Source organism: Variovorax sp. IB41 (assembly GCF_016405905.1).
Classification (GTDB): Bacteria; Pseudomonadota; Gammaproteobacteria; order Burkholderiales; family Burkholderiaceae_C; genus Variovorax.
In genome coordinates this window covers 55774-111284 of sequence record NZ_JAEFCB010000013.1, presented here as the reverse complement: position 1 = coordinate 111284, position 55511 = coordinate 55774, and the positions used below count along the sequence as shown (strand labels likewise).

The window sequence follows — 55511 nt, the reverse complement described above, 5'->3', positions numbered from 1 at the left end:
CTGCAGGAGGAAGGGGTGCGCTCCAAGCTGATGGAGCAAGGGGCGCTGCCGGGGAGCGGCACGCCGGAGGCGTTCGGCAAATTCGTGCAGGCCGAATACGCGCGCAATCAGAAGATCGTGCAGACCGCCAACATCAAGGAATAACTGGGCTCGCCCCCAGGCTGCGCGCACTGCGTGTCGCTTCGCCAACCCCCTACCGGGGGCAACACCTGAGGCCCGGCGAAGCCGGTTCCTCGGTGTTTTTGCATTGCATCGGGCATTGCACCCGACGCGTGCGGATCAGCCGGTCTTGCTCTCGTCTTCGGCCGGCCAGTCGCGGATGTAGGCCTTGAGCATCTTGTTCTCGAAGTTCTGGCTGTCCACCACGGCCTTGGCCACGTCGTAGAAGCTGATCACGCCCATCAGCATGCGCTTGTCCATCACGGGCATGTAGCGCGCGTGGCGCTCCAGCATGATGCGGCGGATTTCGTCCAGGTCCGTTTCCAGGGTGCAGGTGACGGGGGCGTCGTCCATGGCCTTGCGCACCAGCGTGGTCCCGACCTGGCCGCCGTTGCCCACGATGGCCACGATCACTTCGCGGAAGGTGAGCATGCCCACCAGGTCGCCGTGTTCCATGACCACCAGGGAGCCGATGTCCTTTTCCGCCATCGTGGTGGCGGCTTCTGCCAGCAGGTCGTCTGGCGTGATGGTGAAGAGCGTGTTGCCCTTGACGCGAAGGATGTCGCTGACTTTCATCGTGTGCTCCTCTCGGGGACTCTCGAACTCTCGTACTGGGCGGGGTGCCGATTTGAATATAGCCCACAATCGACGCCGACCTGAACGCCCCTGTCGCCCGCGCATGCTTTGCAGACGTAACGGGGCATTGCGAAGAGACAACAGAAAGGCCCTCATGCCCGGCTATTCCGACCCCGGTTTCGACACCCTCGCGCTGCACGCCGGCGCCTCGCCCGACCCCGCCACCGGCGCGCGGGCGGTGCCGATCCACCTGACCACCTCGTTCGTCTTCGAGTCGAGCGACCACGCGGCCGCGCTCTTCAACCTGGAGCGCGCGGGCCATGTGTATTCGCGCATCAGCAACCCGACCAATGCGGTGCTGGAGCAGCGCGTGTCGGCGCTGGAAGGCGGCATCGGCGCCATCGCCACCGCGAGCGGGCAGGCGGCGCTGCACCTGTCGATCGCCACGCTGATGGGCGCGGGCTCGCACATCGTGGCGAGCACGGCCCTCTATGGCGGCTCGCAGAACCTGCTGCACTACACGATGCGCCGCTTCGGCATCGAGACCACGTTCGTGAAACCCGGCGACCTGGATGGCTGGCGCGCTGCGGTGCGGCCCGAGACCAAGCTCTTCTTCGGCGAGACCGTGGGCAACCCGGGCCTGGACGTGCTCGACATTCCGGCCGTGAGCGACATCGCGCACGAAGCGGGTGTGCCGCTGCTGGTCGATTCGACGCTGACCTCGCCCTACCTCATCAAGCCCTTCGACTGGGGCGCCGACCTGGTCTACCACTCGGCGACCAAGTTCCTCTCGGGCCACGGCACGGTGATCGGCGGGATCGTCGTGGACGGCGGCAGTTTCGACTGGGAGAAGTCGGGCAAATTCGCGGAATTGACGCAGGCCTACGACGGCTTCCACAACATGGTCTTCAGCGAGGAGAGCACCGTCGGCGCGTTCCTCTTGCGCGCGCGGCGCGAGGGCCTGCGCGACTTCGGCGCCTCGATGAGCCCGCACACCGCGTGGCTGATCCTGCAGGGCATCGAGACGCTGCCGCTGCGCATGGAGCGGCACATCGACAACACGCAGAAGGTGGTGGCGTTTCTCGCGAGCCATCCCTTCGTCTCGCGGGTGGGGCATCCGCTGATCGAATCGCACCCGAGCCATGCGCTCGCGCAGAAGCTCCTGCGCCACGGCGCGCGCGGCGCGGGCGCGGTGTTCAGCTTCGACATCAAGGGCAGCCGCGCGCAGGGCAAGGCCTTCATCGAGGCGCTCAAGCTCTTCAGCCACCTGGCCAACGTGGGCGATTGCCGCAGCCTGGTGATCCACCCCGCGAGCACCACGCACTTCCGCATGACCGACGAGGCGCTCGCGGGCGCGGGCATTTCGCAGGGAACGATTCGCCTGTCGATCGGGCTGGAAGATCCGGCCGACCTGATCGACGACCTGAAGCGCGCGCTCAAGGCCGCGGAAAAGGTGGGTGCCTGACATGCACTACACCGTCAACGGCCACGCCACCTACTGCTACACCGGCGGCAAGCCCTTCGATGCGGCCAGGCCCACGGTCGTGTTCATCCACGGCGTGCTCAACGACCACAGCGTGTGGATTTTGCAGAGCCGCTGGTTCGCCAACCACGGCTGGAACGTGCTCGCGGTCGACCTGCCGGGCCACTGCAAGAGCGACGGCCCGCCGCCCGCGAGCGTGGAAGAGGCCGCGCAGTTCGTCGTCGCGCTGCTCGATGCGGCCGGCGTGCAGAAGGCGGCGCTCGTGGGCCACAGCTTCGGCTCGCTGATCGCGCTCGAAACCGCTTCGCGCACGCCCGATCGGGTGACGCACCTGGCGCTGGTCGGCACGGCGTATCCGATGGTGGTGTCGCCCGCGCTGCTCGACGGTGCGCTGAACGATCCGCAGCGCGCGATCGCGATGGTCAACACCTTCTCGCATTCGCTGCTCGCACCGCCGCCCTCGTCGCTGGGCCCCGGCACCTGGCTGTACGGCAGCTCGCGCGCGCTGATGCGCCGCGTGCTCGCGAGCAACCGCGACCACAACGTGTTCCACATCGGCTTCAAGGCCTGCAACGACTATGCGAACGGCGAGGCCGCGATCGAAGCGGTGCAGTGCCCGGTGCTGTTCCTGCTCGGCGATGCCGACCAGATGACGCCGCCGCGCGCTACCAAGGCGCTGGTCGGCAAGGCGCGCAACGCGAAGGTGGTGACGGTGCATGCCGGCCACTCGCTTATGAGCGAGGCGCCGGACGAGACGCTGTTCGCGCTGCGCGATTTCCTCGGCACGCCGGCGAACTGAGCCTTCGGAAAGGGCTCGCGGGCTACTCGTTCGCGACGATGCCCGCGCGGTGCGCCAGCGCGCGGTAACGCGGAATCTCCGTCTCCACCTGCCGCAGGAAACTGGCCGCGCCGACCATCGCCGGCTCGATGCCCTGCGCGCGCAGCTGGGCTTGCAACGCGGGGCTGGCGAGCGTCTGCGCGATGGCGTGCGTGAGCGTGGCGAGCACCGGCGCGGGCGTGCGCGGCGGTGCGGCAAAGCCGTACCAGGCGTCGAAGCTGGCCTCGGGCAGCCCCTGCTCGGCCAGCGTGCACACGCCGGGCAAAAGGCCCGAGCGCGCGGCGCCCATGATGCCCAGCGCGCGCAGCTTGCCCGAGCGCACATGGGGCGCGACCGAGGCCACGGTGTCGATGCCCATCTCGACCTCCCCGCCCATCACGGCCACCAGCGCCTGGCTGCTGCCGCGGTACGCGATGTCCTGCAGCCGGATGCCCGCGGCCAGCGCGAACAGTTCGCCCGTGAGGTGCGAGCCCGAGGCGTTGCCGAAGGTGGCGTAGCGGATGCGTTCGGGACGCGCCCTGGCCGCCTCGACCAGCTCGGAGAGCGACAGCCACGGCGTGCCGCTGCCCGCAACGAGCACCAGCGGCACCCGCGCGACGATGGCGATGGGCGCGAGATCGCGCGACGGGCGGTAGGCGCGCTCGGCGCGCAGCGCGGGGTTCACGCTGTAGCTGGTGGAGCCCGCCAGCAGCAGCGTGTAGCCGTCGGGCCGGGCGCGGGCGACGATCTCGGTGCCGATGAGGGTGGAGGCGCCGGGCCGGTTGTCGATCACCACGGGCTGGCCCAGGTGCTGCGAGAGGGCCTGGCCGATCATGCGCGCCACGATGTCCGTGCCGCCGCCGGCTGCGAAGGGGACGACGAGGCGGATCGGCTTCTGCGGCCACGCATCTTTTGCCGTCGCCGCTGCATGCGCCACGAGCGCCGCGCCCGAAACCCCGCAAAGAAGCACGCGGCGCGAGATGCCGGCGGCGGTCTGTTTCAAGGCACGCGCGGGCACGAGGGACAAGGGGCCGCGGCCGGTCGCGAGGATCGATCGATCAACGCAGCGCGTTGATGTCCGCCGGATCGAGCAGCACCTTCGGCGCGCCGCCGCGGGCCACGGCCAGCATGGCCAGGCCGATCTGCTCGGAGGTCGTCACCTTGTCGGGCCAGAACCGGTAGGCCAGGCTCAGCAGCGGCGAGATCACCATGTAGACGCTGTGGTACAGCGGCGTCTTGGAACGCGCGCCATGCAGCGGCTGGATGATGCCGGGGCGGAACATGTAGGCCGCCTTGAACGGCAGGCGCAGCAAGGCGTTTTCGGTCGCGCCTTTCACCCTTGCCCACATGCTGCTGCCGCGCTCGCTGCTGTCGGTGCCGGAGCCGGTCACGTAGGTGAAGGTCATGCCCGGGTTGAGCCGCGCGAGCACGGTGGCCGCGGCCATCGTGAGGTCGTAGGTGACGTGGCGGTAGTCGTCTTCCTTCATGCCGACCGACGAGACGCCCAGGCAGAAGAAGCACGCGTCGAAGCCCTGCAGCTGCGGCTCGATGGCGGAGTAGTCGTACATGTCCTTCACGACCAGATCCTGCAGCTTGGGATGCTGCTGCCCCGTGGCGTTGCGCCCGACCGCGACCACGCGTTCCACGTCGGGGGCCATGAGGCACTCGCGCAGCACGCCCTGCCCCACCATGCCGGTGGCGCCGAAGATCAGGATGTTCATGGGAGGACGGGTCCGGTTAAACCGAGAACGTCGCCGGCTTCTTGTTCAGCACGGCAAGGAGCAGATCGACATCCAGGCTCGAAGGCTGCGGCGACTGCAGGGCGCCGAGCATGCGCGACAGCGTTTCGGCATGCGGCAGCAGCGGACCGAGGAAACGCGTGCCGTCGGCACCGGCGACCAGCAGCGTGGGGAAGGTCTCCACGTCGAAGCCGTCGGCGATGTCGGCGTGGTCCTCGATGTCGACCCAGCCGAAGCGCAGCTGCGGATGCGCGCGCGCCACCTGCTCGAACAGCGGCCGGTAGTCGCGGCAGGTGCCGCACCATTCGGCGCAGAGGCACACGACCCACAGCGCATCGCTGGCCGGATCGGCGCGATCGGCGCGATCGGCGCGATCGGCGGCATGGGTGGCTGCGGAGGAATCGGGCAAGGCGCTCAAGGCTGATGCGTCGGTGGTGTGAAGGGGGACCGGGGTGGTGCGGCCGCAAGGTCGTGGCTATTATGGACAAAGCCTGCACAAAAGGCGCTCCCGCGCCAAGGAGACCCGCACGATGAACACCACGACTGCCCCGGAATCTGCCGTCGATCCGCGCCGTTTCAAGAGCTTTGCGCAGTTCTATCCCTTCTACCTGACCGAGCACGCCAACCGCACCTGCCGGCGCCTGCACTTCGCGGGCTCCACGCTCTCGCTGCTGTGTCTCGTGGCGCTGGTGGTCACGCTCAACCCCTGGTGGCTGCTGGCCGGCGTACTGGTGGGCTATGCCTTCGCCTGGGTCGGGCACTTCGGCTTCGAGAAGAACAAGCCGGCCTCGTTCAAGCGGCCGCTCTATTCCTTCATGGGCGACTGGGCGATGTACCGGGACATCTGGCTGGGGAAGGTGAAGATCTGAGCGGCTTGGGCAACCCGCGCGCATTGCGCTCGCTTTCGGCGTTGCACGTTGCCGCTTGGGCAATGGATGCTGGAGCCGCTCGATTCAGTCAGTGGTGTTGGCATTGATCGAACTGTTCTGGAACTCGGAGTTCTCGAAGAAACTGCCGTAGTAATAGACCCGCTCACCGGTGATGCCATCGCCCTTGATGCCGTCGCAGTGGCAGTGGCAGTGGCAGTGGCAGTCGAAGATGTCCACCTGATTCCATTGGCAGTTGATGAAGCCCAGGTTCTTCCAGATCACCCAGACGCCCCCGAGGTTCTCTTTGCGCTACCTGACATTCCCATTTGCTTTCTAGCCATTCCTGACAGCCCCCGATGCACCGAGCAATTTGCTCAAGGTCACATGGACATGCCCCGAGGCATCCACCTGGTTGGGGTCCCCGCACCAATGCCAACGGATATCCCTGGCCGCCACTGTGATCCCTCCCGGTTCGTGCAATGTGCTTGGCACTGGGAAGGGCTGGCCCTGCTCGATGTAGGCTTGCTGCCAGCGGTCGTGGAAAACCGCGTAGTGCTCGTGCTCTTTCTTCAGGCGAGCAGACCAGATGCCGGTCTGCGGACAAGGTGCGGTGCCGCTGCAACGGGTCGGTACGTCCGGCTCTAGCAAATAGCGTGCAATTCCCTGTGCCACGTCCGGATGAGTCGATGATGCCAGCCGCACGGGCGAGCCCTCGTAGTGCCAGGACACGGCGCCATAGCCGGGAGGGATCTGTTCCGCCAGATTGGGAAGCGGCTCGCCGCGCTTGAAATGCAAGGGCACCTGGGCCGCGTTCCAGTCGACTTGCCAGTCACCCCTCACCACATCGATCCGAGGGAGCCAGTAGCCGGTGAAGTGGGCGTACTGCTTGGCCTTGAGGCTCCATGGCCTGCCCTGGTTGTCGTAGGCGTTCTCGCCAGGCGGCAGTGTGATGTTGCCGGTCAGCACAAAGCCTTGAGGGATGTGGGCTCGGCCGGTACGGTTGGCTCCTGGCGTGGCCGGCGTTGGCTGTTTGACGATGACCGCCTTGGCGGCATCGATCAGCGTCTCGCGCTTGCCGTCCCAGAAGGGGAGTGGCGCTGGCGGCAGCGGCAGCACCTTGTCGAGATTGGGGAAGCGAAGGTCGGGGTTGAGTTCGAGGGCTTCGTATAGCGTGCTGTAGCGTTTATCACGGGTCTTGTCGATCAGGTTGCCTGTTAAGGGCCTGGCAAGACCAAAGCTGACGGACAGATCACGTGCGCAGTTCTTGCAACCCAGTTTCACGCCTTCGTGATAAATCTGGAGCGCACGCAGATACTCCTTCTCTGTATTTTTCTCTCTGTTCCCAGTTGTCAGAGCTAGCTCATAAGCCGCATCGCCATTGCCCTGCGCGAAACCGCATTCGAGCATTTTGAGCGCCACCTCCCGGTTACCCCAGAAACCCTGCTCAGGGTTGTCATAAGTCCCCTTCAATTTGGGCCCCAAATACGCCTGCGCTGCCGAGCTGCCCATGTCCGCCGCCAATTGCCAGAACGCATAGGCTCGGCTCGTGTCACCCTTCACGCCTATGCCACGCTGGTGGTAAGTACCCATCTTGTCGAAGGCTGCGGGCACGCCTTGCTTCATCAACCCTTCGACAATCAGCACGGCCTGCTCGCTGTCTTGCGGCATGCCCAGGCCACTCTCATACAGCCCCGCCAAGTTCATGGCAGCTTTCCAATGGCCCAGCGTCGCCGCCTGCGTCCAAAGCTCCGCTGCCTTGGTGTAACCGCGCTTGTCGGGCAGCAGCTCATAGCTGGTCACCACCATGCCCCGCTGAAACAGCGCCTCGGCCTCTGCCGTGGTGGGCGGGTTGACATCGGCCTCGTGCTTGCATGTGAAGTCGGCCCGGTGTGGGTCGAAAGCCTTCAGGTTCATATTGCGAGGCAGAGTACTCATGTTGCAGGCGGTGAAATTCAAAAGAGTAAAAGCGAGGGCCAGCAACGCTGCCGGCCAGCGAAACGGATTGATGCGAGGGATAGACTGAGGCATGCTCATCCAGCCCGAATGCTGCTGGTGCGCTCATCAAGGAACTTGACGAGGAAACTGGACAAAGATTCACCGACCGTTTTCCTATCCAAATTGGCGCTGGCCTCTGCCTCCCAACGCCTGAACGTCTCTGACATTACTTCCTGATCCGTCGCATCCCCCTTCCCATCGAACTGTCCTTTGGTGTGTTGTTTCCACACCCGCTGCCGCAAGTCCTTGGCCTTCGACGCGTCGTCGCTGGCGATATTGATCTCGCTGTCCACCGCGAAGCTGCGCAGATTCAGGTTGGCGCTGCCCAGCGTGAACATGCTGTCGTCGATGATCATCAGCTTGCTGTGGATGTAGACCTCGCGGTAGCGCTGGGCCGTCGCGTTCTTGAGTTCCTTGCTGCGATCGGGTGGCTGCGCCGGAGGGATGGGGGTGTCGACAGAACCGGACCAGCCGCCCGCCTTGATGCTGAGAGCCCTGTCCTCCGCTTGAGTGGCCAGGCGCTTTTTCCAGGCCTGCAAGTCCTGCGCATAACGCCGCTTTTCTTCGTCGATGCGTTTGGCGACGGGCAGATCGGACTGGCTCCACTTGTCATCGAAGGCCCATAGGCTTGCCACCAGTGTGCGCATACGCAGCACATTGGTCAGCTCGTCGCGCGCAGCCTTGCTCTCTTTGCCCTTGCTTGCTGCCTGGTGGGAGCGCGCAAGGTCGGACAGAGGGGGCGGCATTCTCGGCATCGGGGTCGGATAACCCTGTTTGCGCTGGTAGTCAGCGCTGCTTTTTTCTCGGTACTCGGCCATCTCCCGCTCGAACACGGCATGCTGGTCCAGTTCCTGCCGGACCTTGCGGTCCTGTTCAGGCATGGAATCCCCGTGACCGAGTTCGACCACCGTATCGTGCGTGCGCGGCACCATCAAGTCGCGCTCGGGCGTGGGCGTGACCACCAGCACATGCAGCACAGGGATGCTGGCCAGCGGGACTGGTGGCGTGGCGCTCGTGCAGCCTTGTACGTAGTTCTGGCGATGGGTTTTCAGGGCGCGAGCCCAGTCGGTGTTCTGGAAATACTGGTTCTCGATGTAAAGGTAATGGCGCGCAAAGCTGCTGGCTTGGTAATACAGCCGCTCGATGGAGCGCTCGCCGCCTTCTTTCTTGGGCAGCGTGCGCACGATCTGCGCACGGCTGCATGGGACAGTCAGGTTCTGGGTGAGCCGCTTGGGCGGCTCTTTCAGGTTGACCTCGCCGCCAGCCGGGCTGCCAGCGCCATCGCCTTCGGCCTTGGCGGCGTTCCACGCTTCGGCAAAGTTCTTGTACACCGCCACCAACGCATCACCCTCCAGACGGCAAGCAAAGTCCTGATATGGCTTGAGTGTGGTCTTGTCAGCGGAGGGAACGTCCCAGTCCTTGCCGGCGGAGTGGTCCGTGGCGCCGCCCTCGAAGTTCTGCCCGCGCCGAGGATCGTTGAAGGCGTGATCCTGGGAGTCCCAATAATCGGTGACGGAGTTCAGCCCCATCACGTAGGCGCGGGGACGCGTGCCCCCATAGTCGATCACGATGGTCTTTTGGTGATGGGTCGCCAGTCGCTCGAGCCCAAGCCGCTCGAGGCCCGTCACGGTCGCGCCACGTTCGAGGGCCTCCGCCTTGAGCTCGGCCAACACGTCTTCATGAACGCCGCTGCGCGTGCGCAGCGACAGCTTTTCTATCTTCCCGGCCGCCACGTCGCGAAACCAGCGGGCGTTGAAGACTTCACGCTTGTCTTGTCCTTGAACCGGTTCGGGCAGCGGGGGCAGTTGTCCATGTGGAGCGAAGGCGGCTGCCATGCCTCTGGACGACGCCGCCTTGAGTTCGTAGCTGGCGCCTTTCTTGTAGCCCGGCATGTTGTTGTCAGACAAAAGAAGAGCTACGCCGTCATGCCAAGACAGTAGGCGCACCTGAACCTTCTTCTTGCTCTTGAGCTTGCCCTCGGCGGCATCCCGCAGTAAATCCCCAAAGGTATCGCCGCGCTTCCATGGACCCGCGCTGCGGGTCAACTCCATCGCGGGATCAAAGCCCCAGCACACAATGTCGATGGATTCTTCAGCCTCGCGGATATCTTTGGCAATCTCTCTGAACCCGTCTTCGCCGCAGATGTATACCGAGAGGTTGTTGTAGTGGAAGACCGGTGTCTTCTCATCCTCGTTGTTCTCAAGATGCCATTGAAGACTGCCCGTGGTACAGCGGCTAGTGTCGCTGAGCGGATTGATGGACTTTTGCTGGGTCTTGGGTGGCGTAGCCATGATGGATATGTCTCGTCGGCTCAGGTTTCGTCGGGGCCGCCCTGGCGGTGCTGGTAGTGCTGCCGGCGGTCGCCGAGGTCATCCTGGGCAGCGCGGTAGCCATGGGCGGCAAGCTTTTGGTCGACGCTCTTCAACCGCGCTGTGACCGGCAGCTCGAACTCGTTGCCATTGGTCAGCTTGACCTGGTAAGCGCCTGTGCCTTCCTGGTGGTCCTCGATCAACACTTGACCCAGCGCATCCGTGACGCTTTTCTTGACCTCTGCGCCATCCTTGTAGAGCGTGTAGGGCTCCATCGCGATGGCGCGCCCATCTTCGGCATGCGAGCGCAGCACGAAGGTGCGTGTCGTCTTGACGTCCTTCAGGCTGGAGCTTCCGTCCACGGGGATGGTGGGCGCGTTCTTCGGCCCGACCATGCTGTGCGTCGCGGCGTACTCGACGTGCTTCCCGGTCGTGGCTTCCTCAATGCCTGCGGCATTCAGGCAGATGTAGCTTCCACCACCATTGAGCACCAGCTCCTCCTTGGCGGTGATGGTGATCTTGTTGGCCACCTGGACGATGTTCAGCCTGGCAATGATGCTGATGCTGTCCTTGAGCGCCTTGATGTCGATGTCACCGCCATACGCGAACAACCGAATGCCTGCCTTGTACGCAAAGAACCGCAGCGCCTGCTTGGCACTGACCAAAAAGCTCTGGCCCGCCGAGATACTGGTGTGCGCACCACTGGTGAGTGCCACATGCTCGCCGGCTTGCACATGGGTGCTTTGCGCACTGGTGCTCTGGATGCCCGCAGGCGAGGCCAGCACGAGGTGTGGCTCGTCGAGTTCAGGGAATTGGCCCGCTTCGGGTCTGCTTTGCTTGCCTGCGCCTTTGATGGCGTCGTTCTGGTTCTTGAGCGTCCTGGCGACTTCATCCTGATCGCCCGCATCCTGCGCCTTGGCTTCCTGCGCAGCACTGCCCAGCGACTCGTGCAGATCGCGACCCTGCGTCAGGCGTGCAACGGTCTCGCCCATGTCGGTGAGGTGGGCCTGGGCGTTGGGACGCCCCTCGGTGGTGACGAGCAGGCCGTCTTTGGCGCGCAGGACGCCGTGCCCGTCTGTACGCAACTCGAACCCTTCGCCCCGAGCGTCCTTGCGGCCTGCATTGCCTTCCACACGGGTGATATGTCCCAGGCTCAACTGGCTGTGCTGGTGGTCGCTCTTGAGCTGGACTTGAATCTTTCCAGCTGTGTCGTCCATCGTGAGGCTGTTACTGCGGCCGGCCGCGCTGTTGCCGCCCTCCGGGGTCAGCTCTCGGCTCCTGAAGCCGCTCAGCGCCGATTGCCCTGGCAACGCCCACGGCGGCAGGTTGCCCTGGTTGTGCAGCCGCCCAGTGCACACCGGCAGGTCCGGATCGCCGCCGATGAAGTCGACGATCACCTCCTGGCCGATGCGCGGAATGTGCACGCCGCCCAGCTGGTTGCCCGCCCACGGGCTCGATACCCGAATCCAGCAGGTGCTGTGCTGGTTCTTGGGTCCGAGGCGGTCCCACGGGAACTGCACCTTGATGCGGCCCAGTTCGTCGGTCCAGAGGTTTTGCCCCTCGGGGCCGACCACCAGCGCGGATTGCGGCCCGTGCGTGAAGGGCTTGGCCTGCAGGAGCACCGGCCGCAGTGGCTCTGCCATCGGATGCGCGGTGAAGTCCACTTCGACCTTCCAGCGCTGGCCTCTGTCGGGTACGGCCTCCTTGATCTGGCTGTCCAGCGCCACATCCTCGATCAGCAGTTGCGTGCCCAGGATCAGGTACTCGGCATTGGCCTTCTGGCGCGGATGCTTGCGCAGCTCGAAGCTGCAGCCAGGGACCATGCCGCGCAGGTTGCCACTGGCCCTGGCGCGCGCACCGTGGGTGCGCAGCGCCTGCATGCGCAGCAGCGCCAATTGGCGGCCTTCGCCTTGCGGGTCATTGGCCTCGGCCCTGCCCGCGCGCGGCTGCACGTAGTGACTGCCGGCTTGGCCGGCATGCCACTGGTAAATCTCGCCATCGGCCTGACCCGTCGGACGCGGATCGCTGCGGCCGACGCTCAAGTCAGCCCTCGGGCGCGTGTAGTCGTAGTCGCGCGTCGCGTACCTGCCGCTGGTGAGCTGGCTGTGCGGCACGAAGCTGTGCACGTACTCGGCATCCAGCTTCCAGCCCGGGGCGTGGTACTCCACCTCTTGGTAGGCAGCGCTCGCGTTCTTGTTGTACGCGCCCATGTTGTCGATGAGCACGAGGCGGTGCATGCCTTCGCTGTGCGCGAAGAAATAGCTGATGCCCCATTCCTGGCACAGGCGGCTGAAGAACTCGAAATCGCTCTCGTTGAACTGCGTCTGGTAATCGCGTGGCGGGTAGGTCTCGATCAGGCGTTTGTCGACGGCGAAGTCGTAGCCGGCCAGCAGTTCGTCCAGCACCTCGGCAACGGTCTTGTTCTGGAAGATCTTGCAGTCGGTGGTCAGCGTGGCAAGGTGCAACCACGGGCGCAGCGTGAGCCTGTACCGGACGTGGCGGCCCTCTTCGCCCCACATGGCGGCGTCGGTGATCAGCGCATTGATCTGACGCACGCCCGCGCCGATGTGATCGACCGATGCACCGACAGCGCCCGCAACGAATTGCCCCGCGCCGTCCAGCTGGATGTTGCAGGTGATCTCGCGGCCGATGAAGCTGTCGAGGTCGAAGTCGGCGGCACCGCTCGCCCCGAGGTTCAAGGCATCGGGGGTCTTCAGAAGCAGTTCGTATTCGAACAGCGCGTTCAGGCCCTCGTGGCCCGAAAGGCGCGCCGGCTCCAGCGCAGGCCGGCCCGCGATCACGGGGATCGCCGCGCTCTGTATGGCCAAGGTATGCGCCATCCTTTTCCCTCCATTTGATTCAGGACGGGCAGTCTGCTGTGTGCGGAGCCGCACCATTGCAAACAATGGTCAAACGCCCGATTGCTTGAAAAGCCGTTGGACAGAGCGTGGAAAATTCCCGCGGCAAGCGAAGGCCGCGCAATTCAAAGTTCGTTGCCGCAGGGGCTCAGGCGATCAAGCGCAACGCGCATCGATCGCGATGCAGGCACCCTGCATGCGCAGGCGAGCAGGCCACATTGCTCATTGCGCGAGACCTGTCGAGATGCGCTCATCCACATGCCGCCGCCGCGAGCTGGCGCAGGCGCAGCACACCGCTGCTGCAACGCAATCCCTCAGGAATGCCGGCGGCGTTGCGAACTGAAGACTCGGGCGATCCCGCTAGATCAGCAGCACGTCGCCCAGGCGGAGAGACCGCAGCGGGCCTTTCTGCCAGAGGTCTTCGAGCGGCTCGGCCTGCGGCATCAGGAGTTCCTTGAGCAGCGGCTCGATGGATGTCGAGGGGTCGGCCAGCAGCACGTAGCGCGGGTCTTCGTTGGCGGGCTCCTCGGCCAGTGGCGCGATCCAGTCGAGCGCGACCAGCGTCTCGATCACCGGCACGAGCTGCAGCGCATCGACGCGCATGCGCGTCACCAGTTCGCCCGCGCCGATGCCCTTGGCCGGCGTGGCCTGCGCGCGCGCCAGGTGCTGCAGCGTTTCCATGGCCAGCTGCAGCGGCCAGCCCGCCGCGCCGCCGCGCCGCGCCACGCCCGTGAGCAGGCTCGGCAGGTAGGCCGCGATGACCGCGCCGAGCAGCACGATCACCCACGCCACGTAGATCCACACCAGCAGGATCGGGAAGGTCGCGAACGCGCCGTACAGCACCGAATAGGTCGGCACGAGGCTCAGGTAGTAGGCCAGCACGCGCTTGGCGATCTCGATGGCCGCCGCCACGAAGATGCCGCCGGCCCAGGCGTGCGACCAGCGCACGTTGGTGTTGGGCACGTAGTGGTAGAGCGAGGCCATGCCGACCGCGAGCAGCACGAATTCGAAGGTGTCGAAGAACAGCTTGACCATGCCGCGCCCCACCACGTCGCTCGTGGCCGAGACCACATAAGAGGTGGTCGACAAACTCACCGCGAGGATCACCGGCCCGAGCGTGATGGCCGCCCAGTAGATCAGCACCCGCTGCGCGAAGGGCCGCGGCGTTCGCACGCGCCAGATGTTGTTGAGCGTCTTGTCGATCGTGAGGATCAGCGCGATGGCGGTGATCAGCAGCACGATCAGGCCCGCGATCCCGAGGCCACTGGCCTTGCTCGCGAACTGGTTCAGGTAGCCGAGCACCTGGCGCGCGATGTTGTCGGGAATCAGGCTCTCGATGAGCCATCGCTGCAGGCGGCCCTGCATCTTGGCGAACATCGGGAACACGGTGAAGAGCGCGAGCGCCACCGTGAAGAACGGGACCATCGCGATGGTCGTGGTGAAGGTCAGGCTGCTGGCCGTCAACCCGAGGCGGTCTTCGCGAAAGCGCTCGCCCAATACCGCAGCGGTGTTGCGCCACGGAAAACGCGAAAGATCCCTCCAAAGCTGCCGACGATTCATGGCCGGTATCATAGGATCTGAACTCTCCCCAGTCTCCGCGCACTTCGTGTCGCTGCGCCACCCCCCTTCCGGGGGCAACACCAGCGGCCCGGCGAAGCCGGTTCCGCGGTGTCCGCCCATGCAACCCAATTCGCCGCTTCCGCCCTCTTCCGTCCGCGCCACCAGATGGCTTGCCGTGGGCAGCCTCGTCGGGCTGATCGTGCTGGGCCTGGCCTGGGAGCTGTGGCTCGCGCCGCTGCGGCCCGGCGGCTCGCTGCTCGCGCTGAAGGTGCTGCCGCTGGTGATTCCGCTCGCGGGGCTCTACAAGAACCGCATGTACACCTACCGCTGGGTCAGCCTGATGATCTGGCTCTATTTCACCGAGGGCGTGGTGCGCGCCTGGAGCGACACCAACGGCGTGGGGCAGGTGCTCGCGCTGGTCGAGGTGCTGCTGTGCCTGGTGCTCTTCGCAGCCTGCGCGTGGCATGTGCGCCTGCGGTTGCGCCATGCCAAGGCCGCTGCCGCTGCCCGCCAACTGGAGGCTTCCGCCCAATGACTTCTTCTTCCGTTGCACTGATCGACCAATTGCGCGCCATCGTCGGCCCGACGCATGTGCTCAACGAGGGCGACCTCACCGCCTACGAGCAGGACTGGCGCAAGCGCTCGCGCGGCAAGTCGCTCGCGGTGGTGCGCCCCGCGAATGCGCAGCAGGTGGCCGACGTGGTCAAGGCCTGCGCCGCGGCCGGCACGGCCATCGTGCCGCAGGGCGGCAACACGGGCCTGGCGGTCGGCTCGATTCCCGACGACAGCGGCACGCAGGTGGTGCTGAGCCTGCAGCGGCTGAACGCGATCCGCGCCATCGACGGCGCCAACCTCACGATGACGGTCGAGTCCGGTTGCATCCTGCAGACGCTGCAGGATGCCGCGGAGAAAGCGGGCTACCTGTTCCCGCTGAGTCTCGCGGCCGAGGGCAGTTGCACCATCGGCGGCAACCTCGCGACCAACGCGGGCGGCACGCAGGTCGTACGCTACGGCAACACGCGCGAGCTCTGCCTGGGCCTGGAAGTGGTCACGCCGCAGGGCGAAATCTGGGAGGGCACGAGCGGCCTTCGCAAGGACAACACGGGCTACGACCTGCGCGACCTCATGATCGGCAGCGAAGGCACGCTGGGCATCATCACCGCCGCGACCATGAAGCTCTACCCGCTGCCGGCCGCGCAGCTCACGGCCTGGGCGGCAGTGCCTTCGCTGGACCACGCGGTCACGCTGCTGGGCCTCGCGCACAAGCACCTGGGCTCGGGGCTCACGGGCTTCGAGGTGATGGGCAAGTTCGCGCTGAGCCTGGTCGACAAGCACATGCCGCAGCTGCGCGTGCCCTTCATCGCCGATGAAGCTGTGCCCTACTGCGTGCTGCTGGAGAACTCCGACAGCGAATCCGAAGACCACGCGCGCGCGCGCTTCGAGGCACTGCTGGAGACCGCTTTCGAAGACGGCTGCGTGACCGACGCGGTGGTGGCCGAGAACCTCACGCAGGCGCACCAGCTCTGGCACATCCGCGAGAGCATTCCGCTCGCGCAGGCCGAGGAAGGTCTGAACATCAAGCACGACATCTCGATTCCGGTGTCGCGCATTCCGGCCTTCGTGGCAGAGACCGATGCGCTGCTCCAACGCGAGATCGCCGGCGTGCGCCTGGTGAACTTCGGGCACCTGGGCGACGGCAACCTGCACTACAACGTGCAGGCACCGGAGAACATCGACACCAAGGCCTTCCTGAAGAACGAAGAGGACCGCATCAACACGCTGGTGTACGACGCGGTCGAGAAGTTCGGCGGCTCGTTCTCGGCCGAGCATGGCGTGGGGTCGCTCAAGGTCGACAAGCTCGAGAAGCACAAGTCGCCGGTGGCGCTGGAGATGATGCGGGCGATCAAGCGCGGGCTCGATCCGAAGAACACGCTGAACCCGGGGCGCGTGATCCGCGTCTAGCCGGGAAAGTCTTCGCCGCGCAGCTCGATCGGCTGCCCGTGCGGCGTGCGGTCGGCCGCGTGGTCCCAGGCGTGGCGGTAGCGCGCGAGTTCGTCGCCCGAGCTCGCGCCCTTGCGGGCCACGAGGCCTTCGAGCGCGGCGAGCCAGTGGCGGTAATAGGTATCGCCGGTGTCGGGATCACCCCCAGCCTGCGCGGCGGCGATCTCCGATGCCAGCGCCTCGGCCCACTCGACCCAGGTGAAGAGGCCGCGCTCGTGCAGCGCGAGCGTCATCGCGAAAGCCTGTGCTTCCCAGGGCTCCTTGAACACCGGGCCGTCGGCATCGCGCGGCATGCCGGGTGCGAGCGGCAGCGGTGGCATGCCCCCCGTCATGCGACCGCTTCCAGATAGCTCTCCCACGCATCGACCGACACGGAGAGATTCTGTGTGACCGCTTGCTCGCCCCAGAGCTCGGCCTCCTCGAAGACCACCGTGTAGAGCCACTGCGGCTGTTCGCCCAGGCCTTGCGCATGCGCATCGGCGAACACGTGCGCGCCGTGGATGTGCTCGATCGTGCCGCGCTTGCCCTGCACATAGCCCGGCAGCCGCGTGTGATGGTCGACCTTGCCGAGGTGCATGCGCACCGCCTGCCCGACGGCGAAGCGCGCGGGCCCCGGCTCGGGGCGTTCGGTGGGCGAGCCCTTGGCGAGCACCGCGGGCACGTTCGCGGCCTGCAGCACGCGGGCGACCGGCGCGGGCGGATGCTTCATCTCGCCGGTCGCGATCTCGTCGGGGAAGACCTGCGCGCGCTGCAGCATCAACTGCTCCAGCGCACCGAGCCAGATCTGGTAGTAGCTCAGGTCGCGATAGTCGGGCAGCGTCTCGCGCACGGCACGGCTCGCATCGATGTTCCATGAGCCGGTCGCGCCCATCGCGAGCGTGAGGGCCAGCGCGCGCGGCTCCCAATCGGCGTGAAAGAGTTCGCCCTCGGGCTCGGGCGTGACCGGGCCGAAGCCGGGCTGGCCGCCGAGGTCGGCATGCGTGACGTAGCTCATGCGGCGCTCCCCGCCGAGGGCGCTTCGACCAGACGCGTGCCGATCATCGAATCGCGCGAGACCAGCGCGGCGAGCTCCTCTTCGCTCATTTCCTCCGTGCCCGCGGGCCGCTGCGGAATCACGAGGTAGCGCACCTCGGCGGTCGAGTCCCAGATGCGAATGCGCGTGGTCTCGGGCAGCGTGGTGCCGAAGTCGGCCAGCACGCCGCGCGGGTCCTTCACGGCGCGGGAGCGGTAGGGCGCGCTCTTGTACCAGGTGGGCGGCAGGCCGAGCACGGGCCACGGGTAGCAGCTGCAGAGGGTGCACACGACCATGTGGTGCTGCTCGCCCGTGTTCTGCACCGCCACCATGTGCTCGCCCTGCCGGCCTGTGTAGCCGAGCGATGCGATGGCGGCCGTGGCATCGGCCATCAGCCAGTCGTGGAATCTTTGGTCGACCCAGGCCCGCGCCACCACCCGAGCGCCGTTGCGCGGGCCGATGCGGGTCTGGTAGGTGTCGATCAGCGCGTCGAGCGCGGCGGGGTCGATGTAGCCCTTCTGCGTGAGCACGCTTTCCAGAGCGCGCACGCGCAGGTCCATCTCGCCGAGTTCGCTGTGGTCGCGGCCGTGTTCATGGCTGTCCGTGGGGTGGTCTTGGCTCATGGCCGCCATGCTAAGCGGTGGCACTTAAAATCCAAAAAACCGCCCCTGACAGCCCCTTATCCCAGTCCGTCCATGACCTCCACGCCCACCCGCCCCGTCCGCTCCCAGTACGAAGACTTCATGCGCCACGTGGACACCCACGGCGTGTTCAAGAGCGACCGCACGGGCACGGGCACCAAGAGCGTGTTCGGCCACCAGATGCGCTTCGACCTGAACGAGGGCTTTCCGCTGGTGACCACGAAGAAGGTGCACCTCAAATCCATCATCCAGGAACTGCTGTGGTTCCTGACCGGCTCGAGCAACAACAACTGGTTGAAGGAACGCGGCGTCACCATCTGGGACGAATGGGCGCGCGAGGACGGCGACCTGGGTCCGGTGTACGGCGTGCAGTGGCGCAGCTGGCCCACGCCCGATGGCGGGCACATCGACCAGATCTCCGACGTCATCAAGACCCTGAAGACCAACCCCGATTCGCGCCGCATCATCGTGAGCGCCTGGAACGTGGCCGAGCTCTCCAAGATGGCGCTCATGCCCTGCCATGCGTTCTTCCAGTTCTACGTCGCGCCGCCGCAGGCCGAGGGCGAGCGCGGCAAGCTCAGTTGCCAGCTCTACCAGCGCAGTGCCGACATCTTCCTGGGCGTGCCCTTCAACATCGCGAGCTACGCGCTCCTCACGCACATGGTCGCGCAGCAGTGCGACCTCGATGTGGGCGACTTCATCTGGACCGGCGGCGACTGCCACATCTACAGCAACCACGCCGAGCAGGTGAAGCTGCAGCTCAGCCGCGATCCGTACCCCTACCCCACGCTGAACATCAAGCGCAAGCCCGATTCGATCTTCGGCTACCAGTACGAGGACTTCGAGGTGCTCGACTACAAGCACGGCGATCCGATCAAGGCGCCGGTCGCGGTCTGAGCGCATGAGTGCCCGCATCAACCTCATCTACGCCCGCGCCGCCAATGGCGTCATCGGCGCCAACGGCACGATCCCGTGGCACCTGCCCGAGGACATGGCGCACTTCAAGCAGCAGACCGCCGGCGCGCCGGTGATCATGGGCCGCAAGACCTGGGATTCGCTGCCGCCGCGCTTTCGTCCGCTGCCGGGGCGACAGAACATCGTGGTCACGCGGCAGGCCGATTGGCGCGCGGAAGGGGCGCTGCCGGTGGGTCATCTTCGCGATGCGCTCGCGCTTTGCGCGGAGGCCGCATCGCCCGAGGTGTGGGTGATCGGCGGCGCGCAGATCTACGCCGAGGCCGAGCCGCTGGCGCAGCGCGCGGTCGTGACCGAGATTGCGCGCGACTACGAAGGCGATGCACACGCGCCCGTGCTCGACAGCGCGGCATGGCGCGAGACGCAGCGCACATCGCACGTCTCGGCCAAGGACGGTCTGCCCTACAGCTTCGTGACCTACGAACGCATCGCCGCCGCGAACGCATGAGCGACGACAGCCCCATCCACCCGCCCGCGCTCCAACTGAAGCGCCGGTCCGTGGTGATGGGCGCGGCCTTGCTCGCGGGCCTTGCGCCGATGCAGGCGCTGCGGGCCGCCGAGCCGCTCGAGGCCGATGAAGAAGCGCTCTTCATGCCCGGCACGGCGCGGCCCACCGCCGACGGCCGCCTCGAGGTCGACATCCACGCCTGGATCTTCGAGCGCGAACGGCGCTGGGGCCTGGACGCCGCGCTGGCGCGCTACCTCGGGCTGAACCTCAAGAAGCTCTCGCCCACGGCGCGGCTGCGCTTCAACCAGCGCACCGCGCTGTTCCATGCCGAATCGGAAGAAGGCAAGCTGATCGACATCGTCTTCGACGGCACGCAGACCCGCGTGAAGATGCCGGCCTCGACCGCGGACGGCCGCACCAACCTGCGCTTGGTGGTCGATGCGCCGCGCACCACGGCGCCGGTGCAGTGGCTGCAGTTCCACGGCGTGACGGGGCCAGGCGAACTGATCCCCCGCTTCAGGGGGCAGGCGCTGGTGGTGCCTGCAGAGGGCGTGTCGGTGATCTCGGACATCGACGACACCATCAAGCGCACGCAGGTGCGCGACCGGCGCGAGATGCTGCTGAACACCTTCGCGCGCCGCTTCGAGGCGGCGCCCCGCATGGCGGCGTACTACCGCGCGCTCGCGCAGGTGCCGGACACGCGCTTTCACTATCTCTCGGCGAGCCCGATGCAGCTCTATCCCGCGCTCGCGGATTTCGTTCGCGACAACGACTTTCCCGCCGGCAGCATGCACCTGCGCGAGAGCACCACGTGGCGCACGCTGATCCCCGGCGCGGAGGATTCGCGCGCGCACAAGCTGGGCGTGATCGACCGGCTGCTCACCGAATTTCCGCAGCGCCGCTTCGTGCTCGTGGGCGATTCGGGCGAGGCCGATCCGGAGATCTACGCGCAGGTGTGGCGGGCGAACCCGCAGCGCATCGACAGCATCGTGATCCGCGACGTGACCGACGAAGGGCGGCGCGCCGATCGCTACCGCGCGACCTTCGAGGGGATCGATCCGGTGCACTGGCACATCCTCATGCCCGACACCACCGCCTGGCCGCTTCAAGCCAGCAGATAGCTTGCTGCAGTGCAGCGGCAAACGGTTGCGCACGCACTGCGCGCACAAAGTGAAAACTTCCGTACAAGTGTCAAAAGGGCATGCCCGGCAGAGGGATTAGCCACAGCTAATTGTTTGTGCGCACAATGTCCGAACCGCCATCAAGACAAGGAGACGGCTCATGTCCATGGAGTTTCTTCGGGTGATTTCGGAGCAGAGATTGCCCTATGTGATCCACACGCCCGCAGACATCGACAGGCTGCGCGTGCTGCGCGCGGCCGACCTGGTCACCGCGTTCATTCCGCCTTCCGAGCGCACGCCCCACGAGCGCGCGATTCGCCAGCTCGCGCAGGTCGAATCGATCACCGCCAAGGGCAAGCTGGCGCTCAACAAGGCCACGTCGGCATTCATCGAGTTATGAGTTCACGCGGCTTTTTTCATCCGCGTCAGGGCTGCGCGTTGTCCAGCGGATGGCTCGACGCATACCGCTCCAGGAACACATAGAGCACCAACCCGCCGGCCAACGGCAACAGGTAATAAAGCGCGCGGTAAGCGAGCACCGCCCCCATCAGCGCACCCTGCTTCACGGTGCCTGACAGCAGCGCGAGATACACCGCTTCGAGCACCCCGAGCCCCGCGGGAATCGGCGTGATCACACCGACGATCGATGCGGCCATCAACACGCCCAGCGTGGTCGCATACGGCACCTGCTGGCCGAGCAGCAAGTACATCGCCGAACCCATCAGCGCCCAGTTCGTGGTCGACAGCGCCAGCTGCACCATCGCGAGCCGTGCGCTCGGAAATTTCAGCCGCCGGTTTCTCACGCGCCATTCGCGGCCGCGCAAGACCGCGCAGGCCACGACATAGGCCACGGCCAGAAGAATCATCACGACGCCGATCGCACGCAGCGCGCCCGATCCGATGGGCGCGCGGCTCGGCGGCGCGATGGCGCCGGCCGCGAACAGCCCGCCGGCGAGCAGCCCGTAGCCGAGCCAGTTGGTCGCGAGGCTGAGGCCGACGATCTGCGCCACGGCGGCTTCGTCCAGGCCCGCGCGCGCATACAAGCGCGCGCGCATCGCGATGCCGCCTACCAATGAGCCGAGGTTGAGGTTGAAGGCGTAGCTGGTGACCGCGATCGCCCAGGTGCGCCAGCGCGGCAGCGGATGGCGCGTGTGGCTCCGCCCGATCAGGTCGAAGCAGCCGTACAGCACGTGGCTTGCGGTGGCCAGGCCCAGCACACCGAGCAGCAGCCAGGGCGAGTAGCGTTGCAACGCATGCCAGGCGCCGGCCCAGTCCACCTTGTGCGCATGCGAGAGCAGGAGGCCGAGGATCGCGATGCCCACCAGTGGCAGCACCCAGCGGCGGCTGCGCTGCCAGAGCGAAGCCGACGCGCCGGGCACTGTCGCCGTCTGCCCGGCATCGGCGATGGCCGCGTCGGCCATGCCGGCCACGTCGGCCACGTTGCTGGTGCTCATGCCGCAGCTTGACGCTCAGGACCTGCCGTCGCCCGACTTCGCGGGTGTCCGGTCTTCGGCCGGGCCCGCGTCGTGCAGCTTGTGGTTGCGCACGTCCTTCATCAGCTTCTCGCCCTCGGTGTCGGTGCCGTCGCTGGGCACGGACTCCTCCTGCGTGATCTCGGGCTCCTCGTGGGGGCGCTGCGTGCCTTGTTGGCCCTGGTGCTTCGGCGTGGAACTCATGGGAAATCTCCTCTTTGATGTTCCATTCTTCGGCGGCCCGGGCAGCGCTTCCGCCAGCCACCGGCGACGGGGAATGCAGGACATCGCCCTGTCGCTGCGCCAACCGGCGCCTCCCGGGCCTAGCGTCCCACGGTGTCGTCGAACGGCGGGGAAGCCACCATGGCGGTTGCCGTCGTCCTCACCAGCACGAGCTGGTTGTGCTCCTGGGTGATCGCCTTCTCGTAAGGCTGCACGTTCGCATTCGCGTCGTACGCCAGGTAGGTTCCGTAGATGAGCGGCATCTTGTCCTGCAGCGTTCCGTCCTCGTCCCAGAAGCCCAGCAGATTCGACGGAATGATGAGCGGGCGCTCGGTCTTGTTGCCGCTCGCGTCGGTTTGGGAAATGAGGTTGGCCAAGGGCTGGAAGGGACACAGTTCCAGCCGCTTTTGCAGCGCGTCGACCCGGGCGATCATCGAGAAATTGCTGCCCGACCGCGACTCGGGAACGTCGGTGTAGGTCAGTTGCCCCGCGCCGGCGTAGCTCCTGATCACGTTGCCTGCGGAATCGGTGCGCGTTCCGGCCGCCCGGTAGCTGGCCTTGCTGTCCGATGCCAGGTGGAGATTCCAGCCCACTGGCTTGACCGTGCCGTCGACTTCGGTGCGCATCGCGTGGGCGTCGCCGCGCAGGTGCACCTCGACATCGAGCTTGACCGTCAACTCCCCCTCGTCGGAGCCCGAGGGCCTGTCCTCCAGCACGTAGCTGATATTGCCGCGCCATGAGGTCAGCACGCGCCGGTTGCTCTTGCGCTTGCGCGCCGTCACGACCACCTCGCCATGCGAGCCGGCCGGATCGCCCGTGCCGGTGGGCAACGTGAGTTCGATGCGGTCGTTCTTCCAGTCCTTCTCGGCCACGCTCAACTGCGCACCGCCGACGGTCACGCCGCCCAGGGTCGTGCCGAAGTTGCCGTGGATGACCAGCTTGTCCCCGTAGTCCATCTCCAGCTCGGTGATCACGGGATTGGACAGGTCGAAGCCATTGCCGAAGCGCTTGATCACCGCATCGGGCCCCGGGCGCTTTTTGTCCACGTTCGGCGTGATGAGCAGATTAGGAAACACCCCGCCATCCGTCTTCTCGCGCATGAAGGTCCACACGTCGTCCAGTTCGTACGCACGGTTCGTCGGATCGGCCGGGTCCCAGGCGTTGACGCCCGTGAGGCGGTCGAACATGTACCGCATCGAGACCGCGCCGTAGGCATTGCTGTTGCCGTCCCACGCGATGATCGTGCCGGCACCGGCCTGCGTCAGCGCGTCGCGGAACGAGATGGCCGCCGGCGAGCCCGATTCACAGGAAAGCGAAACGACCAGCGAGCCCTCCGAGAACGAGAGGTACTTGACGATGAACCCCGCGGTGATTCCGTAGACGGGCGGCGGGGCATCGTCTCTTTCCTCCTTGGCGCGGTCCCGGTTGCGGTGATAGATCAGGATGCCGGCGTCGAAATCGGCCTTGTACCTGGCCTCGTTCTCGTCGGTGGCGCGGGTTTCGGAGAACCAGCCGAACTGCTCGCGCCCGGTCTGGCCGATGACGGCCGAATGCGCCGCGACATAGAAGATGCCGATCTTCTGGCCCTTCAATGCGAGCAACGTCTCGACCAGGAAAGATCGATCGCCGTGCATGCGCCAGCCCCGCTCCTTCAGGGCGGCGGCATCGAGTTGCTGATACACCTTGACCTCCTCGAACTCCTCTGCCTGAGCCGACATGATCACGGCCAGGTCGCTGTCGGGCACCACGCCTTTTTGCGCGGCCTTCGGGGCGGCCGCGCGCAGCGTGGGAGCCGCTACCGGGGGGACATCCACTTTCCGCCAGTTGTCGGTGTAGGCGAAGTAGCGCCCGTCGGTGAAACGCGCCCACATGGAGCCGTTGCCCGGGCCGGCCTGGTCGAACTCGGGCTGGGTCAAGGCCCACTGGCTCAGCGCGACGAAGGGGTCCGGCGTATCGCTCGCGAGCAGTTCCTCGTATTTGTCGTGCAGCCGCCATGTGGCTTCCGACCGCTTGGCCAGCGGCATCCCTCCGGTCTCGCCCCCGCCCTCGGGCACGCCACCGCCGCCGACGGGGAAACCGATCCCGCCGCCACCTCCGCCCCCGCCGCCGCAAGCCGTCGCAAGCGCGGTCACGCTGACCGCCATTGCGCGCGCCATCATCTCGCGCCTCGTGCTGCCTGAAGAACTCATATCTCATCCCATACGGACACGGTCACTGTCCGCCAGTTAAACAAGGGCGGATAGACCAGTTCCGCAAGCGGACGATTCTTCAAGAGACAGCTGCAGCGGACCACAGCCCGAAGGCGCGAAAACACGGCCCGGCGTTCGCGCGTCGAGGCCGATGCCGATGCCGAGGCTGGAAGTGGTCACGGCCGATCGCGCGAGTTGCGCCAGGTGCGCGCGCTGTTCGGGCTGTTCACTGTCCCGGCTCGGCGCGAGGCCCGAGAGCAGGCCTTCGAGCTCGCGCGCCTGCGTGCGGTAGCCGCGGATGCCGTCGGCCGCCGGATGGCGCACATCGCCCCGCTTCGCGGGATCGGCCATCGCATCGAGGATGGCGGCCCTGAATGCGTCGGCGTCGCCGATCGGCACGATCGCGCCGTTCACCCCGTCCACGATGTCCTCGACCACGCCCCCCGAGGCCGTCGTGATGACCCAGAGGCCGCGCGCCAGCGCCTCGCGTGCGGCCAGGCCGAAGCTTTCTTTCCATTGCGATGGAATGAGCAGCACGTCGACGCCGTCGAAGAAGTCGTCCATGCCGCTCTGGTCGTAGGGCGGCGTCACCTCGATGCGTCCCGCGGCCTGCCATTCGCTCGCGTGGATGGACGGCGGGCCCATGCGCTGCGCGATGTCGGTGATGCGCAGCACGTAGTCCGATTCGGGCATCGATTCGAGGATTTCCTTGAGCCAGAAATAGCCCTTGTGCACTGCGCGTCCGCCCAGGTAGGCGAAGCGCACGGGCGTGCCGGGCTCGCGCGGCGCACGCGGCCGCGCCGGCAGCAGCACGCCGTTCTTGTTGACGACGATGCGCGAGGGGTCCGTTCCGTTGGCGATGTACAGCTGGCGCTGGAACTCGCTGGGCGTGAGCAGCAGCGCGGCCTCGTCCAGCACCTGCCGCAGGTAGAAGCTGCGCTTGTAGGTATGGGCGCTGTCGGCCACGCACCTGGAGCAGGTGCGCAGGTCGACGGTCTTCTGGCCGCAGTACCGCTGGTCCTCGCGCACCATGAACTGGCGCTCGCACAGCCACCACGCATCGTGCAGCGTGATGACGTAGGGAACGCCCTCCTCCACGCAGGCCTCGGCCAGCGAGGCGCTCAGCCACTGGATCGAATGCAGGTGGACCACGTCCGGGCGCAGCGTGCGAAGCGCCTGCACGAAGATCTCCTTCATCACCGGGTTGCGGTGCTCCAGGGCCGCCTCGCCGCCGACCGGCAGCTGCACGGCGATCACCGGCAGGCCGAGCGCCTCGTAGCGCACGACCTGGTAGGGCGCCAGCACCGGCTGCATGAGGCCGGTGAACACCGTCACGTCGCAACCGCCGTGCGCGAGTTCGCGGGCGAGCTGCTCGGCCACGATGGTGGCGCCGCCGAAGCTCAACGGCGCGAACAGCACGTTGGCCACGAGCACCTTCAGCCCCGTGGGCGCGGGCGGCGCCGGAAGATGCGCGACGACGGAATGCATCGATCCCGCGGCCAGCACGGCCGGGTGATAGCGCGCCATGGCCGTGCGATGGGCCTCCTCGCCCAGGCGGCGGCGCAGCGGCTCGCTCGCGACCAGTTGCATCAGCGCCTCTTCCCACTCGCGCGGATTGCGCGCCAGCATGCCGTTCTGGCCGTGCGCGATGACGCTGCCGAACGGCTGGGTGACCGAACACACGCTCGGCACGCCGAAGGCGGCCGCCTCTATGAACTTGATGTTGCTCTTGGCCTGGTTGAAGGTGGTGTTCTCCAGCGGCGCGATGTTGATGTCCCACCCGGCCACCGCGCGCAGGTAGTCGTCGGCGTCGAGAAACGGAATCCGGAAGATCCGCTCGGCATGGGCCGCGAGCGATTCGGGCAGCGTGAGCATGCCGTGGATCACCAGGCGCACGTGGGCGTGGCGCTTCATCACCGCGGCCAGCGCACCGGCGACGAGGGCGAAGTCCGCATCGTGCGTGCTGGAGCCGCTGCCGTAGCCGATCGTCACCGTATCGCCCGCGGCAAAGGACGGGCGCGGCGACCTGGCCGTCTCCTGCACGAGCTTCAGGATCGTCTCGTCCAGCCCGTTCTCCAGGGTGTGGACGCTGCCGGCCACGTGCGCGCGCATCTGGCGGGCGATCAGGCTCGTGCTGGCGATGCCGTGCTCGCACAGGCCGAGCATCTCGCGGTACAGGCGCGCGCCCTCCAGCGTCGCTTCGCGCTCCTTGCGCGGCAAGCCCAGCGCCTCCAGGCTGCCGCGGTACGCGTCCAGCTCGAAGATCAGGTCGTCCACGTCGTAGAAGCCGGGAATGCCCAGGCGGCGCGCCTCGCGCGCCAGGCGCCTGGCCTCCGCGAACGCGGGCACCCGGTAGAAGATGACGAGCCCGTGGAACTGCAGCGCGTTGTGGCAGGCCGCATCGCTGCGCCAGTCGAGCACGGTGGTGTCGCAGCCCAGCCGCTCCAGCATCGCCACCTTCTGGTCGACGCGGTATCGCTTGCATGCCGGCATCGACAGCTCCGCGACGATCAGGATCCGCCGCCCGAGGCGTGCGTGGCTGTGGCCCGTGAGGGGTTGTTCCCACGGTCGCTCGGCCTGGGGGGTGGAAAGCCGCCCGCCGGCCAGGATGCCCGGCGCAAGCCCGGGCTGCATCGCCGCCGCCTGCAGCAGGTGCCGCCCGGAACGCAGGAGGCGGTTGCGCTGCCGTTCATAGGCATCGCCGCGCCGCGTGCCGGCCGGAAGCCAGCGCGCGCGCAGTTCCCAGTAGCGCTGCACGAGTGCCCATCCCACGCTGCCGCGGATGGTGGAGAGCTCCGCGCCCTGCGCCACCAGCGTGGCGTTCAGCCGGCCGACCAGGCTCTCCTTGTGCGCCAGCTCCGCGGACAGGGCCTGCATCCGCACTTCGAGCCGATCGACCGCGGCGTCGCGGTGGCGCACCTCGGCGGCGCGCTCCTCGGCCTGGCTTCGCAGCGCCACCGCCTCGGACACCCGCTGCGCCTGGCCGGCGACTGCATCGTGCAGGCGATCGGCAAGCGCCTGCCGCTCCTTCGCCGAGCGCTCGAGCGCCACGCGCAATTCATCGGCCTTCAGCTGCGCGGTCAGCCGTGCGCCGAGCGTGAAAAAGGCCAGGCGCAGCGCGGTCGCCGCCTCGTCGGCAAGGCCGCACATCGCCCGCAGCGGCGGCGGAATTTCGGCGCCGACGCACAGCACGCCCAGCCCGTGGCCGTGCGCGAAGTGAAAGCCGTGATGGCGCTGGTGCAAGGCCATCCAGAGCTCGTGCCGTGCGCCCCCGAGGGCGGGCGCTTCGGTGCCATGGACCAGCACGATGCCCGAGCGGCTCATGCGGGGCAGCCACCGCGCGAGCGCGTCGTCCAGGCGCACGAGCGGGTGGCCGAGATCGACGTGCAGGAGGTCGATGCCTGCGTCATCGAAGGCGGCGGACGGATCGCCACCCGCGACTTCCGCAACGCGCGAGAAATGGCCGTAGAGCGGATCGTGATGGGCGCGCAGCGCCGCAGCAATGGGCGCGTCCGCGCCGGCACCGGACTCGCGCAGGACGAGGCCATGGCAACGCGTGGCAAGCCGGCGGTTCGCCACCACCTCGCAGCAGGCGCAGTACACGGCAGCATCCCGCGTTCCGAGTTCGACGATCGTGCGCGGCCGCAGGGTGTCGACCAGCCACATGACGAACGGAAGGTGCGCGATGGAGGTGCCGCCCGGCGGCAGGTGAGCGGGCGTGACGAGACAGATCGGGTGATCCATCGGATTCAGGAGAAGAGACATGGGCGGCATTCTTCCGCCCCCGGCGCCGGCTGCCCACAGCCGAAAGCACCGGCATCGCAGCCCGGCGTTCAGCCCTTCCGTTCAATCTGTTCAGTCGGTCGCGCCCGCGCCTCGGGGCGACGTGCCCAGCACCCGCTTGTAGGCCCGCGCCAGGATCGCGCCGGTCGAATAGCCCACGCGCTCGGCCACCTCGTCGAGCGACAGCCGCTGCTCGCGCAGCAGCCGCGCGGCCAGGTGGATGCGCCAGTTGGCCAGGTAGCTCATGGGCGAGAGCCGGGTCTGCTGCTGGAAGCGCGTGGAGAAGGTCGTGCGCGCCATGTGGCAGAGGCTGGCGAGCGAATCGAGCGTCCAGGGCTGCTCGGGTTGCGTGTGGATCACATGCAGCGCCGCGATCAGCCGTGCGTCGTGGGGCGCGGCGGCGCCCTCGGGCGTGCCGGTCGCACCCTGCCCACTCGGAGCGCCGGGGACATCCGGCAGTTGCGCCGCCTGGCGCTCGAGATGGCTCAGCACGATGTGGCGGATCAGCGTGTTCACCGTGTCGGCCATGCCCACGCCGCGGCCGCCGCGCCGGATGTCCGACATCCAGCGCACCAGGTCCGTCATGGGCGGCAGCCAGGGCAGCGCGCTGTTGCTGCTCTGCAGGTGCATCACCGTCGGGAGCTGCGCGATGAACGGATTGGTCGCGAGCTCCTTCGTCCAGAAGAAGCTCCCGCTCACCACGGTGTCGGCGCTGCGGTCCAGGTCCATGTCCACCGCGTAGGTCGAGCCCTTGCGCTCGATCTCGCGCGCCAGCAAGTCCTCGAAGCGGATGGGCCGCGCGCCCTCCTTGTCGTAGACGCGATGGCCGCCGCCGTGGGGCAGGAACAGCACGTCGCCATGCGCCACCTGCAGCGAAGGGCCGCCGCCGCGCATCAGGAGATGGCACGATTTGCCGGCGAAGACATAGAGCGGCGCACGGCTGCGGCTGTCGATGTCGATGGCGAAGTCGTGGCCGAAGCGGACCTGGAAATTGAGGATCGGCTCGAAGCTCAACGTATCGACCAGGGCGTCGTACTTCGCTTCGGCCCTGTGGCGAGGGACGATGGGCATGAGGCGGGCGGGAAACGGTCGCGAAGCCGCGAGCGTATCAGGCCGCCGCGTCTGCAAGGCGGCGCTCAGGCGCCCTTCTTCGTGACCTCCAGCACCCACACCACCTCCAGCCGCGGCGGGTCCACGTGCGCGAGCCTGATATCGAAAGGCAGCCCCACTTCGTTGCGGGCGGCCAGCAGGAGCGCGAACATCTCGGTCACGGTCCACACATGGAAATGGATGTTGGTCCGCTCCCGCATGAAGGCCTCGGTCAGCGCCTCCAGCTCCTTGCCGCGCTTGCCGTCGATCACGCGCAGCCACTCCTCGTAGTGCGCGCGCCGCGAGACGCCGGGCCCCCAGACGTGATCGCGGATGGCGTGCTCCACGCTGGTGACCGCGCGGGGCAGGTCGAAGGTGTAGCGCTTGTCCGGCACGGCCATGAAGATCATGCCGCCGGGCCTGACGACGCGCACGAAGGTCTCGATCGCGCCGATGGGGTCCTCGCAATGCTCCAGCAGGTGATTGGCGATGAGAAAGTCCTGCGACGCATCGGCCACGGTGGCCAGCAGTTCGCCGTCGTCGACGATGTCGGGCGCGCGGATTCTCTCGGCGGCCTCGGGAAAGCGCTCCCGCAAGACCTCGATCGGCGCGACATCGACGTAGCGCGCGGTGGCGCCGGGCGGCAGCGCCAGCGGGTTGTGCAGGGCGCCGATCTCCAGGCCCTGCCCGCGCAGGAAATGGCGCGCGATCGCGGCGCGGGTGAGTTCCTCGGCGGGTGTTTCGGGGGCGCCCACCTCCTCGCGCACCAGTGGCGCACGCGTGCGCGCAGCCCATCGAAAAAGCCTTTCCGGCCGCAGCTGCCCGATCATGCTTCGACCCCCTGCGGATCTTCTTGCGCGAGGCCCTGCAGAAGCCTGGACCACTCGCCATCGGAGAGATGGGCCTGCAGCATGTCCATGGCCGCCTGGAACGCGGCGGGCGCGGCGCGCCGAAGATTCCGCATCGTCGCGGTGCGCTCCGCGGGCGGCATGGCGGGCACCAGCCAGCGCAGGATGAACAGGAGCTCCTCGGGCGCGATGGATTCGGTCAGGGCGTGGTGCAGGTTCATGATCTCGGCGTCGGTGCAATGGGTCCACAGCACCGCGTTGTGCACGGTTTCCTCCAGGTGCTGGTGCTCGAAGTTGCTGGCGATGAAGAGCGCCAGGCTGCGGTACAGCGCGGCCGCCGCCAGCGTCCGCTGACCGGCGTGGCAGGTCGCCAACCCGGCGGCCGCGGCGCCGATCCGCCCGGCCTCCTCGTCATGGTCGGCGTGCTCGTAGACCACCGCGCGGCTCGCGCCCGGCGCGTGCACTTCGAGCAGCGGATGGATGAAGCGGTTCTCGTGGTCCGCATGGGCGCGGCAGACGTCGAGCAGCCGGCGCACGTCCCGGGCGGTCCGCGCGACGTCCTGCGGATCGTCAGGGTCCATCCGGCCGAGCTTGAACAGCGTGTCCGCCATGAGGGCGCGCAGCGCCTTGTGGATGCTCGAGTAGATGTCGAAGCGCGGCTGGATGGGAGAGGTCATCGTGGGTGGGCATCGGTTCGGTCCCCGCATTGTTCGGGGCCTGCGCATGCCGCGCCACAGCCTGGCGGATCGAAGATGCAGCCGATCGTCCGGCGGCCGCTTTCAGTTGCCGCCGGAGGTGCCGCTGATCAATGCCCACAGCGCCTCGGCCACCGGCGGCATCGGCGCGAGCTGCCGGTACAGCCGGATGTCCACCGGCACCCGCCAGCCGCCCGCACCCGCATCGACCAGCGCGCCGGTGCGCAGGTCTTCGGCCACGAGGCTCATCGGCAGCCACGCGAGGCCGCGCCCTTCGAGCGCCATGGTCCTGAGCAGCGCCGCATGGTGCGCCGTGAAGACCACCGAGAGGGACGGCGCGAAGTCCTTGCCGAATTCTCTGTCCTGGATCGACCGCATGATCCGCCCGAGGCCCGAGGCCTCGCTGTACGCCAGCACCGAAGGCGCGCGGTCCGCGCCCAGCGCGTGCTGCGGGGCGCCGTCCGCACCGGGTGCCGCGACCGGCACCAGCACGTCGTCGCTCAGGCGCTGCACGGGGTACTGCGCCTCGTCGAGCCGGCCGGGCGCGCCGGCATGGCCGTGGCACAGCACGAACTGCACGCGGCGCTGCAGCATCAGGTCTTCGCAGGCCTGCGAGCTGTCGGAGATGGTCTGGATCGGCCCCATGCTCAGCCGCGCCTCCACGCTGCCGAGCCAGCGCGTGAAGAAGGTCAGCGAGAGCACGTGCGTGGCCGCGAAGCTCAGGCTGGCCGCATCCAGGTCGTGCGCGTGGCGGGCCTCGGTGCGGGCCGCCTGCAGGCCGGCCAGCACCTCCTGCAGCAGCGGCTGGAAGCGCTTGCCCGCCGCGGTCAGCGCGACCGGGTGCGCGCTGCGGTCGAAGAGGTCGACGCCCACCCATTCCTCCAGCGCGCGGATGTGCCGGCTGAAGGCGGGTTGGGCGATGGAGCGGGCCTGCGCGGCGCGCGAGAAATTGCCGGTCTCGGCCAGGGCCTGGAAGTCTTCCAGCCATTCGAGATCGAGGGGTCGGTTGCCGGGGCCCATGTGCAGCGCGGTGGAATGAATAGTTGTATGCAATTGGAGTATTGGACGGTGCGAGCCCCGCCGGAAAAAGATGCATGCCTTCCTGCACTGCACCTTGAACCACGGCGGAGATTCTCCCCCACCCTCCTCATGAAAATCGTCGACATCCTCGAATCCACGCGTCCCATCAAGTCGGACATCCGCAACGCCTACATCGACTTCTCCAAGATGACCCTGAGCCTCGTGGCCGTGGTCACCGACGTGATCCGCGACGGCAAGCCGGTCATCGGCTACGGCTTCAACTCGAACGGCCGCTACGGCCAGGGCGGCCTGATCCGCGAGCGCTTCCTGCCGCGATTGCTCGAGGCCGAGCCGGCGTCGCTGCTGGACGAGAGCGGCGAGAACCTCGACCCCCACAAGGTCTGGGCCCGCATGATGATCAACGAGAAGCCCGGCGGCCACGGCGAGCGCTCGGTGGCGGTGGGCACCATCGACATGGCCGTGTGGGACGCGGTCGCCAAGATCGCCGGCAAGCCGCTCTACCAGCTGCTGGCCGAGCGCTACGGCAATGGCACGCCCGACCCGCGCGTGTTCGTCTATGCGGCGGGCGGCTACTACTACCCCGGCAAGGGCGTCGAGGGCCTGCAGCGCGAGATGACCAGCTATCTCGAGCGCGGCTACTCGGTCGTGAAGATGAAGATCGGGGGCGCCACGCTCGCGCAAGACTGCGAACGCATCGAGTCGGTCCTGAAGATCCTCGGCCCCGGCCAGCAGCTGGCGGTGGACGCCAACGGCCGCTTCGACCTGCCCACGGCCATCGATTACGGCCGCGCGCTCTCGCAGTACCCGCTCTTCTGGTACGAGGAGGCCGGCGACCCGCTCGACTACGAACTGCAGGCCAAGCTCGGCCAGGTGTACGCGGGCCCGATGGCCACGGGCGAGAACCTCTTCTCGATGCAGGACGCGCGCAACCTCATCCGCCACGGCGGCATGCGGCCCGACCGCGACTGGCTGCAGTTCGACTGCGCGCTGAGCTACGGCCTGGTCGAATACCTGCGCACGCTGGACATGCTGAAGGACCACGGCTGGTCGCCCTCGCGCTGCATTCCGCACGGCGGGCACCAGATGTCGCTGGCCATCGCCGCGGGCCTGGGCCTGGGCGGCAACGAGAGCTACCCCGACCTGTTCCAGCCCTATGGCGGCTTCCCCGACGGCGTGAAGGTGCAGGACGGCTACGTCACGCTGCCGCCGCTGCCGGGCATCGGCTTCGAGGGCAAGGCCGATCTCATCGCCGAGATGCGCGCCCTCGCCAGCTGATACACCAGCTGATACGGCAGCTGGCCGGTCAGCCGATGCGCCAGGCCTGCGTCCACAGCGCCAGGCCGTCGAGCGCTTCGTCCAGCGCTTCTTCGCTCGAGCGGCCGCTGCGCTTGGGGACGCTGAACGAGTGATCGGCGTCGTCGATTTCCATCGACGTGGCCAGCGGTCCCAGGCCGCGCAGCATGGGGCGCATCTGCTCGGGCTCCGCGAGCTTGTCGCGCGTGCCGTGCACGAACAGCATCGGCACCTCGACGTCGTGCAGATGAGCCGCGCGATCGGTGGAAGGGGCGCCGGCCGGATGCAATGGAAAGCCGAGAAAGATCAGGCCCTGGACGCCCGGCAGGGGGTCGAGCGCCTGGGCCTGCGAGGTCATGCGGCCGCCGAACGATTTGCCGCCGGCGAACAGGCGAACGCCATCGAAACGCTGCGCGGCGCATCGGACGGCCGCTCGCACGGCGGCATGGGCAAGCGCCGGCGAATCCACGCGCTTGATGCCTTTTTCCATGTACGGAAACTGATAGCGCAGCGTCGCGATGCGCCGCTGCGCCAGGCCCTCGGCAACGGCGTGCATGAACGGATGCGCCATGCCCGCGCCCGCGCCGTGCGCAAGGACGAAGCAGGCTTCGACATCGGTCGGCGCTGTTGCCAAGGCTGAGACGTCGATGCCGGACGCGACGGAAATTGCGATCTGCTCTGTTTTCATTCGGCTTGTCGGCTTTCGCGTTTCTTGCGGGCCAGTTGGCGCCGGCGCTCGGCCTCGGCGAGCGTCCTGGCCTTGTCGTAGCCATGTTCGGCGACCGAGAACGCCTTGCTCGTCGTGCCCTTCCCCGCGGTGTAGGTGATGGCCATCCAGTAGCCCGGGTGCTTGGGCCGGGGCGACTTGAAGGTCACGCCGGAAACTCCGCTGCGGTTGTTCTTGCGGACGATTTCGGACTTCGACCGCTTGGGCGGCAGCTTCGCGGACGAACGGGCGGGCGCCTTGCGGATCGCCTCTTCGGCAGGATGCACCTTGGCCAGCCCCGACATCTGGCCCAGTTGCCGGCCGCGCTCCTGGACTGCCATCGATCGCGCGGCGCTTCCCTGGTCGCTCGCGAGAAACAGCGCCCGCAAAATCTGGTCGTGGGCGATGTAGGTCTTGGCGAGCCAGCCGAGAATCTTTCCGCTGGGTGTGAGCAGGCGGAACACGCCGGGTACGCCGGTCTTGTTGTTGGGCCGGACCTTCTCGGCCCGGGAGCGGCGCGTGGGCGGCGGCAGGCTTTTCACGAGCGCATCGCGCCAGCGTTGCGCGTGCGCGAGGGCTTGCGCGATGCCGCCGTAGCTGGCCCGGCCGAACACCTCGCGGTGCCGCACGCCGGACCTGACGATGGACACCTCGAAGCCCCAGGGCCTGGTGTAGATGCCGTACATCTCGGCTGGGTTCGGAACCCCTTTGGGCATGCCTGGAAAGCTCTATCCGTGATTTGGTTACTCATAGTAACAGTAGATAACAGGCAGTGCGTGCATGACGTTTGGGCCGTGATCCGACAAGGCACACGCGGCGCGGCAACGTACATTTCTGGCTCGGGCATCGCGCGCCGCCAATTCCGATGGACGGTTTGATGCCGATCCGGCGTATCGTTCCGCAAATACCATTGAAATCAACAGCTTAGCGATTCATGAAAATAGCCACCTGGAACGTCAATTCCCTCACGGCCCGCCTGCAGCACGTGCTCGACTGGCTGATCGCCAACCCGGTCGACGTGCTCTGCCTGCAGGAGCTCAAGATGACCGACGACAAGTTTCCGCTGGAGGTGCTCAAGTCGGCCGGCTACGAGGCCGCGGTGTTCGGACAGAAGACCTACAACGGCGTCGCCATCCTGAGCCTGGCGCCGGTGCGCGACGTGGTGAAGAACATCGGCGGCTTCACGGACGACCAGTCGCGCGTGATCGCCGCCACCATCGAGACGCCCTCGGGCCCGCTGCGCGTGGTCAACGGCTACTTCGTCAACGGGCAGGCGCCGGGCACCGACAAGTTCGAATACAAGATGAAGTGGCTGGACGGATTGCGCGAATGGCTGCGGCAGGAGCTGGTGGCGCACCCGAACCTCGTGCTGCTGGGCGACTTCAACATCGTGCTGGAAGACCGCGACAGCTTCGACCCGGTGGGCCTGAAGGAAACGATCCACCACACGACCGAGGAGCGCAACCATTTCAAGGCGCTGCTGGCATTGGGCCTGACCGACAGCTTTCGCCTGTTCGAGCAGCCCGAGAAGAGCTTTTCGTGGTGGGACTACCGCATGCTCGGCTACCAGAAGAACCGGGGCCTGCGCATCGACCACGTGCTCGTGAGCGCGCCGCTGGTGCCGCGCGTGAAGGGCTGCGTCATCGACCGCGTGCCGCGCAAATGGGAGAAGCCGAGCGACCATGCCCCGGTGGTGCTCGACCTGGACCAGGGCGCCTGATTGGAATGACCGTCATGACCGCTTTTTCCGATCGCACCTTGCCCCGGGCTGGCCGCGCCTTCGCGGTCCTGGCCCTTTCGTTGGTCCTGGGGGCCTGCTCGCTCCTCAAGCCCGCCGAGAAGACCGAAGACGGCAAGAGCGCCACCGCGCCCGCCGACGAAGGCGCGCCGGCCCGCAGCGACGTGCCGACGGTGCGCCTGATCACCGCGCAGACGCCCGCCGTGCGCGCCTACCGCAAGACCGGCGCGCGCCACATCTACAAGGCGTACGCGAACCGGATCTACAAGGGAAAGATTCCGCCGCTGGTCTACGCCGTGGTGGTGGTCGAGACCGACATCGACGCGGACGGCAAGGTGACCAACGTGACCTTCAGCCGCGTGCCGAGCCACGCCCCGGAAGTGCCGCCGATGATTGCCGAGCTCATCAAGGCGACGTCGCCGCTGCCTTCGCCGGGCAAGCTGGGCGGCCACACGTATCTCGATACCTGGCTCTGGGACAAGAGCGGCAAGTTCCAGCTCGATTCGCTGACGCTGGGCCAGCGAAGCAGATAACCGCCGAGGCGCGATGCCTCGGCCGGCGTTCACTCGATGCCCAGTTCCTGGATCTTCCGGGTGATCGTGTTGCGCCCGATGCCCAGCTTCTGAGCCGCCTCGATGCGGCGGCCGCGCGTGTTGGCCAGTGCCGTGAGGATCAGGCGCGATTCGAAGCGGCGCGAGAGCGCATCCCACACGTCGGTGCGGCCGGCGGCCAGCAGGGCCTGGGCTTCGAGCTCGAGGCCGCTCTCCCAACTGCTCACGCTGGCGGGCGCTTCCACGGTTTCAGGGGCAGTGGCGACGGACACCGATTCGCGCTCGATGCCCGTGCCCGGCAGGGGCGCAGCCAACGGTTGCGCGGCAGCGGCCACCGGTGCCGCCGCCTCGACCGCATGCGTGTCGGCGCTGACCGCCATCACCTCGGGCGGCAGGTCCTTGGTTTCGATCAGCTGCGCGGGCGCCATCACGGTCAGCCAGTGGCAGATGTTCTCGAGCTGTCGCACGTTGCCCGGAAAGCCGAAGGTCGCGAGCTTCACGAGCGCCGCATCGGAAATCCGCTTGGGCTCGACGCCGAGCTGGCGCGCGCTCTGCTGCAGGAAATGGCGCGTGAGCGCGGGCACGTCCTCGCCGCGTTCGCGCAGCGCCGGCAGGCGCAGGCGGATCACGTTCAGGCGGTGGAACAAGTCTTCGCGGAAGCCGCCGAGCTTCACGCGCTGCTCCAGGTCCTGGTGGGTCGCGGCGATCACGCGCACGTTGGCCTTGACCGAGTTGTGGCCGCCCACGCGGTAGAAGTGGCCGTCGCTCAGCACGCGCAAGAGGCGCGTCTGCAGGTCGAAGGGCATGTCGCCGATTTCGTCGAGAAAGAGCGTGCCGCCCTCGGCCTGCTCGAAGCGGCCGCGGCGCATGGTCTGCGCGCCGGTGAAGGCGCCGCGCTCGTGGCCGAAGAGTTCGCTCTCCAGCAAGTCCTTCGGAATCGCCGCGGTGTTGATGGCCACGAACGGGCCGTTGGCGCGCGGCGAGTGCTTGTGCAGCGCACGCGCCACCAGCTCCTTGCCCGAGCCCGATTCGCCGGTGATGAGCACCGTGACGTTGCTCTGCGAGAGCCGGCCGATGGCGCGGAACACGTCCTGCATCGCGGGCGCCTGGCCGAGCATTTCGGGCGCGGCGACCATGCGTTCTTCGGAGACTTCCTCGCGCTGGCTTTCGTCGACCGCGCGGCGGATGAGCTCGACCGCGCGCGGCAGGTCGAAGGGCTTGGGCAGGTATTCGAAAGCGCCGCCCTGGAAGGCGGAGACGGCGCTGTCCAGGTCCGAGAACGCCGTCATGATGATGACCGGCAGGCCGGGGTGCTTGGCCTTGATCTTGTCGAGCAGATCGAGCCCGGAGCCGCCGGGCATGCGGATGTCGCTCACCAGGACCTGCGGGCCCTGCTGCTCGTCTTCGCCGGCCTGCTCGAGCGCTGCGAGCACCTCGCGCGTGTTGGTGAAACTGCGCGTGGGCAGGTCTTCGCGCAGCAAGGCCTTCTCGAGCACGAAGCGGATCGATTGGTCGTCATCAACTATCCAGATCGGCTTCATGCATCTCCTTGTTGCCGTGCTGCGCTAGGGCAGCGGTATCAGTATCTTGAAATCGGTTCGGCCCGGGACGCTGTCGCACTCGATCACGCCGTGATGCTGTTGCACAAAAGTTTGCGCAAGCGTCAGCCCGAGGCCTGTTCCGCCCTCCCTGCCCGATACGAGCGGATAGAAGATGCGGTCCTTGATCGTGTCCGGCACACCCGGTCCATTGTCAATTACATGCAATTCCAATGCCAATCGATACCACTGCTTGTTGAATATCACCTGGCGCGCGATGCGGGTCTTGAAAGTGATCTGCGCATCGCCTGCCGCGCGGCGCTCCGCAAGGGCCTGCGCGGCGTTGTGCACGATGTTGAGGGTGGCCTGGATGAGCTGCTCGCGATCGCCCCGGAACTCGGGGATCGACACGTCGAAGTCGCGCTCGATGTGCAGGTCGCGCGGAAACTCCGCCAGGATCACCGAGCGCACGCGCTCGCAGACTTCGTGGATGTTGACGTCGCCCACCACATGCGGCCGGCGATGCGGTGCCAGGAGGCGGTCGACCAGCGTCTGCAGCCGGTCGGCCTCGTGGATGATGACCTGCGTGTATTCGATGAGGTCGCGCGACTCGACCTCCATCTGCAGCAACTGCGCCGCGCCGCGGATGCCGCCCAGCGGATTCTTGATCTCGTGCGCGAGGTTGCGGATGAGTTCCTTGTTCGCCTGCGCCTGGTCGATGAGCCGCTCTTCGCGGTCCTGCCGCACCTGGTGCTCCAGCGGCGACATCTCGATGATGAGTTCGCCCTTCTTGTCGCCGTGTGCGAGCGTGACCTGCACCGGCATCAGCTCGTGATTGACGCGCCGCAAGAAGGCTTCGTAGCGCAGCGTGGCGAAGTCGTTGCTGCTGGCGCCGTCGATGGCCGTTCGCAGCACCTGCGGCTCATGAAAACATGCGCCGAACTGCGAGCCTTCGAGCGTGCGGCGCGAGGTGCCTAGGGCGTCTTCGAGGCCCGCGTTGGCGAACAGCACGGAGCCGTCGCTGTTGACCACCGCGATCAGCGTGGACAGCAGGTCGAAGGTCTGAAAGCGCGTGTTGGCGCCGACCGCCTTCTTCCCGAATGCCATGCGTTGTTTACTGGTTACTGGGACTTGTTGGCGGGCAGCCGGCCGATTTCGCGGCGGATGCCTGCGATGTCGCTCTCGTTGCGCGCGAGTTCGGCCTTCATTTCGGCCACGCGATCGAGGTACTTCTGGTAATTGCGGCCTTCGCTGCCCTGCTTTTCGGGCTCGCCGTTGTTGAATTCCTTCTGCAGCTCGGCCTGGCGGGTCTCGGCTTTCTTGAGCTCGGACTCGAGCACCGAGCGGGCTTCGCCGTCCCGGGCGCGCTGGTCGACGCCTTCGACGCGGGGGCTGCCGGCCGGCGCGCGCGCGGCGGAAGAGCCCGAACCACCGGAGCCGCCCGACGACTTCGTCGTGCCGCCGCCGCCCTGGACCACGGTGACGTTGCCGCCCTCCATGACCTTGCAGCCCTTTTGCTGGGCGATGGTGGCGTTGTTGGTGTATTCATTGCCGCAGCGCCACACGCGCTCCTGCGAGGCCGCCGGCAGGGCGGCCAACAATGAACCGGCCAGGAAAATGAGAGAAGCAGTCTTCATGTGAATCGGTGGGTGGCGCAACAAAGGCGCATTTTCATGCAATTCGAGGCCACCGGTGACAAGATGTTCCGCGCCAAGGAAAAAGGACGGCCGGAGCCGTCCTTTCGTCTTACTTCCCCGTGAGGGGCCGCTTTACAGCGAGTAGTACATGTCGAACTCGACGGGGTGCGTCGCCATGCGGAAGCGCGTGACTTCCTGCATCTTCAGCTCGATGTACGCGTCGATGTACGAATCGGTGAACACGCCGCCCTTGGTCAGGAAGGCACGGTCCTTGTCCAGGTATTCCAGGGCCTGGTCGAGGCTGTGGCACACGGTCGGGATCAGCGCGTCTTCTTCCGGCGGCAGGTGGTACAGGTCCTTGCTGGCGGCTTCGCCCGGGTGGATCTTGTTTTCCACGCCATCGAGGCCAGCCATCAGGAGCGCTGCGAAGCCCAGGTACGGGTTCATCAGCGGATCGGGGAAGCGCGCTTCGACGCGGCGGCCCTTCGGGTTGGCCACGAACGGGATGCGGATCGAGGCCGAGCGGTTCTTGGCCGAGTAGGCCAGCTTCACCGGGGCTTCGAAGCCGGGCACCAGGCGCTTGTAGCTGTTGGTGCCGGGGTTCGTGATGGCGTTCAGGGCACGGGCGTGCTTGATGATGCCGCCGATGTAGTGCAGCGCGAAGTCCGAGAGACCTGCGTAGCCGTCGCCGGCGAACAGGTTCTTGCCGTCCTTCCAGACCGACTGGTGCACGTGCATGCCCGAGCCGTTGTCGCCGACGATGGGCTTGGGCATGAAGGTGGCGGTCTTGCCGTAGGCGTGGGCCACGTTGTGGATCACGTACTTCTGCAGCTGGACCCAGTCGGCGCGCTGAACCAGCGTGCTGAACTTGGTGCCCAGCTCCATCTGGCCGGCGTTGGCCACTTCATGGTGATGCACTTCGACCGGGATGCCCAGCGATTCGAGCACCAGGCACATTTCCGAGCGCATGTCCTGGAAGCTGTCGACCGGGGGAACCGGGAAGTAGCCGCCCTTGACTGCGGGACGATGGCCGGTGTTGCCGTGCTCGTATTCCTTGTCGGTGTTCCAGGAGGCTTCTTCGGAATCGATCTTCACGAAGCAACCGGACATGTCGTTCTTCCAGCGGACGCCGTCGAACACGAAGAATTCGGGTTCCGGACCGAAGAAGGCGGTGTCGCCCAGGCCCGAGGCCTTCATGTACGCCTCGGCGCGCTTGGCGAGCGAACGCGGATCGCGCTCGTAGGCCTTGCCGTCTGCCGGGTCGATCACGTCGCAGGTCAGGATCAGCGTCGTTTCTTCGAAGAAGGGGTCGATGTTGGCGGTGTTGGGGTCGGGCATGAGCTGCATGTCCGAAGCTTCGATCCCCTTCCAGCCAGCGATGGACGAGCCGTCGAACGCGTGGCCCGAGGTGAATTTGTCTTCATCGAAAGCCGAGACCGGCACGGTGACGTGCTGCTCTTTGCCACGGGTGTCGGTGAAGCGGAAGTCGATGAACTTGACCTCGTTTTCCTTGACGAGCTTGAGTACATCGGCGACGGTCTTTGCCATCAGTTTCTCCTGAGTTGGATGGTGGTTTGGAATACGGGAACGAAGGATGCAGTTTCTGTGCCATTGTCGCCTCACGGATTGAGGCTTTCTCGGCAGATGCACCGCTTAAATACAGAAGGAAATTCCCCAAATTGGTGCAATGACTTTTAACGCACCAATTCTGGGCCAAGCTTGGCATCGAAAGTGTGCAACCCTTCGATCAGCTGGGTATACGCCGCATCGAGCCGGCCCGGGTCGCCTTTGACGCCCAACTCGATGTGACGGCCGTATTGCGGGTGATCGACGCTGGGCAGGCTGAACACCTTGATGCCGGCGTGAGCCTCCTCGATCGCCTGCATCAGGGGCGTGAGGGTCGCCTCCATCGCACCGAAAACGATCACCGACTTCTCGGCGATGGCGTTGCGGGTGAACAAATCGGGGTAGCGGCCGTCGAGCACCGATTCGATCATCGGCCAGGCCATGACCGGGAAACCCGGCACGAAATGCACGTGCTCGACGCTGAAACCCGGGATCTTGTTGTACGGGTTGCGAATGATCGTCGCGCCCTCGGGGAACACGCCCATGTTCAGGCGGTGGATGTTGTCGGGACGGTCGGGCTCGTAGACCGTGCCCTGCTCCTTGGCCGTGTCCTGCATGCGCTCGCGGATCAGCACCTCGGCCTCCGGGTGCAGCGCGAGCGGCACGCGCAGCGCCTTGGCGGCGCACTGGCGGGTGTGGTCGTCGGGCGTGGCGCCGATGCCGCCGGTCGAGAACACGATGTCGCCCGAGGCGAAGGCGCGCATGAGCGCCGCGGTGATGCGCGTCGGCTCGTCGCCCACGTATTCGGCCCAGCCCAGCTGCAGGCCGCGCGCGGCGAGCAGCTCGATGACCTTGGGCATGTGCTTGTCGGCGCGCTTGCCGGAGAGGATCTCGTCGCCGACGACGATGAGACCGAATGCGCGTGTCATGGTGAACCCCATTGAGAAAGAGCGGCCTGGTTGGCTTCGGCTGCTTCGAGCGCGGGCGTGCCGCCTTCGGCCGAGGCCAGTGCCGCGGCGCGCTGCGTGCGCAGCTGGGCCAGGGCATCGAGGCAATAGTGCGCGAACCAGAGTGCGGAGAAGGCAAAGACCAGTGTGTAGATCCAGATGGCGATCGGCACCAGCACGAAGAAGGCGGCGGCGAACAGCAGGCCAGAGGCCCAGACGATGCTCGGCGCGGCGCCGAGGTAGCCGCACAGCACCCCGATGCACAGGAGCGGCAGCCGGTGCGCGCGCAACAGCGTCGCGCGCTCCTCGGGGCTCGCGTGCTCGGCCAGCGCATCGAAACTCATGACCCGGTAGGTGAGCCAGCCCCAGATGAGCGGCGGAAGAATCAGCACCAGCGGCGGAATGAGCCAGAGCGGCATCGAGACCACCAGCGCCACAAGCGCCAGGAGCGTCACGCCCAGCGAGCGGGCCACGCTGCCGAAGAAGGAGGCGCCCTTCTTCTGCTCCAGTGAGGGAAAGCGGCGCTCGCCCACGAGCTTGGTGAGGGCCGGGGACATCAGCCCCGCCACGATCAGGAGCGACACCACCACGATCAGCGGCGTGGCGGCGAACACCACCACCATCGAGGCCAGCACGGAAGTGATGTCGCTGGAGAAAAGCCGCCCGATCCAGGCCCAGAAGCTGGACAGCAGCGGCCAGGCGTCGAGCGCGCCGCGCGTCCAGGTCACGGCCGAATCCCAGTAGAAATAACCGAGGCCGGCACCCAGCACCACCATCACGCCCAACGGCAGCAGCGACAGCACGATCACGCGCGGCAGCATGCAATAGGCGACCGCGCGCCAGAAGGAGTCGAGGAGCAGGCGCATGAGGCAGCGAGGATAACGCCTGGAATCGGACCCGGGGCGATTGCCCTGGTGATTCAGCCGCGACCGACCATGCGTTTGAGGCCCAGCCACTGCTGCGCCCAGAAGCCCCGGCCGTAGTCGCGCGTGCGGCCGCCTTCGCCGGGCTCGACCTGGTCGCGGATGCCGGTCGGGTCGTAGCGGTCCTCGAAGTTCGCGGTGCGAAACAGCATGTCCCACCACGGCAGCAGCACGCCGAAGTTGTGGCCGCCCAGCGTGCTCCTGCCATGCGACTCGTGACCCAGGCCGATGCTGTGGTGCAGCCGGTGGAAGCGCGGGCTGATCCACAGCCGCTCGCCAATGGCGCCGAAACCCAGCTTCAGGTTCGCGTGCTGCAGGCTCTCGCTCAGCTGCGTGAAGGCGACGAAGGCGATGAACTGCCCCGGCGCCACGCCGATCAGCTGCGCCACGATGACGATGAGCGTGTCGTGGATCACATCGTCCAGCAGGTGGTTGCGGTCGTCGCTCCACATGGTCATCTGGCGCTGCGAGTGGTGCAGCGAATGCAGGCCCCACCACCAGTTGAACTGGTGCTGGCCGCGGTGGATCCAGTAGCCGACGAAGTCGAGCACCACCAAGTAGATGGCGAAGGCCACCCACGCCACGTCGGTCACGCCGGGCCAGACCTCATCGAGGTGGAAAGTGCCCCACCCCGCCGTGCGCAGGCTCCCCAGCGCATCGTCGAAGAAAGGCTGCAGCGTGAAGAAAAGCGCCAGGCGAAAGAGCCCCAGCCGATGGATCAGCGTGTAGAGCACGTCGATGCGGATCGCGTGGCGGTCGACCACCGGCTCCACCGAGCGCCAGCGCTGCAGCGGCCCGATCACCGCGAGCAGCACGACGATCTGGATGAAGCCGACCAGCAGCCAGCCGGTGGCGTCGAAGGCGTCCTCGGTCCAGCCGCCCAGGCCGATGGCGTACACCAGCGGCTGCACGGCGGTCTCGAAGAACCAGCCCTGCAGCGCGGAGAAAAGGTCCGTCAACCAGTCGATCACGGCCGCTTCCTCAAGGGTGGGATGCGATCCAGGCGCGGTAGTCGGGGTGCTGGCGCAGGGTCTGGAAGCAGAAGCCCTTGGCCTTCAGGCCGACGATCAGCGGCTCCAGGTTGGCCGGCGCCCATGGGTCCTTGCGCGACCAGATGCCCAGGTGCGCGAGCAGGATGTCCCCGGGGCGGATGGTGTCCAGCGCCTGCGTGAGCAGCTTCTCGTTGCTGAATTTTTCGCTCGGCAGCTCGTCGCCGAGAAAGCCCGCGGGCGCCCAGCCCACGTACTCGAAGCCGCAGGCCTTGGCCGCCGCCAGCAGCTTGGGCGAGGTCTTGCCGCCCGGCGCGCGGTACAGCGGCAGCGGCTTCTTGCCGGTGATGAGCGCGAGACGGTCGGAGGCCTTGCTGATGTTGGCGCAGTACTCGGCGGCGGTCCAGGTGAACTCGCGGCCGGCGAACGCGCCCGCCGAGGGCTTCACGCGGAAGGTGGGCGTGGTGCCCTTCAGATCGGCGCGCCAGTAGGTGTGGTCGTAGGTGTGCGAGGCGAACTCGTTGCCCTCGGCGGCCCTCGCCTTCCACCACGGCGCCCAGTGGTTGTCCAGGCTGTCGCCGTCGGTGGTGGTGCGCTCGGCGGCGGCGAAGAAGGTGACGCGCACGTCCTGGCGCTTGAGCACTTCGGCCACCAGCGGGGCGATGCCCATGTGGCCGGTGTCGAAGGTCAGGTAGACGGGCTTCTCGCAGGTGCCGCCCTGCGCCCAGGCGGCGGGGACGACGGAAACGGCCATCGCCAGAGCGACGGCCCTGCGGACCCGGCTAGACACGCTTGGCATGGTCGAGAGTCCAGACGCCGTGGGGCGAGCGGCCGACGTTGACTTGCCGCACCACCTTCTGCGTGGCCAGGTCGATCACGCTGAGCTTCTTGGCCCAGCGCGAGGTGACGTAGAGCGTCTTGCCGTCGGCCGAGACGTCCATGCAGTCGGGGCCGCCGGGCACCGCGTAGGTGGCGCTCACCTTCAGCGTCGCGATGTCGATGCGGCTGATGGTGTTGGCCACCCGGTTGCTCACGAACACGCTCTTGCCGTCGCCGGCCGAGCGGAAGGCGTGGGCGCCCTTGCCGGTGGGGATCTTGCCCACCAGCTTGGGCTCGGCGCCGGCCACGTCGAACACCTGCACGCCGTCGCTGCCGGTCAGGCCCACGAGCAGGGTCTTGTCGTTGTGGATGCCGTAGATGTCGGCCGGCATGGCGCCGGTGGCCACGCGCCAGCGGATGGCCTGCGTGGCTAGGTCGATGGCGATGAGCTCATCGCTGTCCTGCATCGTCACGTAGGCGATGGTGCTGGTGTTGTCGATCCAGATGTGGCTGGGCGTCTTGCCCGAGGCGATGCGCTTGGCGAGCTTGAGGTCCTTGCCGTCCCAGCGGTAGATGTCCACGTGGTTCAGCCGGTTGCCCGCGGTGACGAACCACTTCATGTCGCGCGAGAACTGCAGCTGGTATGGATCGATGATGCCGTAGACCACCCGCTGCACCTCGGCCGTCTTCGGGTTGAGGAAGGTGAGCGAATCGCCCGCCGAATTGGCCACGATGACCGACCTTTCGTCGGGCGTCATGTAGATGTGGTGCGGTTCCTTGCCGGTGGGAATGCGCAGCTTCTCGGTCCAGTCGACCGGATTGATCACGCTGACGTTGGCGTCCAGCGAGTTGAGAACGAAGATCGGGGAGAGTTCGGGCGGTGCAGCGGCGGCGGCCGTGTGGACCAGCAGGGCTGAGAGGGCTGTCAGGGAAGAAAACAGGAAGGCCGCGATGCGGCCGTTCGGGCGGGCTGGGAGTCGCAAGGGAAGGTTCCGGGAAAGAGCTGACGATCTTAACGGCCAGCCCTGAAGGCTGGCTGACCGTTCGGGCGCTCTTTCTCTCCCCTATTTCGGTGGTTTCTCGGGCTTGGCGGGCTTCGTCGGCGCACGCAGCGCCGCGACCTCCTCGGCCGTCAGCCAGCGCCACTGTCCCGGCGCCAGGTCCGCGGGCAGCGACAAGTCGCCGATGCGCGAACGGTGCAGCCCCTCGACCCGGTTGCCCACCGCGGCCAGCATGCGCTTGACCTGGTGGTACTTGCCCTCGGTGAGCGTGAGCCACAGGTGCAGCGGGCTGTCGGATTCGCAGGCGGCCGCGCGCACCGGCTTCGGGTCGTCGTCGAGCACCACGCCAGCCAGCAGCTTGGCGATCTGGGCCTCGTCCACCGGGTGCTTGGCCGTCACCTCGTAGACCTTGGGCACGTGGTGCTTGGGCGAGCCCATCTTGTGGATGAACTGGCCGTCGTCGGTCATGAGCAGCAGGCCCGTGGTGTCCTGGTCGAGCCGGCCGATGGCCTGCACGCCCTGCACCGCGCCCTTGTTGGGCCGAAGCCGCAGCGGCGAAGGCAGCAGCGTGTAGATGCTCGGATAGGTCGAGGGCTTCTGCGAGCACTCGGTGCCCGCGGGCTTGTGCAGCATCAGGTAGGCCTTCTCGTGGTACGCCCACGGGGTGCCCTGCACGGTGTAGAGAAGGCCTTCGGGGTCGAGGTCGGCAAAGGGGTCCGTCACGGCCTTGCCGTCGATGGTCACGTGGCCTTGCTGGACGAGGCCCGCGCACACGCGCCGCGTGCCGAAGCCCTGGGTGTAGAGGATGTCTTGCAGGTGCATGAGAAATGAAAAAGGCGGCCGCGCCAGCGTGGCACGACCGCCCCTGAGTTTGCAGGATCAGTAACCGGCAGCCAAACCGGTGTTGCGGCGCGGGTCGTTCGCGCCGTAGAAACGGTTGGCGCCCACTGGCTTGCCGCCCAGTGACGGCGCAACAACGATGATCGCGGCCAGGTGGTTGGCCGGCTGCGGCACGCCCAGGTTGTGGCCCATGTCGGTCAGGATCTTGCGGGTGTCGGGGCTGATGGCGAAGGTCTCGACATTGGTGACGTCGGGCAGCCATTGCTGGTGGAAGCGCGGCGCATCGACGGCTTCCTGCACGTTCATGCCGTAGTCGACCACGTTCAGGATCGTGTGCAGCACCGCCGTGATGATGCGGCTGCCGCCGGGCGTGCCGACCACGAACACCGGCTTGCCGTCCTTGGACACGATCGTCGGGCTCATCGAGCTCAGCGGGCGCTTGCCCGGGGCGATGGCGTTGGCCTCGCCCTGCACCAGGCCGTACATGTTGGGCACGCCGATCTTGGAGGTGAAGTCGTCCATCTCGTTGTTCAGCAGCACGCCGGTCTTGTCGGCCGTGACCTTGGCGCCGAACCAGTCGTTCAGTGTGTAAGTGACCGAGACCGCGTTGCCCCACTGGTCGGTGATCGAGTAGTGGGTGGTGTTGCTGCCTTCGTGCGGCGCGACGCCGGGCTTGATGTCCTTGGAGACGCCGGCCTTCTTCGGGTCGATGGCCGCGCGGATCTTCTCGGCGTAGCCCTTGTCGAGCAGGCGATCGAGCGGGTTCTTCACGAAGTCGGGGTCGCCCAGGTAGCTGTTGCGGTCCACGTAGGCGTGGCGCATGGCCTCGATCTGGTAGTGCACCGACTGCGCCGAGCGGAAGCCCAGGTCCTTGAGCGGATAGCCCTCCAGGATGTTGAGCATCTCGCAGATGATCACGCCGCCCGAGCTCGGGGGCGGCGCCGACACCACGCGGTAGCCGCGGTAGTCGCACTCCACCGGCGCGAGTTCGCGCGTCTTGTACTGGTCCAGGTCGGCCTGCGTGATGATGCCCTTGCCGGCCTGGCTCGATGCCACGATCGCCTTGCCGACCCAGCCCTTGTAGAAGCCGTCGGGGCCCTTGGCGCTGATTTCCTTCAGCGTCTTGGCCAGGTCCTTCTGCACCAGCTTCTGGCCGACCTGGAAGGGCTGGCCCTTGTTCAGGAAGATCGCGCCGGAGACCGGGTCTTTCTGGAAGTCGGCGGTGGAGGTCCACAGCATGTCGATGTCGCCCTGCTCCAGCGCGAAGCCCTTGTCGGCCAGCTGGACCGAGGGGGCGATGAGGTCGGCGCGCTTCATGGTGCCGTACTTCTCGCGCGCGTATTCCATGCCCGACACGGAGCCGGGCACGCCCACGGCGAGGTGGCCGTTGGTGCTCAGGCCCTTGACGACGTTGCCGTCCTTGTCCAGGTACATGTTGGCCGTGGCGGCCAGCGGCGCCTTCTCGCGGAAGTCGAGGAAGGTCTTGCGGCCGTCGGCCAGCTGCACGGTCATGAAGCCGCCGCCGCCCAGGTTGCCCGCCGCCGGGTACACCACCGCCAGCGCATAACCCACGGCGACCGCCGCGTCGACTGCGTTGCCGCCGCGCTTGAGCACGTCGACGCCGACCTTGCTGGCCAGGTGCTGCGCGCTCACGACCATGCCGTGCTCGGCCGCGACCGGCGCCTGCGAAGCCGCCTGCGACGCGCCCGCGGCCGTCAGCGCGAGCGTGGCCGCGACGGCGGCGCGCAGTGTCGGGGTCCAGTGGAATTGCTGCATGAGAAGTCTCCTCTTTGAGTTGGATGAAGAAGATGGATGGGGTGTTCGGCTCAGGCCGTGAGCAGCGCCTTGCGCCGCAGGTCCTTCAAGGCCAGCGCCACTTGCTGCTGCGCGAATTCCTTCAGCGCCTCGGGCTCGGTCAGCGGCTGCTCGTCCTTGATGAAGCGCAGGCGATCGGCCCGCACTTCGCCGGCCAGGTGCTCGGCGAGCGCTTCGTGCGAATGCGCGCCGTCGAGCAGCGGCAGCAGGCTACGTTCCAGCAGCGTGAGGCCCACGGGCTCGTGCCACTGGTTGCAGGCCTGCGCGTTGGCGCCCGCCGTGAGCGAGAGGCCAGGCGCGCCGCGCACAGCGGCGAGGGCTTGCGGCAGGCCGGAGACTTCGGTCGCCGCCGGCACCGGCGTGCGCCGGAAACGCAAGGCGCCGAGGATCACCAGCTCCTCGAGCATGGCCAGCACGACGCGCTCGACCGCATCGCGCGGCTCGCCGGTGAGTCTTGCCGCACCGTCGATCAGGGCCTCGGCCGATGCGGATGCCGGATAGCGTGCCTCGAGCACCTGCGCCACGGCCTTGTGCACGGGCAGGCGCAGCGTGACCTTGAGGTTGCGGATCGCATGGCAGGGTTGCTCGCGCGCGTCGAGCGTGAGCGCGCCGCCGTCTTCGGTGGTGAACACGCCGGCAAATTCGAGGGCACGGATGCGCGCCGGATCGAGGCGGTAGCGGATGTCTCTCGCGCGCTCCTGCTTGACAAGCAGCGTCTGGCGGAAGGTGCGGTTGACCAGGAAGTCGAGGTACTGCTCCATCATGATCTGGCTGCCGCCGCATTCGCGCAGCAGCGGATCGCGCACCTTCTCGCCGTAGTTCTGCACGAACATCGTCGAGGGCTCGGCATCGCACAGGTATGCCAGCCCGCGGGCATCGGCACGCGCGGCGAACTCCTTGAAGTAGCAGGGCTCGTTGCAGGGCTCCAGGAACTCGTGCAGCAGGTAGTAGCCACTGGAGCCGCGCACGATGGGCATGGTCTCCTCGAGCGTTTTCTTGAGCACGCTGTCGGGGCGCGCCGACTGCTCGAGGAACTCGAGCATGCCGCGCGCGTAGGCCAGCTTTTCCTCGGGCGTGTCGCGCGGGCCGCCGCGCAGGATCATCGCGTCGCGCACGATCTCGCGCGCCTTCCAGCCGGGGTACACGTTGTAGCTCACGTAGGCCACGCCGTTCGGCGCGAGGTTCTCCGCGCAGATGCGCAGGATCGCGTCCTGCACCGGGCCCGGCACCCAGCTGTAGACGCCGTGGCAGACGATATAGTCGAACTGGCCGAACGAGGCATCGATGTCGGCGATGTTGAACGCTCTCAGCTCGACGTTCGAGAGGCCCGCATGTGCGATGGCCGCGACGCCTTGCGACACCTGCACGGTGGACAGATCAACGCCGATGGCACGCGCCTCGGGATGGCGCGCCGCGAAGGGAATCAGGTTGCCGCCGGCCGCGCAGCCCAGCTCCAGCACGCGCGCCGTGGCGGGTGGCGGGGCATCGAGTCCGAACAGGAAAGCCAGCGCTTCCAGATGCTCCATCGCGGACTGTGGAAACGGATGCGAGTCGTAGGGCACCGAGTCGTAGTAGCTGGTCAGCGTGGAGGTCAGTGAATCCGGCACGTGTGTCCTTGGGATCTGGGAGGTTCTGGGGTCGCGATGTGACAGCGCTGGCCGACTATAGCCCCGCGATCAGGCAAAAAAAACCCAGCGGTGACGCTGGGCTCAAGCCTTTCTGCTGGCATGGCATCAAGGACCCCGCACAGGTTGACCGGCGGGGGACGGCGAACCCGTCAAGGAGAAATTGGGTGCTGCCCCGAAGGCAGCTGGCGAGAGGAAACGGCGGGTGCGGGCCCGGAGGCTTCCGTGAGAGGACGAAGCCAATCGATGGCGGCCTCGTCGGGCGGCATGGCCCGCAGCCGCGCATCGCGCCGGAGCGTGCGCGCGACGTCTTCCAGTTCGAGCGCATCGACCGTGTGCCAGCGCTGCCGCAACCGATGCGCGCAGGCGGCGATCCAGAGGGTGGCCGGGATGTTTTCCATGACGGTATTTTACTGTATATTTGTACAGTCTTTTCATCAAGGATGCCGCCATGTCTACGACCGCCGAAGATATCGACCCTGCCCCCACCACCAATCACGCGTTGACCGAGGCACTGGCCTGGATCTCGAAGTTCGCGCACGCGTGGAAGGCCATCGAGCCAGCGCCCCGGAGCCTGAGCATCGACGGCTTCATCATCTGGGGACCGGTGCTCTACGAGAAGCACAAGGGCGACGACCCGGTGAAGCTTGCGCAGCAGCTGTTCGGCAAGTCTGGCGCGTATTTCAGGTATCTTTATCCCGGACGCAAGCCAAGCGCGGGCGCAGAGCTGGCGTCTTAGAATGCCTCGATGAATTGGCGCACCACACTGCTTCCTCTTGCCTTGATCACCACCGTCATCACCGGTTGTTCGGCCCCGAACGAGATCGTGCCGTTCCGCGAAGGCGTGCTGCGTGCGCCCAGCTACACGCTGGCCGCGGACTACTGCAGTGCGAAGGACCTGACACCGAAGTGGGTCGGCAGAGCGCCTGCGGAATCCGGCGTTCTGTTCCAATGCTACTGAAGCTCTAGGCTACGAGCTGAAATGAAAAACGGCAGCCGTTGGTGACAACGGCTGCCGTTCTGTTTGAGTGGTGGAACTGGGGGGATTTGAACCCCAAAACTATCGTCCGCAAGGCCTTTATCCATGCGGGTTTTGGACTACGAGGCAAAAAACGTGTGAGAAACGTGTGAATCGCGACAAACACTCACCCGCTACGTGCGGGCTTTTTTACGCGTGGACTTCGGATCGGTTGACTGTAGCGGGTCCGGCGTCATGGCCAAGACCTCAGCCGGAAACTGCCGCATGAACTCCATCGACTTTTCCGGCGAAGCGTCGAGCCAGGCGCCATAGTCCGCCTCGGACAGGATGACCGGCATGCGCTTTTCCTCGCCCACCTGTTGCATCAATCCGAACAGCGGGTGATTGTCTGCATTGATGGTGAGCATGGCGAAGCTGTTCTCCCCCGCCGAGTAGCCGGATGCTTCCAAGGGCACCAGATGCCAGCTACCGCCAAAGCCTCGCCGCTGGCTGCCGTGATGCGCGTCGGCACATGCTCTCCTGAGCGCCAATCCGGCGCGTAGATCGCCTCACACGGCACGATGCAGTGCCAAGGCTTGAGCCACGGCCTTTTGAAATTGGCGCCATCAGCAACGCTTTCCGCTCGAGCGATGTGCGTTCAGTGGTGCCGGATATAGATCACGTCTTGCGCGAACAACGGCAGCATTCCGAAGCGCCCAACGGCAAACTCCATCCTCTCGATCTGATCACACGACTCACGCTCGAACGGGCGTCGAATGAACGGCGCTAGATCGGTTTGTCGAATGTGTGCCCGGGGCGAGCGGCTGCCAACCAGGCGAAAGCTCAAGCCCATCTGCTCGAGTTGGCTCCTACGCGTTTCCGCTTGGTAGTGGCTACAGATGATGAGCTCCTGCCCGCAATCGGTTGAGCTCTGTGCGCCCACGAGGCGTGATTCTGAGGATCACGGCAACTCTCTGCTCGGCGCCCTCGCTGCTCGATGGCGGCAACACGGCTTCTACAAGCTGAGCAGCGGCAAGCACGGCCGCGCGGCGGATGTCGTCTTCAGACCGAACCGCTAAGGGAAACGAGGCCTCTTCGATGCGCTGGAGGAAATCCATTGGCATGAATGCTCCTGTCGTCAGTGGGGAGTCGAATCCTCAATCTACCCCAGTTCATTGAGCGGTTTCAACCAGCCACCGCAGCGTGCTCGGGCGGCATCGCTATCAACCATTAGTTGCAGCAGAGGTCACGCGCGACGTCCTCCAAATCAAGCGGGTCAATCGTGTGCCACTGCTGCTGCAACCGAAGCCGCCCGGAAACGGCGTCGCCGCTACATGTAACACCCAGTTGCATTCGTTGTAATAGGTTTGTATCCTGCGCTGCCTCCGCTGCGTAGCGCTTTATTCGCTCTACGAGCACCGGCATCAACATTTCATGCCGCAAACCAATTCAACGCACAAATGAAACACCTTCTGCGCAATCGATTTGACCTAAAGCACGCCCTCACGCTCGGCTTGATCGCCACTCTTACCGCCTGCGGCGGCGGGGGCGGCGGCGGAGGCGGATTCCTTCCGATCATCCCCGTTACACCTCCGCCACCTCCGGCGCCCGCCACTTACAACGTTGGCGGCACTGTCACCGGGTTGATCGGAGACGGACTCGTCCTGCAGAACAACGGCGGTGACGACCTGCCCATCGCGGCCGATGGCACCTTCACCTTCTCTGCGCAAGTCGCAAAGGGCGCGAACTATGCGGTCACGGTGAAAAGCCAATCGAGAATTCTGACCCGCGTGTGCACGGTCAGCGACGGCAGCGGCACGGTTGCTGATGCCGCCGTCGCCAATGTGGCCGTAACGTGCGCCGCTCCTCCGGCTCGCTTCGCCTATGTCCCGTCACAACTCACAAACACGGTCACCGGCTTCAACATCGACGCGGCTTCGGGCGTGTTGACTGCGATCGCCGCACCCGCGGTAGGCGCAGGGTCCCAGCCGATCTTCACAGCCGTGCACCCCACCGGTCGGTTCGCGTATGTGATGAATATTGGCAGCAGCACCCTCTCCAACTTCACCATCGACACAACGACCGGTGCACTGAGCGCAATGGCCGTGCCCACGGTTACTACGTCTCCCAATCCTGTTGCACTCGCAGTAGAGCCGACCGGCCGCTTCTTGTATGTGATCACCCAAGCGCAAATCACGATCTTCGCCATTGACCAGACCACGGGCGCCTTGAGCGATACCGGAAAACCCTTTGTACTGACATCACCGCTCAGCCCGCAACTGCTAACGATCGACCCGCTGGGACGATTTATTCTTGCGGTGAGTGCGGTCGACAGCGAAATACTGCCCTTGGCGATCAACCAGACCACAGGGGAATTGACCGCGAGTGGAGCACCGACCGCGCTAACTGGCCCGATACAGGGGATCTTCGTGGATCCCATGGGGCGTTTTGCCTATATGCCGAATCCTCTCGGCAATACGATTGCGATGTTCTCAATCAATGCCGCGAACGGCGCGCTGACCCCGCTGAGCGTTCCGACCATCACCACGTCGAATCCGGTGACCCTCCTCACCGTGGCCCCTTCTGGTCGATTCGTGTACGTCGCGGATAGCTTCAATGGGAAGGTGGACACGTATGCGCTCGACCCTGCATCGGGTGTGCTGAGTTCCGCGCCTGTGTCGAGCATTGCTGTAGGCGGCAATCCACAGTTCGTCACGGTGGATCCGGCTGGCCGTTTCGCATATGTCCAAGACGTCATCGGCACTACTGGCTTGGGCTTCAAGATCGATGCCACTTCGGGCGCATTGACTCCGATGAGCACGCCGTCGATCCCACTGCCTCCTGGCGCGACTCTCCTGGTGCTTTCCAGGTAATCGTCAACGCGGTCGCCTCACTATTCAGTGTGGCGGCCGAATCCAAAAAGCCGCCCTTGAGGCGGCTTTTTCATGGCCACCTCGCGTACTTCGTGTCCGGCCGATCTGAGTTCCAGTCAGGGATACCTAGCGGTCGAAATCTGCCGACCTCCCCCAGAGAATCGCGCCCTTTCTATGACTAGATCCGTGCGCCTTCGAGCCGCTGCGCTTGGTCGTGCCTGCGGTCGGCGTGTAAGTCCCACTGGCGATGAAGGCTTGAACATTCAGAAGCAGCCCCGTGACGCTGGAGTTCTGAACAGAGATCAGCCCATAGGAAACCTGCGACAACCCCGCATCGAGAACACCAGAGTCATTCCGCACTATTAAGCGCGTGCGCAGGCGGGCACTGGCTGCGCGACGTACATGTGCGGGAGATCGTGGATCTGCCGCCGACAAAAGCAACCCTTGCCTACGCTGAGCGGCTGCGCGGAGAGATCAAAGGGAAGATCGAGCGCGACCTGTTTCGCTACGACAACTACTTTTCCGATTCACCGCGGTGCCGGATGTTCGGGCACAGCACCGGCAAGACAACGTTGATCAAGGTCTTGCTGCTCGACTACAAAACCGCTCGAAAGAATCGCTGCAGTCCAGCACCTGGAGCGCCTATCGCTAGGCCATCGACAACGTGCTCATTCCGGAGCTCGGCGACATCCAGGTGGGCCGCTGGGCGTGAGTGTGTTGAGAGACTGGATTTCGAAGCAGCACGTCACGCGCAAGCGCATGAGCAACTTGCTGCTGCCTCTCCGCAATGCGCTGACCGAGGCCGTTGCAGATGAGGTGATCGCGTTCAACCCCCTGGACCGGCTCAAGCTCTCACGGATCCTGCCGCGCGACACGCTCGAGACCGACTACGAACCCGACCCGTACCAATGGAACGAGTTCCTGACCTTGCTGTGCAGCATGGAGGGCACCAAGCGGTGTGCGTTTCAGTTCTGGGCATTCACCGGTCTGCCCACCAGCGAGCTCATCGCGCTGACCTGGGCGGATCTGGACTTGGTCGCGATGACGGCGCGGATCGACAAGGCAGTCGTGGAAGGCGAGGAAAAGGGCACGAAGACCAAGTCCGGCACGCGGACCATTCCGTTACTGACGGCGGCCAGGCAGGCACTGCACGCGCAGAAGGCCCTAAACGGGCCGACAACGGGACGAATCCTCCTCAACCCGCGCACGGGAGGGGAATGGACCGATCAAGCGCTCCTGCGGCTTTGGCAGCGGACCTGCCAAGGCCGCCAAGGGGCGCTATCGCAACCCCGTACCAGATGCGGCACACGTTCGCGAGCCACCTGTTGAGTCAGGGCGAGAACCCGGCGTACATCGCCAAGCTGCTGGGCCACAAGAGACCGAGATGGTGACCCAGCACTATGGGCGCTGGGTCGAGCAGGGAGCCGACTTAGGATTTGACCGTCCACCTGCCCGGTACGGCAGCGAGTGCCTGCCGGGGCTACCCGACCCGATGTCGACGCGACTTCCGTGTGAAAAACGTGTGAATCCGTAGACGGTTTTGGACGGGTGAGAACGGAGGGGATCGGCGTAAGTCCTTGATTTATATGGACTTGGCCCTAGAAATATGGTGGAGCTGGGGGGATTTGAACCCCCGTCCGCAAGCCTTCATCGCGCAGTTCTACATGTTTAGTGATCTGATTTGAGTCTCGCTTCCGGAGTCGCGCAGTCACACGCTAAACCGGACGCCAGCACCCTATTTTCTCGCCCCGACCCAAGGTACCCGGATCGGAGCCAGCCCATGTAATTATCTT

56 protein-coding genes and 1 other RNA gene (2 of these 57 only partly in view) are annotated in these 55511 nt (G+C 66.3%); 18 read left to right on the top strand and 39 right to left on the bottom strand.

What is annotated here, in order from left to right:
• Positions 1-144, top strand: partial view of a Bug family tripartite tricarboxylate transporter substrate binding protein gene (locus JC881_RS22145; RefSeq protein ID WP_198787827.1) — the 3' portion only. Its footprint begins 834 nt before the window's first position; 144 of the gene's 978 nt are visible here — the last part of the coding sequence; the start codon falls outside the window, past its left edge; the stop codon is at positions 142-144.
• Positions 145-279: 135 nt separating this feature from the next.
• Here JC881_RS22145 and JC881_RS22140 read toward each other — a convergent pair whose 3' ends face one another.
• Complete coding sequence (locus JC881_RS22140) at positions 280-735, bottom strand: CBS domain-containing protein (protein WP_042578619.1); 456 nt, start codon at positions 733-735, stop codon at positions 280-282.
• 154 nt (positions 736-889) lie between these two features.
• On the opposite strand from JC881_RS22140, the gene JC881_RS22135 reads away from it, so the two are divergent.
• Positions 890-2200: an O-acetylhomoserine aminocarboxypropyltransferase gene (locus JC881_RS22135; protein ID WP_198787826.1), complete on the top strand. Its 1311-nt coding sequence runs from the start codon at positions 890-892 to the stop codon at positions 2198-2200.
• A 1-nt stretch (position 2201) separates the two neighbouring features.
• On the top strand, positions 2202-3017 hold the full coding sequence (locus JC881_RS22130) for an alpha/beta fold hydrolase (protein WP_198787825.1): 816 nt from the start codon (positions 2202-2204) through the stop codon (positions 3015-3017).
• A gap of 22 nt (positions 3018-3039) precedes the next feature.
• Here the strand turns inward: JC881_RS22130 and JC881_RS22125 are convergent, their stop codons facing one another.
• Genes JC881_RS22125 through JC881_RS22115 form a run of 3 tightly spaced genes read right to left on the bottom strand, consistent with a single transcriptional unit; the run spans position 3040 to position 5183 of the window.
• Positions 3040-4038, bottom strand: a complete 999-nt coding sequence (locus JC881_RS22125) for a Bug family tripartite tricarboxylate transporter substrate binding protein (RefSeq protein ID WP_233101964.1) — start codon at positions 4036-4038, stop codon at positions 3040-3042.
• Between the two features lie 55 nt (positions 4039-4093).
• Positions 4094-4756, bottom strand: a complete 663-nt coding sequence (locus JC881_RS22120; protein WP_198787824.1) for an NAD-dependent epimerase/dehydratase family protein — start codon at positions 4754-4756, stop codon at positions 4094-4096.
• A gap of 16 nt (positions 4757-4772) precedes the next feature.
• The gene (locus tag JC881_RS22115; protein ID WP_233101972.1) at positions 4773-5183 is read right to left on the bottom strand and encodes a thioredoxin family protein; all 411 of its coding nucleotides are present in this window, start codon (positions 5181-5183) and stop codon (positions 4773-4775) included.
• A 121-nt stretch (positions 5184-5304) separates the two neighbouring features.
• Here JC881_RS22115 and JC881_RS22110 point away from each other — a divergent pair, with 121 nt between their 5' ends.
• On the top strand, positions 5305-5643 hold the full coding sequence (locus tag JC881_RS22110; RefSeq protein WP_198787823.1) for an Mpo1-like protein: 339 nt from the start codon (positions 5305-5307) through the stop codon (positions 5641-5643).
• 84 nt (positions 5644-5727) lie between these two features.
• Here the strand turns inward: JC881_RS22110 and JC881_RS22105 are convergent, their stop codons facing one another.
• From JC881_RS22105 to JC881_RS22085, 5 genes are all read right to left on the bottom strand, one after another.
• Positions 5728-5925 carry a hypothetical protein gene (locus JC881_RS22105; RefSeq protein WP_198787822.1) on the bottom strand — a complete coding sequence of 66 codons (198 nt, stop codon included), beginning with the start codon at positions 5923-5925 and terminating at the stop codon, positions 5728-5730.
• Between the two features lie 51 nt (positions 5926-5976).
• Entirely contained in the window at positions 5977-7671 is a 1695-nt protein-coding gene (locus JC881_RS22100; protein ID WP_198787821.1) for a tetratricopeptide repeat protein, read from the bottom strand.
• Positions 7672-7673: 2 nt separating this feature from the next.
• Positions 7674-9929 carry a phospholipase D-like domain-containing protein gene (locus JC881_RS22095; RefSeq protein ID WP_233101963.1) on the bottom strand — a complete coding sequence of 752 codons (2256 nt, stop codon included), beginning with the start codon at positions 9927-9929 and terminating at the stop codon, positions 7674-7676.
• Positions 9930-9949: 20 nt separating this feature from the next.
• The gene (locus JC881_RS22090; RefSeq protein WP_233101962.1) at positions 9950-12844 is read right to left on the bottom strand and encodes a type VI secretion system Vgr family protein; all 2895 of its coding nucleotides are present in this window, start codon (positions 12842-12844) and stop codon (positions 9950-9952) included.
• A gap of 321 nt (positions 12845-13165) precedes the next feature.
• A complete protein-coding gene (locus tag JC881_RS22085; protein WP_198787820.1) occupies positions 13166-14377 on the bottom strand; it encodes a YihY family inner membrane protein in 1212 nt (403 codons plus the stop codon).
• 106 nt (positions 14378-14483) lie between these two features.
• Between JC881_RS22085 and JC881_RS22080 the strand changes: the two genes are divergently transcribed.
• Positions 14484-14900, top strand: a complete 417-nt coding sequence (locus JC881_RS22080; protein ID WP_198787819.1) for a DUF2069 domain-containing protein — start codon at positions 14484-14486, stop codon at positions 14898-14900.
• Positions 14897-16327, top strand: coding sequence for an FAD-binding oxidoreductase (locus JC881_RS22075; RefSeq protein ID WP_198787818.1), 1431 nt, complete (start codon positions 14897-14899; stop codon positions 16325-16327). Before JC881_RS22080 ends, JC881_RS22075 begins: the two co-directional genes overlap by 4 nt.
• Here the strand turns inward: JC881_RS22075 and JC881_RS22070 are convergent.
• Genes JC881_RS22070 through nthA form a run of 3 tightly spaced genes read right to left on the bottom strand, consistent with a single transcriptional unit; the run spans position 16324 to position 18001 of the window.
• Entirely contained in the window at positions 16324-16698 is a 375-nt protein-coding gene (locus JC881_RS22070; RefSeq protein WP_198787817.1) for a nitrile hydratase accessory protein, read from the bottom strand. The two genes, JC881_RS22075 and JC881_RS22070, sit on opposite strands and share 4 nt — an antisense overlap.
• Positions 16695-17360 carry a nitrile hydratase subunit beta gene (gene nthB / locus JC881_RS22065; RefSeq protein WP_198787816.1) on the bottom strand — a complete coding sequence of 222 codons (666 nt, stop codon included), beginning with the start codon at positions 17358-17360 and terminating at the stop codon, positions 16695-16697. Before nthB ends, JC881_RS22070 begins: the two co-directional genes overlap by 4 nt.
• A complete protein-coding gene (nthA, locus tag JC881_RS22060) occupies positions 17357-18001 on the bottom strand; it encodes a nitrile hydratase subunit alpha (protein WP_443083366.1) in 645 nt (214 codons plus the stop codon). Before nthA ends, nthB begins: the two co-directional genes overlap by 4 nt.
• A 72-nt stretch (positions 18002-18073) precedes the next feature.
• Between nthA and JC881_RS22055 the strand changes: the two genes are divergently transcribed.
• From JC881_RS22055 to JC881_RS22040, 4 genes are all read left to right on the top strand, one after another.
• A complete protein-coding gene (locus tag JC881_RS22055) occupies positions 18074-18916 on the top strand; it encodes a thymidylate synthase (protein WP_198787815.1) in 843 nt (280 codons plus the stop codon).
• A gap of 4 nt (positions 18917-18920) precedes the next feature.
• On the top strand, positions 18921-19439 hold the full coding sequence (locus JC881_RS22050; RefSeq protein ID WP_198787814.1) for a dihydrofolate reductase: 519 nt from the start codon (positions 18921-18923) through the stop codon (positions 19437-19439).
• Positions 19436-20560 carry a phosphatidate phosphatase App1 family protein gene (locus JC881_RS22045; protein ID WP_198787813.1) on the top strand — a complete coding sequence of 375 codons (1125 nt, stop codon included), beginning with the start codon at positions 19436-19438 and terminating at the stop codon, positions 20558-20560. Before JC881_RS22050 ends, JC881_RS22045 begins: the two co-directional genes overlap by 4 nt.
• A 160-nt stretch (positions 20561-20720) precedes the next feature.
• On the top strand, positions 20721-20960 hold the full coding sequence (locus JC881_RS22040) for a hypothetical protein (RefSeq protein ID WP_198787812.1): 240 nt from the start codon (positions 20721-20723) through the stop codon (positions 20958-20960).
• A 25-nt stretch (positions 20961-20985) separates the two neighbouring features.
• On the opposite strand, the gene JC881_RS22035 is transcribed toward JC881_RS22040, so the two are convergent.
• The 8 genes from JC881_RS22035 to JC881_RS22000 all read right to left on the bottom strand — a co-directional run bounded on the left by JC881_RS22035 (position 20986) and on the right by JC881_RS22000 (position 31878).
• On the bottom strand, positions 20986-22014 hold the full coding sequence (locus JC881_RS22035; protein ID WP_233101961.1) for a lysylphosphatidylglycerol synthase domain-containing protein: 1029 nt from the start codon (positions 22012-22014) through the stop codon (positions 20986-20988).
• Positions 22015-22029: 15 nt separating this feature from the next.
• Positions 22030-22236 carry a hypothetical protein gene (locus JC881_RS22030; RefSeq protein ID WP_198787811.1) on the bottom strand — a complete coding sequence of 69 codons (207 nt, stop codon included), beginning with the start codon at positions 22234-22236 and terminating at the stop codon, positions 22030-22032.
• A gap of 119 nt (positions 22237-22355) precedes the next feature.
• Complete coding sequence (locus JC881_RS22025; RefSeq protein WP_198787810.1) at positions 22356-24413, bottom strand: hypothetical protein; 2058 nt, start codon at positions 24411-24413, stop codon at positions 22356-22358.
• A 66-nt stretch (positions 24414-24479) separates the two neighbouring features.
• Positions 24480-28208 carry a glycosyltransferase gene (locus tag JC881_RS22020; protein ID WP_198787809.1) on the bottom strand — a complete coding sequence of 1243 codons (3729 nt, stop codon included), beginning with the start codon at positions 28206-28208 and terminating at the stop codon, positions 24480-24482.
• Between the two features lie 90 nt (positions 28209-28298).
• Positions 28299-29297 carry an AraC family transcriptional regulator gene (locus tag JC881_RS22015; RefSeq protein WP_198787808.1) on the bottom strand — a complete coding sequence of 333 codons (999 nt, stop codon included), beginning with the start codon at positions 29295-29297 and terminating at the stop codon, positions 28299-28301.
• A gap of 65 nt (positions 29298-29362) precedes the next feature.
• Positions 29363-30070: a class I SAM-dependent methyltransferase gene (locus JC881_RS22010; protein WP_198787807.1), complete on the bottom strand. Its 708-nt coding sequence runs from the start codon at positions 30068-30070 to the stop codon at positions 29363-29365.
• Positions 30071-30141: 71 nt separating this feature from the next.
• Entirely contained in the window at positions 30142-30840 is a 699-nt protein-coding gene (locus JC881_RS22005; RefSeq protein ID WP_233101959.1) for a hemerythrin domain-containing protein, read from the bottom strand.
• A 102-nt stretch (positions 30841-30942) separates the two neighbouring features.
• On the bottom strand, positions 30943-31878 hold the full coding sequence (locus tag JC881_RS22000) for a LysR family transcriptional regulator (protein WP_198787805.1): 936 nt from the start codon (positions 31876-31878) through the stop codon (positions 30943-30945).
• Positions 31879-32007: 129 nt separating this feature from the next.
• Here JC881_RS22000 and JC881_RS21995 point away from each other — a divergent pair, with 129 nt between their 5' ends.
• A complete protein-coding gene (locus tag JC881_RS21995; RefSeq protein WP_198787804.1) occupies positions 32008-33174 on the top strand; it encodes a mandelate racemase/muconate lactonizing enzyme family protein in 1167 nt (388 codons plus the stop codon).
• Positions 33175-33202: 28 nt separating this feature from the next.
• On the opposite strand, the gene JC881_RS21990 is transcribed toward JC881_RS21995, so the two are convergent.
• Positions 33203-33880, bottom strand: a complete 678-nt coding sequence (locus JC881_RS21990) for an alpha/beta hydrolase family protein (protein WP_198787803.1) — start codon at positions 33878-33880, stop codon at positions 33203-33205.
• Positions 33877-34614 (bottom strand): AP2 domain-containing protein, encoded by a 738-nt coding sequence (locus JC881_RS21985; protein WP_233101958.1) that lies wholly within the window; start codon positions 34612-34614, stop codon positions 33877-33879. The genes JC881_RS21990 and JC881_RS21985 overlap by 4 nt, the downstream gene beginning before the upstream one ends.
• 218 nt (positions 34615-34832) lie before the next feature.
• On the opposite strand from JC881_RS21985, the gene xth reads away from it, so the two are divergent.
• Both xth and JC881_RS21975 read left to right on the top strand, forming a co-directional pair.
• Positions 34833-35618, top strand: coding sequence for an exodeoxyribonuclease III (gene xth, locus JC881_RS21980; protein WP_198787802.1), 786 nt, complete (start codon positions 34833-34835; stop codon positions 35616-35618).
• Between the two features lie 14 nt (positions 35619-35632).
• Positions 35633-36169, top strand: coding sequence for a hypothetical protein (locus tag JC881_RS21975; RefSeq protein ID WP_198787801.1), 537 nt, complete (start codon positions 35633-35635; stop codon positions 36167-36169).
• 29 nt (positions 36170-36198) lie between these two features.
• Here the strand turns inward: JC881_RS21975 and ntrC are convergent, their stop codons facing one another.
• From ntrC to JC881_RS21910, 13 genes are all read right to left on the bottom strand, one after another.
• The gene (ntrC, locus tag JC881_RS21970; protein WP_198787800.1) at positions 36199-37728 is read right to left on the bottom strand and encodes a nitrogen regulation protein NR(I); all 1530 of its coding nucleotides are present in this window, start codon (positions 37726-37728) and stop codon (positions 36199-36201) included.
• 24 nt (positions 37729-37752) lie between these two features.
• The gene (gene glnL / locus JC881_RS21965) at positions 37753-38832 is read right to left on the bottom strand and encodes a nitrogen regulation protein NR(II) (RefSeq protein ID WP_198787799.1); all 1080 of its coding nucleotides are present in this window, start codon (positions 38830-38832) and stop codon (positions 37753-37755) included.
• Between the two features lie 14 nt (positions 38833-38846).
• Positions 38847-39362: a hypothetical protein gene (locus tag JC881_RS21960; protein WP_198787798.1), complete on the bottom strand. Its 516-nt coding sequence runs from the start codon at positions 39360-39362 to the stop codon at positions 38847-38849.
• A 132-nt stretch (positions 39363-39494) separates the two neighbouring features.
• On the bottom strand, positions 39495-40910 hold the full coding sequence (gene glnA, locus JC881_RS21955) for a type I glutamate--ammonia ligase (RefSeq protein WP_013540245.1): 1416 nt from the start codon (positions 40908-40910) through the stop codon (positions 39495-39497).
• Positions 40911-41056: 146 nt separating this feature from the next.
• Complete coding sequence (locus JC881_RS21950; RefSeq protein WP_198787797.1) at positions 41057-41857, bottom strand: competence/damage-inducible protein A; 801 nt, start codon at positions 41855-41857, stop codon at positions 41057-41059.
• Complete coding sequence (locus JC881_RS21945; RefSeq protein WP_198787796.1) at positions 41854-42741, bottom strand: EI24 domain-containing protein; 888 nt, start codon at positions 42739-42741, stop codon at positions 41854-41856. Before JC881_RS21945 ends, JC881_RS21950 begins: the two co-directional genes overlap by 4 nt.
• Before the next feature lie 53 nt (positions 42742-42794).
• Positions 42795-43769, bottom strand: a complete 975-nt coding sequence (locus JC881_RS21940) for a sterol desaturase family protein (protein ID WP_198787795.1) — start codon at positions 43767-43769, stop codon at positions 42795-42797.
• 10 nt (positions 43770-43779) lie between these two features.
• Positions 43780-44586, bottom strand: a complete 807-nt coding sequence (locus JC881_RS21935; RefSeq protein WP_198787794.1) for a polysaccharide deacetylase family protein — start codon at positions 44584-44586, stop codon at positions 43780-43782.
• Positions 44570-45589: a YncE family protein gene (locus JC881_RS21930; RefSeq protein ID WP_198787793.1), complete on the bottom strand. Its 1020-nt coding sequence runs from the start codon at positions 45587-45589 to the stop codon at positions 44570-44572. Before JC881_RS21930 ends, JC881_RS21935 begins: the two co-directional genes overlap by 17 nt.
• An 81-nt stretch (positions 45590-45670) precedes the next feature.
• Entirely contained in the window at positions 45671-46429 is a 759-nt protein-coding gene (locus tag JC881_RS21925; protein ID WP_198787792.1) for a pseudouridine synthase, read from the bottom strand.
• A gap of 57 nt (positions 46430-46486) precedes the next feature.
• Positions 46487-48223, bottom strand: coding sequence for a gamma-glutamyltransferase (gene ggt / locus JC881_RS21920; protein WP_198787791.1), 1737 nt, complete (start codon positions 48221-48223; stop codon positions 46487-46489).
• Between the two features lie 50 nt (positions 48224-48273).
• Positions 48274-49869: a methyltransferase regulatory domain-containing protein gene (locus JC881_RS21915; RefSeq protein ID WP_198787790.1), complete on the bottom strand. Its 1596-nt coding sequence runs from the start codon at positions 49867-49869 to the stop codon at positions 48274-48276.
• Positions 49870-50039: 170 nt separating this feature from the next.
• Positions 50040-50288 (bottom strand): hypothetical protein, encoded by a 249-nt coding sequence (locus JC881_RS21910; RefSeq protein WP_198787789.1) that lies wholly within the window; start codon positions 50286-50288, stop codon positions 50040-50042.
• A gap of 50 nt (positions 50289-50338) precedes the next feature.
• On the opposite strand from JC881_RS21910, the gene JC881_RS21905 reads away from it, so the two are divergent.
• Together JC881_RS21905 and JC881_RS21900 are read left to right on the top strand one after the other, a co-directional pair.
• A complete protein-coding gene (locus JC881_RS21905) occupies positions 50339-50626 on the top strand; it encodes a hypothetical protein (RefSeq protein WP_198787788.1) in 288 nt (95 codons plus the stop codon).
• A 42-nt stretch (positions 50627-50668) separates the two neighbouring features.
• Positions 50669-50848: a hypothetical protein gene (locus tag JC881_RS21900; protein WP_233101957.1), complete on the top strand. Its 180-nt coding sequence runs from the start codon at positions 50669-50671 to the stop codon at positions 50846-50848.
• Between the two features lie 191 nt (positions 50849-51039).
• Here the strand turns inward: JC881_RS21900 and JC881_RS21895 are convergent, their stop codons facing one another.
• The 3 genes from JC881_RS21895 to JC881_RS21885 form a co-directional block, all read right to left on the bottom strand.
• Entirely contained in the window at positions 51040-51273 is a 234-nt protein-coding gene (locus tag JC881_RS21895) for a hypothetical protein (protein ID WP_198787786.1), read from the bottom strand.
• Positions 51231-51497: an SOS response-associated peptidase family protein gene (locus JC881_RS32875; protein WP_198787877.1), complete on the bottom strand. Its 267-nt coding sequence runs from the start codon at positions 51495-51497 to the stop codon at positions 51231-51233. Before JC881_RS32875 ends, JC881_RS21895 begins: the two co-directional genes overlap by 43 nt.
• A gap of 241 nt (positions 51498-51738) precedes the next feature.
• On the bottom strand, positions 51739-51969 hold the full coding sequence (locus JC881_RS21885; RefSeq protein ID WP_198787785.1) for a hypothetical protein: 231 nt from the start codon (positions 51967-51969) through the stop codon (positions 51739-51741).
• Positions 51970-52305: 336 nt separating this feature from the next.
• Here JC881_RS21885 and JC881_RS21880 point away from each other — a divergent pair, with 336 nt between their 5' ends.
• The 3 genes from JC881_RS21880 to JC881_RS21870 all read left to right on the top strand — a co-directional run bounded on the left by JC881_RS21880 (position 52306) and on the right by JC881_RS21870 (position 55047).
• A complete protein-coding gene (locus tag JC881_RS21880; protein ID WP_198787784.1) occupies positions 52306-53718 on the top strand; it encodes a lactonase family protein in 1413 nt (470 codons plus the stop codon).
• 404 nt (positions 53719-54122) lie between these two features.
• Positions 54123-54533, top strand: coding sequence for an Arm DNA-binding domain-containing protein (locus tag JC881_RS32870; RefSeq protein ID WP_443083365.1), 411 nt, complete (start codon positions 54123-54125; stop codon positions 54531-54533).
• Positions 54478-55047, top strand: coding sequence for a tyrosine-type recombinase/integrase (locus JC881_RS21870; protein ID WP_198787782.1), 570 nt, complete (start codon positions 54478-54480; stop codon positions 55045-55047). Before JC881_RS32870 ends, JC881_RS21870 begins: the two co-directional genes overlap by 56 nt.
• Before the next feature lie 278 nt (positions 55048-55325).
• Here JC881_RS21870 and ssrA read toward each other — a convergent pair.
• Positions 55326-55511: a transfer-messenger RNA gene (gene ssrA, locus JC881_RS21865) on the bottom strand; it runs 201 nt beyond the window's last position.

Bases quoted from the DNA above. Each gene is read 5' to 3' on its own strand.
- JC881_RS22140 (WP_042578619.1), bottom strand. From the start codon at position 735: ATGAAAGTCAGCGACATCCTTCGCGTCAAGGGCAACACGCTCTTCACC.
- JC881_RS22135 (WP_198787826.1), top strand. From the start codon at position 890: ATGCCCGGCTATTCCGACCCCGGTTTCGACACCCTCGCGCTGCACGCC.
- JC881_RS22130 (WP_198787825.1), top strand. From the start codon at position 2,202: ATGCACTACACCGTCAACGGCCACGCCACCTACTGCTACACCGGCGGC.
- JC881_RS22120 (WP_198787824.1), bottom strand. From the start codon at position 4,756: ATGAACATCCTGATCTTCGGCGCCACCGGCATGGTGGGGCAGGGCGTG.
- JC881_RS22110 (WP_198787823.1), top strand. From the start codon at position 5,305: ATGAACACCACGACTGCCCCGGAATCTGCCGTCGATCCGCGCCGTTTC.
- JC881_RS22100 (WP_198787821.1), bottom strand. From the start codon at position 7,671: ATGCCTCAGTCTATCCCTCGCATCAATCCGTTTCGCTGGCCGGCAGCG.
- JC881_RS22095 (WP_233101963.1), bottom strand. From the start codon at position 9,929: ATGGCTACGCCACCCAAGACCCAGCAAAAGTCCATCAATCCGCTCAGC.
- JC881_RS22090 (WP_233101962.1), bottom strand. From the start codon at position 12,844: ATGGTGCGGCTCCGCACACAGCAGACTGCCCGTCCTGAATCAAATGGA.
- JC881_RS22085 (WP_198787820.1), bottom strand. From the start codon at position 14,377: ATGATACCGGCCATGAATCGTCGGCAGCTTTGGAGGGATCTTTCGCGT.
- JC881_RS22080 (WP_198787819.1), top strand. From the start codon at position 14,484: ATGCAACCCAATTCGCCGCTTCCGCCCTCTTCCGTCCGCGCCACCAGA.
- JC881_RS22075 (WP_198787818.1), top strand. From the start codon at position 14,897: ATGACTTCTTCTTCCGTTGCACTGATCGACCAATTGCGCGCCATCGTC.
- JC881_RS22070 (WP_198787817.1), bottom strand. From the start codon at position 16,698: ATGACGGGGGGCATGCCACCGCTGCCGCTCGCACCCGGCATGCCGCGC.
- nthB (WP_198787816.1), bottom strand. From the start codon at position 17,360: ATGAGCTACGTCACGCATGCCGACCTCGGCGGCCAGCCCGGCTTCGGC.
- nthA (WP_443083366.1), bottom strand. From the start codon at position 18,001: ATGAGCCAAGACCACCCCACGGACAGCCATGAACACGGCCGCGACCAC.
- JC881_RS22055 (WP_198787815.1), top strand. From the start codon at position 18,074: ATGACCTCCACGCCCACCCGCCCCGTCCGCTCCCAGTACGAAGACTTC.
- JC881_RS22050 (WP_198787814.1), top strand. From the start codon at position 18,921: ATGAGTGCCCGCATCAACCTCATCTACGCCCGCGCCGCCAATGGCGTC.
- JC881_RS22045 (WP_198787813.1), top strand. From the start codon at position 19,436: ATGAGCGACGACAGCCCCATCCACCCGCCCGCGCTCCAACTGAAGCGC.
- JC881_RS22040 (WP_198787812.1), top strand. From the start codon at position 20,721: ATGTCCATGGAGTTTCTTCGGGTGATTTCGGAGCAGAGATTGCCCTAT.
- JC881_RS22035 (WP_233101961.1), bottom strand. From the start codon at position 22,014: ATGAGCACCAGCAACGTGGCCGACGTGGCCGGCATGGCCGACGCGGCC.
- JC881_RS22030 (WP_198787811.1), bottom strand. From the start codon at position 22,236: ATGAGTTCCACGCCGAAGCACCAGGGCCAACAAGGCACGCAGCGCCCC.
- JC881_RS22025 (WP_198787810.1), bottom strand. From the start codon at position 24,413: ATGATGGCGCGCGCAATGGCGGTCAGCGTGACCGCGCTTGCGACGGCT.
- JC881_RS22020 (WP_198787809.1), bottom strand. From the start codon at position 28,208: ATGTCTCTTCTCCTGAATCCGATGGATCACCCGATCTGTCTCGTCACG.
- JC881_RS22015 (WP_198787808.1), bottom strand. From the start codon at position 29,297: ATGCCCATCGTCCCTCGCCACAGGGCCGAAGCGAAGTACGACGCCCTG.
- JC881_RS22005 (WP_233101959.1), bottom strand. From the start codon at position 30,840: ATGACCTCTCCCATCCAGCCGCGCTTCGACATCTACTCGAGCATCCAC.
- JC881_RS22000 (WP_198787805.1), bottom strand. From the start codon at position 31,878: ATGGGCCCCGGCAACCGACCCCTCGATCTCGAATGGCTGGAAGACTTC.
- JC881_RS21995 (WP_198787804.1), top strand. From the start codon at position 32,008: ATGAAAATCGTCGACATCCTCGAATCCACGCGTCCCATCAAGTCGGAC.
- JC881_RS21990 (WP_198787803.1), bottom strand. From the start codon at position 33,880: ATGAAAACAGAGCAGATCGCAATTTCCGTCGCGTCCGGCATCGACGTC.
- JC881_RS21985 (WP_233101958.1), bottom strand. From the start codon at position 34,614: ATGCCCAAAGGGGTTCCGAACCCAGCCGAGATGTACGGCATCTACACC.
- xth (WP_198787802.1), top strand. From the start codon at position 34,833: ATGAAAATAGCCACCTGGAACGTCAATTCCCTCACGGCCCGCCTGCAG.
- JC881_RS21975 (WP_198787801.1), top strand. From the start codon at position 35,633: ATGACCGCTTTTTCCGATCGCACCTTGCCCCGGGCTGGCCGCGCCTTC.
- ntrC (WP_198787800.1), bottom strand. From the start codon at position 37,728: ATGAAGCCGATCTGGATAGTTGATGACGACCAATCGATCCGCTTCGTG.
- glnL (WP_198787799.1), bottom strand. From the start codon at position 38,832: ATGGCATTCGGGAAGAAGGCGGTCGGCGCCAACACGCGCTTTCAGACC.
- JC881_RS21960 (WP_198787798.1), bottom strand. From the start codon at position 39,362: ATGAAGACTGCTTCTCTCATTTTCCTGGCCGGTTCATTGTTGGCCGCC.
- glnA (WP_013540245.1), bottom strand. From the start codon at position 40,910: ATGGCAAAGACCGTCGCCGATGTACTCAAGCTCGTCAAGGAAAACGAG.
- JC881_RS21950 (WP_198787797.1), bottom strand. From the start codon at position 41,857: ATGACACGCGCATTCGGTCTCATCGTCGTCGGCGACGAGATCCTCTCC.
- JC881_RS21945 (WP_198787796.1), bottom strand. From the start codon at position 42,741: ATGCGCCTGCTCCTCGACTCCTTCTGGCGCGCGGTCGCCTATTGCATG.
- JC881_RS21935 (WP_198787794.1), bottom strand. From the start codon at position 44,586: ATGCCAAGCGTGTCTAGCCGGGTCCGCAGGGCCGTCGCTCTGGCGATG.
- JC881_RS21925 (WP_198787792.1), bottom strand. From the start codon at position 46,429: ATGCACCTGCAAGACATCCTCTACACCCAGGGCTTCGGCACGCGGCGC.
- ggt (WP_198787791.1), bottom strand. From the start codon at position 48,223: ATGCAGCAATTCCACTGGACCCCGACACTGCGCGCCGCCGTCGCGGCC.
- JC881_RS21910 (WP_198787789.1), bottom strand. From the start codon at position 50,288: ATGGAAAACATCCCGGCCACCCTCTGGATCGCCGCCTGCGCGCATCGG.
- JC881_RS21905 (WP_198787788.1), top strand. From the start codon at position 50,339: ATGTCTACGACCGCCGAAGATATCGACCCTGCCCCCACCACCAATCAC.
- JC881_RS21895 (WP_198787786.1), bottom strand. From the start codon at position 51,273: ATGCTCACCATCAATGCAGACAATCACCCGCTGTTCGGATTGATGCAA.
- JC881_RS21885 (WP_198787785.1), bottom strand. From the start codon at position 51,969: ATGCCAATGGATTTCCTCCAGCGCATCGAAGAGGCCTCGTTTCCCTTA.
- JC881_RS21880 (WP_198787784.1), top strand. From the start codon at position 52,306: ATGAAACACCTTCTGCGCAATCGATTTGACCTAAAGCACGCCCTCACG.
- JC881_RS21870 (WP_198787782.1), top strand. From the start codon at position 54,478: ATGAGCAACTTGCTGCTGCCTCTCCGCAATGCGCTGACCGAGGCCGTT.